This window comes from Streptomyces sp. NPDC033165, from assembly GCF_055577965.1.
On sequence record NZ_JBVIPK010000018.1, the window covers coordinates 1 to 45,167 of the forward strand.

The window sequence follows — 45,167 nt, forward strand, 5'->3', positions numbered from 1 at the left end:
TTTCCCTTTCCGGCGAGTCCGACTCTATCAGATCCTTTCGGGCCTGATTCCCAGTCAGCGGGGTTTGTCTTCCCGGCTGTTGGGCCGTTCCGACGCTCAAACTCTAGCGGATTCTCCCGGCGGCTCATAATCGGGCCTTCGCAATGAATTCCGGCATGCCGAAATCATCCCGAGTGGGAGGTCGTGCTGAGTTTGGTTGCCGCTTTCGCGGCGGGATCGGCTGCCGCGGAACCGTTCCGGCTCCGTGACAACTCGGAGAACTTTACGGATCCACCAGGGGGGTGTCAACCCACCGCCGGTGGTCATCCGTCGTGGCCCGCAGGGGTCCTCAGTCCAGGTCGGTGAGGCGGCCGCCGGCGTCCGGCTGGGCGTGCTCCACACGGCGCAGGAGGCGGACCAGGAGCTCGCCGAGGACTCCGCGCTCGGCGTCGGACAGGTCTTGGAGGAGGTCCTCCTCGAAGTCGCTCGACATGCGCATCGCCTCAAGCCACTTCGTACGGCCCTCGTCGGTCAGTTCGACGATGACGCGGACCCGGTTGTTCTCGTCGCGGTCCCGGGTGACCAGGCCCTCGCCTGCCATCCGGTCGATGCGGTGGGTCATGGCGGCCGGGGTGAGACCGAGCCGCTTCGCCAGTTCGCCGGGGCCGAGGCGGTAGGGGGCGCCCGACAGGACAAGGGTCTTGAGGACCTCCCACTCGGCGTTGCTGATGCCGAGGGTGGCGACCTGCCTCCCGTACGCGACGTTCATACGGCGGTTCAGGCGGCCCAGCGCGGAGACGACCTGTTCGACCTGGGGGTCGAGGTCGCGGAACTCGCGCTGATAGGCGGCGATCTGTTCGTCGAGGCTCGGCTCGTCGGGGCCGGGCTCCTCGGTGCTCTCAGACATGGCGGGCAGTATGGCACGCCCTCGCCAGCTTTGAAGTCCTTCGAGGTGAAGTTTTCACCTTCTAACTTTAGTGCTAAAGTCTTCGAGTCTGATTCCTTCGAGATCTTGAGGTAGGTGAGTGTGACCAGGGAGATGGGCGCAGCGCTGCGGCGGATCCAGCTGGGCAGCGCGCTGAGCGCGTTCGGACTCGGGTTCACCGTTCCGTATCTGTACGTCTACGTGGCGCAGGTACGGAATCTGGGCGCCGGTACGGCTGGAGTCGTGCTGGCGGTCTTCGCGATGGCAGCGCTGGCCGTTCTGCCGTTCACCGGGCGGGCCATCGACCGGCGGGGCCCGCTGCCCGTGCTGGTGGTGGCCTCCGGTCTGGCCGCTGTCGGCGCCGCCGCCCTGGGGTACGCGAGCAGCGTCCCGGCCGCCGTGCTGGCCGCCGCGGTCCTGGGTGCGGGCACCGCCGTCATGCAGCCCGCCCTGGCCACGATGCTCGTATGGTGCTCCAGCCCCGCGACCCGTACGCGGGCCTTCGCCATGCAGTTCTTCCTGCAGAACCTGGGGCTCGGCCTCGGCGGGCTCGTCGGCGGGCAGCTCGTGGACGTGAGCCGTCCGGCGAGCTTCACCATGCTCTTCCTGATCGAGGCCGGGATGTTCGTGGTGCTCGGCGTCGTCGTCGCCAGCGTGCGGATGCCCCGTACGGTCTCCCTCGGCGGCGCTCGGCCGACGGACGGCTCCGCCACGAAGGACGGCGGTCTGCGGGCCCTGCTCTCGCACCGGGCCATGATCCAGCTGTGTGTGCTGGGGTTCGTGCTGTTCTTCGCCTGCTACGGGCAGTTCGAGTCCGGCCTTGCCGCGTACGGCACCGAGGCCGCCGGGATCGAGCCCTCGACGCTCGGCTTCGCCCTGGCCGCCAACACCGCTGTCATCGTCATCGCCCAGTTCGTCGTCCTGCGGCTCGTGGAGCGGCGGCGGCGCAGCCGGGTCATCGCGGCGGTCGGCCTCATCTGGGCCTTCGCCTGGATCGTGGCGGGGTACGCGGGACTCGGGCACGGCAGCCAGGCCATGGCGACGGCCGCGTTCATCTCGACGTACGCGCTCTTCGGGCTGGGTGAGGCGATGCTGTCGCCGACCGTGGCGCCGCTGGTCGCCGATCTGGCGCCGGAGTCGATGGTCGGGCAGTACAACTCGGCCTTCGCCCTGTGCAAGCAGCTCGCGCTCGCGGTCGGTCCTGCTGTCGGCGGGCCGATGGGGGCGTCGCTGCACGGCCCGTACATCGTGACGTTCGTGCTGTTCTCGCTGGGCATCACGGTGCTCGCGCTGCGGCTGGGGCGCCGGCTCACCCCCGTACAGGACCAGCCGTCGCTGGCCGATGTCCCCTCGCGGGTGGTGGCCGTGTCGCGGCCCGAGGGTGCTGCTCCGGCCGCCACGCCCGCGCCGGCCGCTGCGGGTCGCTGAGCCCGGAAGCGGCGCAGCACCTCAGCGGGGCAGGGCGAACTCGCACCAGACCGCTTTGCCGCCGCCCGGTGTGCGCCGACTGCCCCACGACGCGGCGATCGACGCGATGATCTCGATGCCGCGTCCCGCCTCGTCCGCCGGTTCGGCCTGGCGGCGGCGCGGCAGGTGGTCGTCGCCGTCGGTCACCTCGATGATCAGCCGCCGGTCCGTGCGGCGCAGGCCCAGACGCATCGGCGGGGTGCCGTGCTGGAGGGAGTTCGCGACCAGTTCGCTGGCGGCGAGGACGCCGAGGTCGCGGAGCTCGACCGGGAAGCGCCAGGAGGTCAGGACCCCGGTGGCGAAGGCGCGGGCGCGCGGGGTCGCCTCGATGCCGCCGAGGAGGTCGAGCGCGGCATTGTGGAACAGCTCCGCGTCCGTCCCCGTACGGGCGGGGTGCTGGACCACCAGGACCGCCACGTCGTCGTCGTGCTCGGCGGTCACTCCGAGGGAGCGGATCAGCCGGTCGCAGACCACCTGCGGTGATCCCTTGGCGCCGGAGAGGGCGCGGGCGAGGGAGGCCACCCCCTCGTCGATGTCCTCGCTGCGGCGTTCGACCAGGCCGTCCGTATAGAGGACAGCGGTGGAGCCGGGCGGCAGCGCGATGGTGCCCGAGGTGTGGACCCAGCCGCCGGTGCCGAGCGGGGGGCCGGTGGGTTCGGCGGCGCGCTGGACCGTGCCGTCCTCGTCGCGGACGAGGATCGGGAGGTGGCCCGCGGACGCGTAGACGAGCTGTCCCTCGTTCGGGTCATGGACGGCGTAGACACAGGTGGCGATCTGGGTGGCGTCGATCTCGGCGGCGAGGCCGTCCAGCAGCTGGATCACCTCGTGCGGCGGGAGGTCGAGCCGGGCGTAGGCGCGGACCGCTGTGCGGAGCTGGCCCATCACGGCTGCGGCCCGGACGCCCCGGCCCATCACGTCACCGATCACCAGGGCGGTGCGGCCCGCGCCGAGGGTGATGACGTCGTACCAGTCGCCGCCCACGGCCGCGTCCGTGCCGCCGGGCTGGTAGGTGGCGGCGATGCGCAGGTCGTCGGGCTGCTCCAGCTCCTGCGGGAGCAGGGAGCGCTGGAGGGTGACGGCCGTTTCGCGGTGGCGGCGCTCGCTGGTGCGCAGGCGTTCGGCGGCCTCGGCGTGGTCGGTGACGTCGGCCGCGTGGACGAGGACGCCTCCCTCGCCCCAGCCCTGGGTGTCCTCCGAGCTGTCCCAGGCGGCCACCGGGGTGCAGGTCACCGTGTACGAGCCGCCCTCGGCGGTCCTGCGGGACTTGACGGTGCGGGGGGTGCCGCTGCGCAGGACCTGGTCGAGCAGGGGAAGCACGCTGAGCTCGGCGAGCTCGGGCATGGCCTCGGCCGCGGGGACGCCGGACGGGCGGGTGCCGAACGCGGTCTCGTACGCCCCGTTGACGTAGGCGACGCGGTGGTCCGGGCCGTGCAGCAGGGCGACCGGGGCGGGGAGCCGGCCGAGGATCTCGCGGGCCGAGAGGTCGTCCAGGGCGGGGCCGGGGAGGGCCGGCGGCCCGTCCGTACCGGGCGGTTCGGGCGTGGCGCCGTCCGGCGGGCGGGGCACGCCTTCCTGCCGGGCGTATTCGGCCCGGGCCGCCGGTACGGAATTACGGTCGTCCCGCGCGGCAGCTCGGCGCTGCGTTCCGGGAAGGCGGGCGCTCCAACGCGTGAAGTTCACGGAATTTCTGGCCTCGTGTGTCGGTCTGGTCCGCTCGGGCGGGCTGCTTCTTCTGCCGGGTTCGGGGGCACCGGGGGCCGGACCCCCGGGAAGGCGCAGCCGGGCCTCGTCGTGCTGTTGGTGCGTCGCTGCTGGTCACTGTTGGTCACTGCCGGCCGGGTCACTCTGTGCAGGTGTGGGCCCACCTATGGTCACACGTCCAGTGTGACCGACCGTACTGACAGTTGCCGCCCAACGGCCTGCCCGACCGTCGTTCGCATCTCGAATTCATGCCCGATTCATCCCTCGGTCCGGCTCTCCGTCAGCCCTTCGGGCGGTCGGGGCCGGTGCGTGGTGGCGTGCCGGGGTCGGTTCCGCCGCCCGCCGCGAGTTCGAACTCGGCGCGCGGGTGTTCCAGCGAGCCGAGGGAGACGATCTCGCGTTTGAAGAGTCCGGCCAAGGTCCATTCGGCCAGGACGCGTGCCTTCCGGTTGAACGTCGGCACCCGGCTGAGGTGGTACGTACGGTGCATCAGCCAGGCGGGGTAGCCCTTGAGCTTGCGACCGTAGACGTGGGCGACGCCTTTGTGCAGGCCCAGGGAGGCGACCGATCCCGCGTACGCGTGGCGGTATTCCTTCAGCGGGCGTCCCTCGACTGTCGCGAGGACGTTGTCGGCGAGGACCTTCGCCTGGCGCACCGCGTGCTGGGCGTTGGGGGCGGTCTCCCGGCCCGGTTCGGCGGCGGTCAGGTCGGGTACGGCGGCGGCGTCACCGGCGGCCCAGGCGTGCGGCATGCCCTCGACGCCGAGGGTGGCGGTGCAGCGCAGGCGTCCGCGTTCGGTCAGGGGCAGGCCGGTGGCGGCGAGGAGCGGGGCCGGTTTGACGCCCGCGGTCCACACGAGGGTACGGGTGGGGAAGCGGGAACCGTCGCTGAGGACGGCGACGCGGCCCTCGCAGGTGTCGAGCCGGGTGTCGAGGCGTACGTCGATGTTGCGCCCGCGCAGCTCGCCGATGGCGTACGCGCCCATGGCTTCGCCGACTTCGGGGAGGATGCGCCCGGAGGCCTCGACCAGGACCCATTTCAGGTCCGCGGGCTTGATGTTGTGGTAGTAGCGCGCGGTGTAGCGGGCCATGTCCTCCAGTTCGGCCAGCGCTTCCACGCCCGCGTAGCCGCCGCCGACGAAGACGAAGGTGAGCGCCGCGTCTCGGATCGCGGGATCGCGGGTGGCGGAGGCGATGTCCATCTGTTCGATGACGTGGTTGCGCAGCCCGATGGCCTCTTCGACGGTCTTGAAACCGATGCCGAAGTCGGCGAGGCCGGGGACGGGCAGGGTGCGCGAAACGGACCCGGGGGCGATGACGATCTCGTCGTAGGAGATCTCCAGGGCTCCGGTGCCGTCCTCCTGCGTGGCGAGGGTGGTGACGGTCGCGGTCCGCTTGGCGTGGTCGATACTCCGGGCCTCACCGATGACGATCGTGCAGTGGTCCAGGACGCGGCGCAGCGGCACGACCACATGGCGCGGCGAGATCGAACCGGCGGCCGCTTCGGGGAGGAACGGCTGGTACGTCATGTACGGCTCGGGGGTGACGACCACGATCTCGGCGTCGCCGCTCTTCAGTCTCTGCTTCAACTTCCGTTGGAGACGCAGCGCTGTGTACATCCCGACGTAGCCGCCGCCGACGACGAGAATGCGCACACCTGGCCGGGTGCCGGGGGTCGTCCCCCGGGAATCTGGAGCCATCACCACCCCATGACGCAACGGAGTCAGTGGTTTGTCCACAGCCCCGACAGATTGTGTGACCGGAGGACACTGAGCGGCCGGCACGGCCCGTGCGGCGTGCGATCCGACAGCCGCGCAGGTCAGATGCTACGCACAAGGCCGTTGGACGGAGGGTGACCGGGGCAGGACGGGCACTTGCTCCGATCGGGCGGCACCTCATGCGGAACTACCCCCTTCTGAATTGACCCGGGCTCAACTATGTTCGTAACCCGTCGGGGTGTCGGGTGCGGATTTCGTTGTGCTCCGCTCCCCGGCTGATACGACGGGGAAGTCTCCGGGGGGAGACGTCATAACCGGGGGAAGTTATGCATATTCAGGATTCGCATGGCCAGGCTGCGCTCTCGCACGCGTCCGAGAACCACGGGCGTCTGGGTTCCGTGGGAGCGCTCGGCGTCATGAGCTCGGCGGACACGGTCCGCTCCGCCGCCGCGGTGAGCGCGGCGGCGATGGAATCGGCCGCTGCGGGACCGGGAGTTGCGGGACCGGCGGCCGGCCTGACGGCGAACGGGCCGACGGCCTCGGGCACCGCGAGCGCGCCGCGTTCGGCCCCGCTGCGCGTGGACGCGCAGCGCAATCTGGAGCACGTGCTGCGCGCGGCGCGTGAGGTGTTCGGGGAGCTGGGTTACGGCGCCCCGATGGAGGACGTGGCCCGTCGCGCCCGCGTCGGCGTGGGCACCGTCTACCGGCGGTTCCCGAGCAAGGACGTGCTGGTGCGGCGGATAGCCGAGGAGGAGACCTCCCGGCTGACCGAGCAGGCACGTACGGCCCTGGGGCAGGAGGAGGAGCCCTGGTCGGCGCTCTCCCGCTTCCTGCGGACCTCCGTGGCTTCGGGGGCGGGCAGGCTGCTGCCGCCGCAGGTGCTGCGGGTCGGGGTCGACGTGGACGAGCCGGGCATACCGGCGGCCGCTGGGCCAGTGCCGGGCGAGACGGACGAGACCCGGGTTCCGCAGCAGCGGCAGGGCGTGGGCCAGAGCGACCAGCGTGTGGTCGGCCGACGCAGCGCCGGCGTCGACGGGCTCGACGGACTCGACGGCCTCGGTGAGGAGACGGGCTCGGTCGAGCTGCTGGAGGTCGTGGGCCGACTGGTCGACCGGGCCCGGGAGTCGGGTGAGCTGCGCCGGGATGTGACGGTGGCCGATGTGCTGCTGGTCATCGCCACGGCCGCCCCCTCCCTGCCGGACGCCGCCCAGCAGGCCGCGGCTTCGGCCCGGCTGCTGGACATCCTGCTGGAGGGGCTGCGGTCGCGGCCGGCGTGACGGCCGGAGCTTGACCGTCCGCTGCTCCCTTACGTGCTCGCCTGCGCCAATACGTGCTCGCCTGCGCCAACGTGCTCGTCCGCGTCGGTCCGCCTTGTCGGCAGTGTCGGCCGGGCGGGCCGGGCGGGCTCTCACCGAGAGGTACTTCGGCAGGCGAGAGGCACATCAGCAGGCAAGCATTCCCCGAAAGGGGGGACATCAGCACTCGCGTTCGAGAGAGCGCCCCGGATGAGTGGTTGGCGGGACAGATAGGGCCAGCGCGATTGAGCCATGTGGCAGTCTTGGCCGGTATTCGGGTCCGAGGGTGTATACGGGGGCTTCCGCGATGAGCGGTAACGAGCAGCAGGAAGAGCCGCTCGACGAGATCGCTTCGGTCGGCGGGGGCACGAAGGCCGACGGGCTGTCCGCCGGGCAGGTGCCGGCCCAGGCTGGACGTGGTCCGTCGGACGGTTCGGACGGTGAGGCCGACGGCGGCACCGTTCTGCCCGGGCCCTGGCCCGCCGTCGCCGAGGACGACACCTCCGGCGCAGTCGGCGCGGGAGCCGGTCCTGGAGTCGGCGCGCACGCGGTTCCGCAGCAGCGTGAGGGCCGCAGCGGGTCGGCCGGTCTCGGGCTGTCCGACGCCCAGTTGATCGAGGGCATGCGCAGCGGCGACGACCAGGCCTACGAGGAGCTGTTCCGGCGGCATTCGGCCGCCGTGCTCCGCTACGCCCGCAGCTGTTGCCGGGACGCCCACACCGCCGACGACCTGACGGCCGAGGTGTTCGCCCGCACCCTCCAGGCCGTACGGGGCGGAAAGGGGCCGCAGGAAGCGGTCCGGGCCTACCTGATGACCGCCGTGCGCCATGTCGCGGCCGCCTGGACGAAGAGCGCCAGGCGGGAGCAGCTGGTCGACGACTTCGCGGTGTTCGCCACGCAGGCCGCCCGCTCCTTCGAGCTCTCGGACGACGACACCCTCGACCTGGGCGCCGATGTGCTGGCGATGCACGAGGCCGAGCAGTCGATGGCCATGCAGGCGTTCCGGAGCCTGCCGGAGCGCTGGCAGGCGGTCCTGTGGCACACCACGGTCGAGGAGGAGTCGCCGAGCGAGATCGCCCCGCTGTTCGGCCTCACAGCCAACGCCACCGCCGTCCTGGCCAGCCGGGCCCGCGAAGGACTCAAGCAGGCGTATCTCCAGGCCCATGTCAGCCAGGCGCTCACCACCGGCGGGGACTGCGCGCAGCACGCCGACCGGCTCGGTGCCTACGCCCGGGGCGGGCTGAGGATGCGCGCCGAGCGCGGTCTGCGCAAGCATCTGGACGAGTGCGCCAAGTGCCGGGTGGCCGCGGGCGAGCTGGAGCATGTGAACGCCGGAATCCCGGCGCTGCTGCCCATCGCGGTCATCGGTTGGTTCGCCGCCGGGTATTCGCTCAAGGCCGCGGGCATCGTGGCGGGCGGCACCGCCGGGGCCGCCGGAGCGGGGGCCGCAGCGGCGGCGACCGGCTCCGGCTCCTCCGGCGGTGCCGTCGGCGGGGCCGCGGTCTCCGAGGGGCTCGGCGCGCCCGCCAAGGCCGGCATCGCCGCCGCGGTGGCCGTTGCCGCGGCGGCCGGTCTGGTGTGGGCGCTCATCGGCGACGACCAGCCGAAGCCGGAGCCCAAGCCGGTGGCGAAGCCCCCGGCCGTGGCGCCCGCGGTGCCCTCCCCGGAGCCCCCGCCACCGTCCCCGAAGCCCGCTCCTGAGCCGCCCCCCGCCCCCGTGCCGCCCGCGCCCGCACCCCCCGAGCCGACACCGTCCGCGGCGGCTCCGACGCCCCGCCCCACGCCGTCGAAACCCGCGCCGCCCGCGCCGAGCCCGCCGCCCTCCCCGAAGCCCACCCCGGCCCCGAAGCCGCCGCCGCCCCCGCCTGCCCCGGAGGTGTACCAGGTCAGCGAGCTGGCGTACTCGCTGTTCGGCGCCCACGCCGAGCCGGAAGTGGAGATGGGCCGGAGCAGTTGGGTCTGGCAGCGGACGAACGTGGCGATCGCCTCCACGCGGTACGCCCACGGGGTGACCGTGCACGCCCAGTCATCGGTGACCATCCGGCTGAACCGCCCGTGCACGCGCTACGACGCCATGGTCGGGGTCGACGACCTGACGATGGGGCTCGGCGCGGTCCGCTTCTCCGTGTTCGACGGGGACGGGGCGCGGCTGTGGCGCTCCCCCGTGATGCGGGGTGGCGAGCCCGCCGTCCCGGTGAGCGTCTCCCTCGCCGGGCAGTCCTCGTTCCGGCTCGTCGTGGAGCCGGACTCACCGTTCGGCGGAGTGGCGTTGGCCGACTGGGCGGAGTCCCGGATCAGCTGCGCCTGAGGCTCCCCGTCCGGATCTCCCCAGCGGGGTGTTCCGGTCAGGGCTGGAGCGTACGCCTGGCCGGGATCACTCCGCCCGCCACCGCGCGCTGGCGCGGGGCCGCCGTGCCCGTCCAGCAGGTGCCCCGGCGGGTCACCAGTCGGCGCAGCCACAACTCCGTGGAGGCCAGGTCCGCCAGGCCGTCCAGCGGCAGCGGCTCCCCCTCGGACGCGGCGCGCAGGGCCTTGCGGACCACGCGCGCCTCGACCAGGCCCGCGTCCGCGAGCAGCGGGGCGTCGAACAGGGCCATCAGCTCGGGCAGCGCGGTGCGCAGGCCGGTGCGGGTGACCGCGGTGGAGGTGGCCTGGGAGGGCGTGCCCCAGCCGGGCGGCAGGTCCTGGATGCCCGCCCCGCCGAGCACCCGGCGCAGGATCGCGGCCCGTGCGCCGGGCTGGACGCGGAGGGACTCGGGCAGGGCGCGGGCCGCCCGGACGACCTGGTTGTCGAGGAACGGGGCGTGCAGGCGCTGGCTGCGGATCTCCGCGGCCTGCTCCAGGATGCGGTGGTCGGCCGCTCCCCGGGCCAGGGCCGCGCGGGCCCGGGCCTCACCGGGGCGCTGCACGGAGGTGGGCCGGATCGCCGCCTCCTGGAGGCGAACCGATACTTCGGCCAGCGCCTCCCCCGTCAGCCAGCGCGCCGCGGGCCCCGGGCGCGACCAGGCGAGGGCGGCGAGGGAGGCGTCGGCGGGGGTGGCGAGGTCGGGGGCGTAGCGGTTGGCGTCGGGCAGAAGTCCGGCGGCGTACTCCAGGCCGGTGCGGTAGGACGTACGGGCCAGGCGGCGGGCGGCGCGGTAGACCGTCAGCGGGACGAACAGGGAGTGCGCCGTGGGGCCTTCGGCCTTGGTGAGGGCGGCGACGGGGCGCAGGAGGTGGCGGCGGCGCCGGTCCAGCAGGAGGTCGGCGAGGCGGGCCGGGTGCGCGTCCAGGACCTGCCGGGCCCCGTGCCCGACGAGGTGGTCGGCGCTGCCCGCGGAGAGGCGGCGGCGGTGGCGCTCTGCGAGGACGAGGCAGGGGGCCGGTTCGTCGGTGAGCGGGCCGGTCCCCAACGAGGCGTACGGCAGGGCCTCTTCGCCCGCCGCGACGACCACGTGGTGCAGGCGCGGGTTGGCGGCGATGGCGCGGGCCCGCTCCATCTCGTCCTCGTTGCCACGGGTGGTGAGGTCGTTGAAGGTGACGGCGAGCAGCCGCTCCCCAGCGCCGGTGCCGTGGCCGAGGAGGGTGCCGGGCAGTCCGGGCAGCCCGGCGGCGAGCAGGGCCAGGGTGGCGGAGGCGCTGCCTCCGGAGAGGTCGGCGCCGATCCCCGCCACCGGGGCTCCGCGGGCCGCGCGGCGGTCGGCGGGGCCCATGCCCGGGACCGGCCCCGGGTCCGGCGGCAGGGTTCCCGGTGCGTGGCGCGGGGCCGTGAGCCGGGCGCGTACCGCTTCGACGAGCGCGTCCCGTACGCCCTCCACCGCGTGCACCGGGTCGGCCTGGGGTGCGGCGACGGCGAGCGAGGCGACGGCTTCGTAACCGGTGATCTCCCGCGAGCCCTCCCGCAGGATGAGCGCGTGACCGGGCGGGACCCTCTTCACGCCGGCGTAGGGCGTGCCGTCGCCGAGGGCCTCGGGGGTTTCCGGGCAGGCGAGCAGGGCGGCGAGGTGCCCGATGTCGAGCTGGGCCTCGATGAGGTCGGCGAGCGGCAGGGCGGCGGTGGCGTAGGCGGTGCCGCCCGCCCAGGGGGTGTGGAAGACGGGCCGGGCTCCGGCCAGGTCGCCCGCGACGGTGATGCGGCGGCCGATCTGCACGACGGCGGTGTAACTGCCGGGCCAGGCGGTGAGATGGCGCATCGCACCGCCGCGCGCGGCGAGGAGGCCGACGCGCAGCTGCTCGTCGGTGGCCCCGCAGCAGCCGAGGACGGCGAGACGGGCGGTGGGCGCGCCCTCGGGGGTCGCGACGCCGATGACGCGGATCTCGTCGGGGCGCCAGTCGCCGACCGCCCACAGCGGATCCGGGTCTCCCCAGAGGAGTTGGGAGCCCACGGGGTGAACCGTGCGCCCCTCACCGCTGTTTCCGACCGCGCCGACGGTGCCGAAGCTCGCGGCGATACTGCTCCATCCCACCAACCAACGCATCGCCGCCTCCACAGGCTGTGGACAAACGGCGCACCTGCATGAACGAAACGCCGCTGCGGACATGCTGCCACGACAACGCCGCACGAGAGGGGGTACGGGCAGCGCACGCCGGAAGAGCATGCGCCCCTGGCAAAGGCCCGGCGCGGCCCGCGTCACGACTTCGCCCCGCCTCACCGCGACTTCACTGCGACCTTCACGGCGAGCACAGCAACGGAACTGTATGTTCCGGGAGTTGCGACCTGTCGGACCCGACGGGCGAGGCGGCACCCCGGCGCCGCCCAAGGCGCGCTCCCGAGGGAAGGGAACGGGCCGACGCCGCCCGGAAACAGCGTCGATATCCGGCCATAGTCTGATCGTTGGCCAAGCCCTCACCGGACCGTCGCTATTCGGCCATTCTCCTGAGACGCCACCACGCGCGCATAACCGTGCCGCGCCCCCTCGGCGCCCCCTCTCACGCACAGTCCGGGAGGTGGGCCTCACCTCCCGGACCGGTCCGCCGCCCGCGGGGAATGGAGCGGCGGTATCCCCCAGCCCACTGAGTCCAGTGCAGCGGGCCGACCCACGCAGGCCCCAGCCAAGCGCTCCGCTGCGGGCCGGGCCAGAGCGCACGGCCGGGCGCACGGCCACACACCAGGAGCACGCCGCGCCCCGGTCCGCGCACCACCACCACGACCGCCCGCACCGCCCGCACGGACAACAATCCCGCCATCCGGACGTCTGCCCCTTAACGGTAGGGATAGGGAGAACTACGCTGTGTTGACTGGTGTTCTCGACAGGGGGCATATTCCTCGGGGCTCGGCCACATGCGTGTGCAGGCGGAGTACGAGGGTTCGAACCTGGGGAGGCATCGGTACGAATGCCGCGCGCCGTCCTCGGTGACGCGGCGGCTGTCTGTGTGTCGAGGGGTGGCGCATGTCCAGGGAGCAACGCGGGCCGAACGAGAAACTCGGCACAGTTCTCGCCCTCGCGGGAATCAGTAACGCCGGGCTCGCCCGGCGGGTCAACGACCTCGGAGCACAGCGCGGTCTGACACTTCGCTACGACAAGACCTCGGTGGCCCGGTGGGTCGCCAAGGGGATGGTGCCGCAGGGCGCGGCGCCGCATCTCATCGCGGCGGCGATCGGGGCCAAACTCGGCCGGCCGGTCCCGCTGCACGAGATCGGTCTCGCCGACGCGGACCCCGCCCCGGAGGTCGGCCTCGCCTTCCCCCGGGACGTGGGCGAGGCGGTCAGATCGGCGACCGAGCTGTACCGACTGGATCTGGCCGGGCGCCGGGGCGGCGGCGGGATCTGGCAGTCGCTGGCCGGTTCGTTCGCGGTGAGCGCGTACGCGACCCCCGCCTCCCGCTGGCTGATAACCCCCGCCGATCCGTCGGTGGCCCGGGACCCGACGGCGGCACAGGCAACGGCTCCCGGCGCACGCGGCGGCGCCGCCGACGCCCCGCACGGACCGGGCTCCCGCGCACCGGGGGCCGCTCCGGACGGCCGGGGCGCACACATCCTCCACACCGGGAGCGCCCCGGCCGCGCCCGGCTCCGTTCCCGTACAGGCGGGAGTTCCCCTGCAACCGGGAGTCCCGGTCCAGCCGGGCCTCCCCGTACCGGCGGGAGTCCCCGTACAGCCCGGGGGCCCTGTACTGCCCGGGGGCCCTGTGCAGCCCGGAGTCCCCGTACAGCCCGGCCCGGAGTCCGCGGACGCCTCGCCGCTGCGGGTCGGCCACAGCGATGTGACGAAGCTGCGCGAGGCGGCCCAGGACGCCCGGCGCTGGGACTCCAAGTACGGCGGCGGCGACTGGCGTTCCTCCATGGTCCCGGAGTGCTTACGCGTCGACGCGGCGCCGCTGCTCCTCGGCTCGTACACCGACGAGGTCGGCCGGGCCCTGTTCGGCGCGGCCGCCGAGCTGACGCGCCTCGCCGGGTGGATGGCCTTCGACACCGGCCAGCAGGAGGCCGCCCAGCGCTACTACATCCAGGCCCTGCGCCTGGCCCGCGCCGCCGCCGACGTCCCGCTCGGCGGCTATGTCCTCGCCTCGATGTCCCTCCAGGCGACCTACCGCGGCTTCGCCGACGAAGGGGTCGACCTCGCGCAGGCCGCCGTGGAGCGCAACCGGGGACTCGCCACCGCCCGCACGATGAGCTTCTTCCGGCTGGTGGAGGCCCGCGCCCATGCGAAGGCCGGCGACGCACCGGCCGCGGGGGCCGCGCTCAAGGGCGCCGAGAGCTGGCTGGAGCGGTCCAGGGCGGGCGACTCCGACCCCTCCTGGCTCGGCTTCTACGGCTACGACCGGTTCGCCGCGGACGCCGCCGAGTGCTACCGGGACCTGAAGGCCCCCCGCCAGGTCCGCCGCTTCACCGAACAGGCCCTGTCCCGGCCGACCGAGGAGTTCGTCCGCAGCCACGGACTGCGGCTCGTCGTCTCCGCCGTCGCCGAGCTGGAGTCGGGCAACCTGGACGCGGCCTGCGCGGCGGGCACCCGCGCGGTGGAGGTGGCCGGACGGATCTCCTCGGCCCGCACCACGGAGTACGTCCGCGACCTGCTGCACCGCCTGGAACCGTACGGGGACGAGCCCCGCGTGGCCGAGCTGCGGGAGCGGGCCCGGCCGCTGCTGGTGGCCCAGGGCTGAGCGGCCCGGGACCGAGCGGTCGGCCCGGGGCCGGTCCCAGGTCGGCCCGGGGCCCGGCGGGGACGCCGAGCGGGGAGCGGCCCGGGCGAAGTGTGCGCCACGCCCTGCCCACGACGGGTTTGAGCCCGTTGTCAGTGGGTCAGTGCACTATCGGGGTGGGAGGTGGCGTGATGATGACGCACGCGGCGTACGACTGCGATGTGCTGGTGATCGGCGGCGGGATCGTCGGTCTGTCGACCGCGTATGCGATCACGCGGTCCGCTCCGGGCACCCGGGTGACGGTCCTGGAGAAGGAGAGCGGCCCCGCCCGCCACCAGACCGGCCGCAACAGCGGCGTGATCCACAGCGGCATCTATTACCGCCCCGGTTCGCTCAAGGCGCGGTACGCGCTCCGCGGCTCCGCCGAGCTGGCGGACTTCTGCGCGGAGCACGGCATCGCGCACGCGGTGACCGGCAAGCTGATCGTGGCCACCGAGCGCTCCGAGCTGCCCCGGCTGCACGGCCTGGTCCAGCGCGGCCGCGAACACGGACTGCCCGTGCGGGAGCTGGGTCCGGCGCAGATCGCGGAGTACGAACCCGAGGTGCGGGGCCTCGCGGCGATCCGGGTCGGCACGACGGGCGTCTGCGACTTCACCGCCGTCGCCACGCGCTTCGCGACCGAGGTCGCCGCCGCCGGCGGCCTCGTGCGGTACGGCGCGGAGGTCGCCGCCATAGACCGCCGCCCCTGGGGCGTCGCGGTGCGCACCACCGAGAGCCTGGTCGTCCGGGCCCGGGTCCTGGTCAACTGCGCGGGACTCCACTGCGACCGGGTGGCCCGGCTCGCGGGCGACGACCCAGGGGTGCGGATCGTGCCGTTCCGGGGCGAGTACTACGCGCTGGCCCGCCCCGAGCTGGTGCGCGGCCTGGTCTACCCGGTGCCCGACCCGGCCTTCCCCTTCCTCGGCGTCCACCTCACCCGCGGCTTCGACGGCTCCGTCCACGTCGGCCCGAACGCCGTCCCCGCCCTCGCCCGCGAGGGGTATGCCTGGCCCGTGGTGCGCCCCGGCGAACTGCTGTCCACGCTGAGCTGGCCCGGTACCTGGCAGATCGCCCGCAGGCACTGGCGTTACGGGGCGGGCGAGGTCCACCGCTCACTGTCCCGGTCCGCCTTCACCCGGGCCGTCCAGCGGCTGCTGCCCGCGGTGACCGAGGAGGACCTGCGCCCGTCACCCGCCGGGGTCCGGGCCCAGGCGGTGCTCAAGGACGGCACGCTGGTCGACGACTTCCTGATCCGGGAGGCCCCGCACACCGTCCATGTGCTCAACGCCCCGTCACCAGCGGCGACGGCGTCCCTGCCCATCGGACGGGAGGTCGCGCGGCGGGCGCTGCGCCGGGCACGGGAAACGGGGTGGAAGCCGCCCGCCGTAGAATCGGGGCATTGTGTCTGAGCAGCCCCTGAACCCCGCCCCCGGTGCGCCCGCCGAAGCCACGGCCGCGACGCCCGAGCACGCGCCCGCCGTCACCGCGCCCGCGACCGGCTCCACGGCAGCCGACGTGGCAGCCGCCGAGGCCGAAGCTGCGGCCGAAGCTGCGGCCGACGAGGTGATCGCCGACGACGAGACCGCCGACGAAGCGGCCGCGCTGCGGGAGGCCTCCTTCGAGCGGCAGCGCAGGCTCCGCCAGGAGCCCCGCTTCCCCGGCGGCCCCGCGGCCGACCCCGCCGGCTCGCACCACGAGCGCCGGATCCGCAGCTTCCAGCCGCGCCGCAGCCGGGTCACGACCGGCCAGCAGGACGCCCTGGAGCGACTGTGGCCCAAGTGGGGTCTCGACATCGACGGCAAGCGCGTCCTCGACCTGGACGAGCTGTTCGACGGGCTGCCCGTCGTCCTGGAGATCGGCTTCGGCATGGGCGAGGCCACCGCGCAGATGGCGGCCGACGACCCGGGCACCGGCATCCTCGCCGTCGACGTCCACACCCCGGGCCAGGGCAACCTGCTGGGCCTCGCGGACAAGGCGGGCTCGACCAACGTACGAGTGGCCAACGGTGACGCGGTCATCCTGCTGCGCGAGATGCTGGCCCCCGAGTGCCTCGACGGCCTGCGGGTCTACTTCCCCGACCCGTGGCCCAAGGCCCGGCACCACAAGCGGCGGCTGATCCAGCCCGCGTTCCTGGATCTGGTCGCCCCCCGGCTGAAGCCCGGCGCGATCGTCCACTGCGCGACGGACTGGGAGCCGTACGCCGAGCAGATGCTGGAGGTGCTCACCGCGCACCCCCGCTTCGAGAACACCGCGGCGGACGGCGGATACTCCCCGCGTCCGGCGTTCCGGCCGCTCACCCGCTTCGAGGGGCAGGGCCTGGACAAGGGACACGTCGTCCACGACCTGCTGTTCGCCCGCATCTGACGCACACCGCCCGCGATGGCCATATGGCCACGTCCTGGCCGGATGCGCCATCGCCGGGTGTCAGTGCCCCTCGTTAGGGTCGAATGGTGTCCGACCCTTCCGTGCAGCATCAGCAGGCGCGGCCGGCCGTTCCGGCCCTCCACGAGCAGCGGCTCGACGAGGTGCTGGGCGCCGTGCCGGAGCGTGGCCGTGGGCGATACCGGCCGCGCCGCGTCGGCATGGTGTGGCGCAGCAAGGCGTTCCGCGCCGGGGCCGTGATCCTGGCGCTCGTGCTGTGCGGGCTGGTGATCCTGGCCCTGGTCCGGGAGCAGACCGGCCCGGAAGGCTTCCTCGTCGGCCTCGGCCTGGCGGTGCTCCCGGTCCCCCTCCTGATGGCGGCGTTCCGCTGGCTGGACCGGGTCGAGCCCGGCCCCTGGCGGAATCTGCTGTTCTCCTTCGCCTGGGGCGCGTGCGCCGCCGCGCTTGTCGCGATCATCGCCAACTCGTTCGCGACGCGCTGGATAGCCACCGCGACGGCCGACCCGGCGAGCGCCGACACCCTGGGGGCGACGGTGATCGCCCCCATCGTCGAGGAGAGCGCGAAGGCGGCGGCCGTGCTGCTCATCTTCGTGTTCCGCAGACGGGAGTTCAGCGGGGTGGTGGACGGGATCGTGGTCGCCGGGTTCACCGCGACGGGCTTCGCGTTCACCGAGAACATCCTCTATCTGGGCAACGCCTTCGGCGAGGACCAGCTCCAGGGCAGTTCGGGGTTCGCCTCGGTGACGGTGGGGACGTTCTTCGTACGGATCGTGATGTCGCCGTTCGCGCACCCCCTGTTCACCGTCCTCACCGGCCTCGGCTTCGGCTTCGCGGCCGTCAGCGCCCGCCGCCACCGGGTCCGCCGGATCGCCCTGCCGCTGCTCGGCCTGCTTCTGGCGATGGGCCTGCACGCCCTGTGGAACGGCTCGGCGTCCTTCGGCCCGTACGGCTTCTACGCGGTGTACGGCATCGTCATGGTCCCGGCGTTCGGCCTGGTGACCTGGCTGGCGATCCATTCGCGCCGGCGGGAGCTGCGTACGCTCGCGGCCGAACTGCCCGCATACGCGGCGGCGGGCTGGCTCACCCCCGCCGAACCGCAGGCGCTCTCCTCGATGCGGGCCCGCGGCATCGCCCGCGACCTGGCCCGCCACTGGCAGCGGGACCGGCTCCGCGGCCGGGCGGCGGCCCGCGCGGTCGCGGAGTACGAGTCGTTCGCGACGTCCCTGGCGGGCCTGCGCCGCCGGGCCCGGCACGGCGCGGCGGGCGCCGACTTCGCCGCACGGGAACGGGAGCTGCTGCACCACCTCTGGCAGCGCCGTGACATCGCGGCCCCGGCCCTCGCCGAGGCCGCCCGCCTGACGACCCGCCCGCAGTACGCGTACAGACACGCGCCCGGCTACGGGCACGGATACGCATACGGGCCCGGGCAGGGGCACGGCTACGCGTACGCACACGCCTACGCAGACGGGCCCGGGTACGGAAACGAGTACCGGCAGCCCTGACGTCGGGGGGTGTGCGTCAGGGCTGCCGGGGTTCCGGGGTGAGGAGGAGGCTCAGACGGAGAGGCCCTTGCTGTTCAGCCAGGCCATCGGGTCCATCGCCGAGCCGCCCGCCGTACGGACCTCCAGGTGGAGGTGGACACCGGTCACGTTGCCGGTCGCGCCCATGCGGCCGATGGTGTCGCCGGTAGTGACCTTCTGGCCGGCCGAGACGTCGATCGAGGACTGGTGGGCGTACCAGATCTCGGTGCCGTCCTCCAGTTCGAGCACCGTGCGGTAGCCGTACGAACCGGCCCAGCCGGCCGACTTGATCGTGCCGCTGTGCACGGCCTTGAGCGGCGTGCCGGTCGCCCCGGCGAGGTCGAGGCCGGTGTGCTGACCGGAGGACCAGAGCGCGCCGGACTGGCCGTAGGTCGAGGTGACCGTGTACGAGGAGGTGGGCAGGGAGTAGCTGGCGGCGAGCTTGGCGAGGCGCTCGGCCTCCGCCTTCTTCTTCGCCGCTTCCTCCGCCGCCTTCTTCTCGGCGGCGGCCTTGGCCTCGGCCTCGTCCTGCTGCTTCTTCGCCTCGACGGCCGCCTTCTCTGCCGCGGCCTTCTCGGCGGCGGCCTTGGCCTCGGCGTCCGCGCTGGCCTGCTGCTGCTCGGCCTGCTGGAGGATCCGGGCGCGCAGGGCCTCGCCCGCGTCGGTGGCGCCCTGCTCTGCCTCGGCGCTGGTGAGCCCCGCGGAGGTGAGCGGCGCGGCCGCGGCGACCGGGGCGGCCTCCACGTCGTCCGACATGAAGGACCCGACGCCGGGAAGGGACTTGGCGTCGGGAAGGTTGTCCGCGATGGAATCGGGAAGAGAGATGGAGACGGGTGCCTTGTCCTGAGCGGTGGCCATGCCCCCCGCTCCGACGGCCGCTATGACGCCGACCCCGAGGACGGTGGAGCTACGGGCCAGACCACGCTGCTTGGCTACGCGGTGCCTGCCGCGCACGGGACGGATGGACTCCTCGGTGGGATTCCACTCCCCCACGGACCGCTCCGCGCCACCGAAGGTGTCGGCACTGAAGGGTGACGGGGCCTCAGGGGCAGGCTTGTTGGACGCCACGTGGGCGCACTCCTTTCCTTCCTTCTCGCCTACCGGGTTAGCTGACGGGTTCGGAGCAGGAAGGTCTCCTACGGGCCCCTCCGTCTCTCACGAGACGCAGGCGTCCGATTCACCCCATGTAGGTGGTTCCCCGGTTCCCTTGCGGAATTCGGCGCTCGCGCGCGGCGCCGTCCTGACGACGGCTGGGACGACCGCGCTGCGTTATCGAACGTTAATAGACACACGGGCCCGAATCCAAGCTGTTCCTGCTGATCATTAACGACTTCGATGGGGACTTACAGGGAAGAAACGGGCTAAATCAGGCGACTTGACCGCACCTCAGCGACACCCCACTTTCTGACGTTGCGTCAATTGTTATGCGGAGCGACGCGCTTCAGTTACGTACCGTGCCATCGCCCCGCCCCACGATCTTCACCGTCGTCCGCCGCTCCGGCTGCCCCTCCGCCGGCCGGCCCACCGCGAGCAGCGCCATGTCATCTGTGGACCGCCCCCCGGTGTGCAGCCGTACGTCATCGGTCAGCGCCGACAGCAGCTCCTCGGGGCCGGGGAAGATCCGGCCGCGCAGCCGGGCCGCGGGATCGTAGAAGACCCCGTTCGCGTCCCGGGCCTCGGACAGGCCGTCGGTGAAGGCCAGGAGAGTGGCGCCGGCGGGCATCGCCCACTCGTCGGACCGGTCCGGCCACACCCCCAGGTCCATCCCCAGCGGCAGCGCGGGCACGGAGGGCGCGAGCACCTCCAGGGCGCCGTCCACGTGCAGCAGGATCGGCTCGGGATGCCCCCGGTTGACCAGCCGCACGGTGGCCGAACCGGGCGGGATCTCTGCCAGTACGGCGGTGATGAACCCCTCCATGGCGTCCAGCCCGTACCGACGCGTCCCCTCCCGCGCCAGCGCCCGCTCCAGTCGCTGGGCGACGCCCTCCAGGGACCGCTCCTGCTCGGCGGCCTCCCGGAACGCCCCGATGATCACCGCCACCGTCTCGACGGCACCCAGTCCCTTGCCGCGCACGTCGCCGACGACCAGACGGACGCCGTACGGGGTGTCCGCGACGGCGAACAGGTCACCGCCCACGAACTCGTCCGCCTGGGCCGCCTCGTACCGCGCGGCCACGTGGAGCCCGCCGATCCGCTCGGCCGGTGTCGGCAGGACGGCGCGCATGGCGGTCTCCGCGATGACCCGCGCCGAGGCCAGCTGCTCGTTGCTGCGCCGCACGACCCCGTTGATGACGAGGGCCAGCACCGCGGCGGTCAGCACGGTGATGGTCTCGATGACCGGGACCACCTGGGTGGACGTCCCGTCGGAGAGCCGCATCGCGATGACGGACAGGAACGAGGCGATGCCGGTACGGACGGTCCGGGACCGGGAGAAGAACGGCGCGGCGATCAGCGGCGCCGCCACGAACAGGGGAACGGCGGTGAAGTTGGGCGGAGCCAACGAGTCGAACAGCAGCCCGCCGACGATCAGGAGCGCGGGCAGCAGCCGGACGAACCGCCGGGTGCCCCTGCCGCCGGGCGTCACCGCCCCGTCCGGGGACCCGAGCACGGCGCGGCTCAGACCACCGGCGCTCCCGGCCACGCGCCCATGCCGCTTCTCGGCCAACCCCACCTGTGCACTCCTGCCCGGTCCACCCACGGCTGCGGACGGTACCGCGCCCCGTCCAGGCTTCCCGGAGCCGCGCCGGGCGGCGACTCCTCATCGGCCAAATAGGGGGAAGCCGGACGAGGACCCGGCCATCGGTGACCGATACGGCCGACGGCCGGCCAGGCAGTCCAAGCCCGCTCAGCCGGCCCAGGCCGCCCCGGCCCGCTCAGCCGGCCCAGGCCCGCCCGGTCGGCTCGGCCAACCCGGCCCGGCCATCCCGCCCATCCAGCCCATCCAGCCCAGTCGACTCAGTCGGAGAGCGAGCGCTCCGCGTAGACGGTCAGCGCGTCCCGTACGAGGGTGACGGTGTCATCCGCGTGGCGGTCGTAGTTCCGCGCGAAACGCGGATCGGCGACGTACATCTCGGCGAGCCCGATCACGTACGAACGGCTCGGCTCCCTCGTCGTCGCCAGCCAGGCGCAGTGCCGCCGCGCGATGTCCTGCGCCTCCTCGCTGTCCGGCGCGAGCCCGGCCTCCTTGGCCCGGCCCCAGTCGCGCGCGATGGCCTCCTGCTCGTCCTGGAACGCCTTCTTCTCCGCCGCCCCGAGCGAACGCCACCACCGGTCGCCCTCCTCGTACGCCTTCCGGCCCCAGCGCTCGGTCACCTCCTGCTCGTGGACGGTGTGGTCGAACCCGTCGAACACTTCTTCAGCCATGAGTTCCATCCCCTCCTGGGTCTTGTGGAGAGTGGTCCGCACCGAGGCGATCTGCCGCCCGATGCGCGCCTGCTCCTGTTCGAGCAGCCGCAGGTGCGCCCGCAGCGCCACCGCCGTGTCCCGCTGCCCCTCCAGTACGTCCTTGATGGCGGGCAACGACAGCCCGAGCTCCCGCAGCAGCAGAATGCGCTGCAACCGGACGAGGGCGTCCTGGTCGTAGTAGCGGTAGCCGTTGCTCCCGATCCGGCTCGGCGTGAGGAGACCGAGGTCTCCGTAGTGCCGGAGCGTGCGACTCGTGGTGCCGGCTTTTCTGGCGATTTCCTGGATGGACCACTCCATGCCGGAAACGCTAGATCTTTACGCTGCGTCAAGGTCAAGCGTCCCGGGCCGGTCGGGTCGGTGCTGTTCCCCGGAAACGACTCAGGCCCGGCACGCTGTGCGCGTGCCGGGCCTGCATCTTCAGTAGCGGGGACAGGATTTGAACCTGCGACCTCTGGGTTATGAGCCCAGCGAGCTACCGAGCTGCTCCACCCCGCGTCGGTAAACACCACTCTACGGCATACGGGGAGCGCACTCGACCAGCTGCCGCTGCTGCCTGCCTCCGCCGGCCGGCTCCGCTCCTCGGCACACAGCAGAAGGATCGCAGCGAAGGGCGCGTCCGGGGCTTTCCGGGCAGCGTGGGCCGCCTCTTCCAACTGCGAGCCGTGCGGGGGCGATACGAAGCATCGTCCGCCTACAGCAGACCCCGCCCGGAGGCACTCCAGGGCGGGGTCCGAAAGGTAGGCCGTGTGGGACTCGAACCCACAACCAACGGATTAAAAGTCCTGGTCGCAGCAGCCTAGCTGGTACCGAACGGTGCCACCGGGTCCGACATCACCTGGTCAGAGCGGACGGCTGGTGGCACACAGTCCGATTCGAACTGGCTCGTATCGGGACGTCCGCTCACGCATCGCTCACGCAAGAGGAATGCCAGCCTGCGCTCCTCGGACGTCGAGGATTACGATGCCAAATCCCAAGTCCGTCACTGGAGTCAGCTCCTCAGTACGCAAGTGACTTCTATGAGCCCCAAGTGCCACCCTGGGCTGTAGCATCGATCAATCCATGGTTTGGGGGGCCACATGTCTTCGCAGGTTGTCACGTACGCACTGGACGAGCAGACCACCGTGGGTTTCGAGATCGAGACCGACGACAACTTCCATCCGGTTGGCGCTGAGACTGCCATTGCTCGAGTCCGCGAGGCCGTCCAGCCGGCAGTGCAGGCGGCACGCACCGTACTCGACCAGGTCGCAGCCATGAAGCCGGATGAGGTTCAGCTCAAGTTCGGCATCAAGGTCAATGGCACTGCAAACTGGCTGATCGCCAAAGCTGCGACCGAAGCCAACTTTGAGGTCACCCTCACTTGGCGAGACGCCGCAACACCAGCTGGCGAGCCCACTCAGCAGTAGCAGGCGTAGCTAGCGGACCAGACGGCGACAGGGAAGACCGGTCATGGACAATCTGCCCACCAGGCCCGCCAACGACTCCTGGGTTGCTGCCGTCCATCGCACGGAGGCCGACGACTTCTCTCTTGGATCAGCCTTCGTTCTGGACTCCCATCGGGTGATCACCTGTGCTCATGTCGTGCGCAGCGCTGCGGATGCCGGGGACCCCCTGTGGGTGGCCTTCCCCAAAGCGGAGGAGAGTGCCCCTGCACGCATCCTCGTGCAAGAGATCCTGCTGCCACCTCCTGATCTTCAGCGCATCCAAGATGCTGCCGTCCTCCTTCTCTCCGAGCCTGTCCCAACAGCCCTCGCCCCTCGACTCCGCTGTCCTGTTCCTACCGACATGGTGAATCGCGATTGGTGGGCATTCGGCTTTCCTGGTGGTGAAGTACTAGGCAACTCCGCCGCTGGCCTAGTTGGTGAAGCCCTCGGTTACGGCTGGGTCCGGCTCGACACTCACTCCAGGTACCCCGTCAAATCAGGCTTCAGCGGTTCAGCGCTGTGGTCCCCTGAATATGATGCAGTCATTGGAATGGTCGGCCAGGCGAGTGGCGAAGGCGATGCTCGGGCCTTGTCGCTCTGGCAAATCGATCGCATATTTCCGGCGGAGAGGATCGGAGACCTCACCGCATGGAAAGTCGAAGCAGCTGGTGAGTCCGCACTTGCTTCCTGGGGCTGGTCACTACGGGACGATCCAGAGGCAGGACGGCATTGGCGACCACGCGCTCGCGGAGTTAGCATCGAGACAGAAAAAGGCTTCCGATTCCGCGGGCGAACCGCCGCGCTCAACACCATCAACAATTGGATCAGCAGCCCGCCGACGAGGAAGGCTCTCGTTATCACCGGGTCACCCGGCGTGGGGAAGTCGGCAGTCCTGGGGAGAATCGTCACCACGGCAGACCAGGAAATATCGGACCAGCTGCCAGTTAACGACGGCGCAGCGAGAGCACCAATTGGCTCTATTTCTTGCGCGGTACACGCTAAAGGTAAAACAGCCCTAGATGTTGCCACCGAGATCGCCGCAGCAGCCTCGGCAGCAATCCCAGAAGACATCGAATATCTTCCAGAGCGCCTACGAGAGGCACTCGAAGGCCGATTCGCGAGCCAGAATAGCGCCTCACAGAATGCCTTTACCGTCATTATCGACGCACTAGATGAGGCTTCTACCGCCCAACAGGCGCGACTGATAATCCGGCGAATAATCACACCCCTCGTTGAAACCTGCACGGACCTCAACATTCGGGTGATTGTAGGCAGCCGGCGCCGAGACGACTCTGGTGATTTGCTCGCATCATTTGGACGGGCACTAACGCTGATCGATCTTGACCACTCCGAATTTTTTGAGCAAGAAGACCTAAGATCGTATACGGTCGCAACCCTTCAGATGCACGGCGACGAACGCCACGATAACCCATACCTTGCCGATGAAATAGCAGAGCCTGTCGCCCAACGCATTGCGGATATGGCTGCGCGAAATTTCCTGGTAGCTGGATTGGTCGCTCGCACCCACGGGCTGCACGACCAAGAGCCAGTCCACCCTGATGAAATCGCATTCATTCCAACCGTAGACGGCGCACTATACGACTACCTCGACCGCATCCAACCGCTTTATGGCCATGCAGCCGAATCTGTCCTCACCGCTCTCGCTTACGCGGAAGCCCCTGGATTCTCACTTACTCTATGGTGTACAGCGATCAGTGCACTGGGCGGCCCCGCTATTCCAGAGACCGCTTTAGCCTCATTCGCTCGCTCTTCAGCCGCCAATTTTCTCGTCGAATCGAGTGGTGAGCACGGGCAGGAGTTGGCATATCGACTCTTCCATCAGGCCCTCAACGATACGCTAATAAGCGCTCGGGTCGAACTGCATTCACGTATCGAGGACGAAATGTCACTCGCTCACGCCATGATTGCAGAAGGTGAGCGAACCAGTTGGATGGGAGCGGACCCGTACCTGAAGCGCTCCCTCCCTGGGCACGCCGAGAATGGCAAAGTCCTGGATGACCTGCTTACCCAAGCAGGTTACCTACTTCATGCCGATCTGCGTCGACTGCTGCCGATTACCGACCGCACCTCCTCAACCCTTTCCCGAAATACGACTAAACTTCTCCGGCGCACGCCCGAGGCATTTAACGCAGACCCTTCACGACGACTTGCTCTATTCAGCGTGTCAGAGGCCCAACAGCGCCTCGGTCACACATATCGCGATTTCCCTTTTCCTGCCCCTTATCGTGCACTATGGTCCAATGTGATCCCGGGCCATGAGGAAGCTGTTCTGGACGGTCATACACGCTGGTCTTACGTGCTCCGCGCGTTCTCCGTAGAGGGCCAGGAGTTGTTGGCCAGCGCGGGTGGAGACCGGACTGTCCGGATTTGGGATCCAGTACTCGGAGAAGTCCTGCATGTAATGGAGGGTCACACAGACGAGGTCCGATCCATTGTCCCTGTACGCCTCGGAGCTCTTGACGCACTTGCCTCTGTCGGCCGGGACGGAGCGATCCGCTTCTGGGACCCTCTATCCGGTGATGCCATTCATCAAATCAACGGAGACCCGGCCGGATACTCAGCGCTATGTTCCTTCACGCGTGATGGTAGAACCCTGCTTGCAGCAGCCATGGCGGCGGATTCCACGATCCAATTGTTCGACCCTCTCACAGGCGAACAGGTTTCAAAGCTTAACGGTCATGATGAATGGATCAGTGACCTCTGCGAGGTCACTTTCGAGGGAACCACCCTTCTCGCTTCCTGCAGCGAGGACGGGACCGTGATCTTGCAGGACCCCATCATTGGGGTAGCCCGCTGGTCCGTGACACACGGCAACACGTGGGACGGGGAGTGGATCCGGACCATGTGCACAGTCGTAGAAGGCGGGCGCACTCTGCTGATCGGCGGAGGATACGACTCTGTCATCCGCATATGGGATCCGCGCGATGGTACAGAGGTGATGCGAATCAAAGGCCATGAGGCGCCAGTCTTGACGATTTGTTCAACGACCATCAAGGGAGAGCCCGTAATCGCCAGCGGAAGCGAGGACGGAACGCTCCGGCTTTGGTCTCCACACACGGGCAATGAACTTACCGCTTGGTCTGGCCACGCAGGTGCGATCTATTCCGTCTCCGCCATTCACGCTAACGGGCAGACTAGACTGGCTAGCACTGGCGACGACCGCTCCATTCGCATCTGGGACCCAAATATTCGCAGCCAGAATTCCCTGACAGAGCGCGGAGACACTCAGTCATTTGACGTCGCCTGCACAGTCCGAACAAAGACTGGACTACTAATGGCGACTTCTCGGGTCGGAACAAACAGAATAGAGATCCGAGACCCAACATCTTGGGAGACGATACGACAGATTCGTACGGAAAATACCTACGCCCTTTGTGTAGCACCCTGGGGCGGGGAAAGCTTCCTAGCCTCAGCCAAAGTAGGTATTGATATTTGGGATCCGCGCACCGGAAATCACGTGCAATCCCTCAGCCATCCCCGAGCTCGCTACGCACAAATCGAGTCGATATTCTCTTTTAAATTTCACTCGATGCCGATGATTGTGGCATCGCTTGGAACATCACTGCATTTTTGGGATGTATCTAGAGTGCAGGCTGTCCACGCCTTTGACGTTCCTGCAGGAGCCAGGCAGATCTGCGCCGTACCGGTGCGCGATCGGCTTGCCATTTCCGGTATAAACTTCAACGGCAGACGCATTGAGGTCTGGGATCCAGGTTCAGGTAAACGACTATCGCGGCTGGAATCCGGCAGAGCCGCACTCGTCTCTCAGTGCGCTGTCAAGGTTGGGAACCGCGTCCTACTTGCTACAGGAAATGAGTTTGGCCTCATCCAGTTCTGGGATGTCACGACCCAAGCACTGGTGGCGTCCTTGGAGGGACACTCTGCTCGTGTGGGGCAACTGTGGGTCTCTGTGATAGATGGCCACACGGTACTCGTGAGCGCTGGTGACGATCGAATGCTACGGATCTGGGACCCAACAACGCTTCAGCCTTTGGTAGATATTCCCGTACACTACATGATCGAATGGGCAGCGCAGGCCGGCAATAGCGTCACCTTGAGCTTGGATTCCGGAATGCTCAGCATCGAGCTCGATCTATGTGCTCAAGAGCTCGCTCCCGATACCCTTTCAAGGCAGCGTGCTTTCTCCCATGCGAAGTAAAGGTAAGGAAACTTTGCCTGATTGGGAGCAAGAGCCGACAATCGCAGCCTGGCCATAAACACCAGCCCTTGTAGGCGACATAGGTCAGGACTCAAATTCTGTTTCAGGTGCGACGGTGGAAGATCCCGCCGAAGTTGATGCGAGCGCCGATCGGGTCGATGTAGTGAATAACGCAGGAGGGCTGCGATGGCGGCGCCGACAAGGTCTTTAGATCTCGGAAGACGTGGTCGTCGCCGCACGTGCTGGACCTCGTCGGCCTCCTCAAGACCTTGCCGCCCTCCTCGACGAACGCCTCGCCAGCTTCGAACCAGCCGCCGAGCGTGGCCGCATCGCCTCCGCCTCGGCGCCACGGTCTCGCCCGCACCCTGGAGACGTCACACGACGCCGCCCCCTTGGCCGCACTCCGACACACCCGCTTAGCCACCTCACCACCCGCGACCTCTCCACCGCCCCAAGCCCCCTGGATACCCTTTACCGGCCCTACCAGCTCGTTGTGGCACGGCCGAGACAGCGAGGGGGAGGGAGGTCAGCCTGCGATGCGGGCAACCTGTTCGCGTAGCTCTTGAGCCTCTGGGACTCCGCTGTACCGCCGCAGGCGCACGCGCATGTCCTGGAGAGCGGCTTGGACCTTCACCGAGCGGATGCCGTCGGCGCAGTCCAGGAAGTCGCTCCAGGTGGCCATGGCGCCGTCGACGTCGCCTTGGCGCAGGCGTACGCCGCCGAGGTCGGCAAGGACGATGGCTCGGGTGCGGCGGCGGTCGAGGCCGTGGATGTCGAGAGCGAGGTGAAGGTGTTCCTCGGCGGCGTCGAGGTCGCCGAGGCGGGAGAGGATCATGCCGGATTCATGGGCCCAGCGGCCAGGGGAGTAGTGGGCGGCCCAGGAATCGCCAGCTGCGGCGGTCGGCCTGCCAATGGCGGCCTCTGACAAGGCCAGGTGCTTGGTTGCCATGCGGCGATCGTCATCCTGGGCGGCGGCGTTGGCGAGAGTGGCCTCGTAGTAAGCGACGGCGCGCGGATTGTCGAGGTGGCGGCCGTACTCCACGCAGGCTTCGCCGAGCTGAACGGCTTCGGCCCGGTAGCCGAGATCGACGCACTGAACAGCAAGACCCCGGAGAGCCGTTGCCGACAGTTCCGGATCGCCAGCCTCGGCGGCCAGGCGGAAGGAGTGGGCGTAGTAGCGCTGGGCGAGTCCCCGCAGTTCGGGGGTGTCGCCCTCGTCCTGAGCCATCCAGCCGGCGAGATGAACGAGCTGGGAGGTCGCGGCGAAAAGGTCGCGGCCGGTGGCTTCGCTGAAGTGACCCTCCAGCCAGGGAGCGACGTCCTGGGTGAGGTAGCGGACGGCCAGGTGGCGGGCGTGCCCGCCACCTAGTTCGGAGGCGGAGTCGCCGAGGGCCTTGACCATGTGCCGTACGGCGGCCACCTCGCCCTGACCGACTCGGACAGCACCGGGAAGGGCGGTCTTGGTCCGGCGAGTGATGCTGTCCATGTCAGGCAGTCCGAGTGCGGACAGCGCGTATCCGCTGGAGGCGAGGATGAACTCCCGGCGTTCCACGTCGCTCCTTCCCAGGTGCAGGACTGATGCAACGGTATCTGTGTGGGGTGCCGCAGGCGGGGGCTCCGGGAGGTTGATCGCCTCGGGATCCAGCGCCAGCACCTGCGCGATGTAGGGCCACCAGTGGCCTGGGGTTCGTTCGCCTTCTATCCATCGCCGGGCGTGCTGTCGCTGCAGGCGGCGCGGGTCACCGCATTCGGCTAGACCGAGAGCACGCGCCAACTCCGAGGGTCCCCAGCCTCGTTCCTGGCAGGCCCGCTTGATCAGTTCCGCGATGGCCGGGTTCCTCGGCACCCCGTCACCCTCCCCACCTGGATTACGCGGGATTACGCAGGACTACATCCTGGGCCCTGTCCCGGGAGCGCGGCCCGTCGTTCACTGAACATCACCCCGCAAATCTCCGAATGGCTCGAATAGGTCCTGTTCAGGGCCTATTGGTGCCTGCCCGAACACGTGAGAGGACCCGATGGTGGAGATGCCGACGGACCCGCACGATCCCTTCCACGCGACGGCCCAGTGCCGCTCGGGACCCTCTCGTACGCGAGGCGACGCGGTGAGCCGTTCCCCCTTATCCGACCCGCTGGAGACAGTCCTGAGCTGGATCTGGGCCCTCGGCACGGCCTCCGGACTCGTCGCGGTCGGCCTTCTGGCCCACGTCAAGCACTCCTCCGCGCCAGCCCCGTCGGCGCGGCCGACGCTCAGCGTTGAGGACGTTCCGCCGGCCGACGGAACCGTATAGCCCCGCCTTCGGCCTTGGTCTGTCCTCCCCGGCCGGGGCCGGAGCCCACCTCGTTTGCCGCAGGCGATCCACGATGCCTCACCGACGTACCCCCCTTTCCGCATCACCCGTGAAGGGAAGCCGATGTCCAGTCCGTACAACAGCGACACGTATCCCCTCCCCGTGTCGGTCGCGTTCAGCGGCCCCGACAACACCGGGAAGACGAAGCAGATCGGAATCCTCGCCCGGCGCATGGGCCCGGCCGCGACCTCAGCAGGCCCACTCGACCGCTACGACCCCCGTTGGAACGTCATCAAGGCCGACGGCATGGCTCGCTGGTGGTTCGAGACCGGCCCGGTGGAGGAGGTCGCCGACGTCCTCGCCACCTCCTACCTTGAACGCTCCCGCCTCCCCTTCACCGCACCCGTGCGTCTGCTGGACCGGGGCATCCCGATGCTGGAGGCGTCCGTCGCCGCGACGGTCGCCGTACGGGAGGATCTGGACGCCGCGCAGGCCACGGACCGGGCCCGGATCCTGCTGGCCCCGTACGAGACCGACCTGCGGGCCGCCGAGGAGGACGAGCACGCCCTCGTCCTCCTGCACTGCGAGGATCCGGAGGAAGGTGCCCGCCGGAGCCTGGCCCACGAGGTGTCCGTCACCGACATCTACACGGCCTACCAACGCCACCTCCATGAGCACATCAACCGCCTCGTCGACGAGGGGCGCTTCCCGATGGCCATCCGCATCGGGGATCGGCCGACCGTCGCCGTCCAGGACGAGGTGCGCCAGCTTCTGGCACCGCTGCATCCGGAGGTGCCCGGCCGTGCCCTGGCCGGAGTGCACGTCACCGCATTGGGCGGGATGTCGGAGAGCGGCAAGAGCACGGCTGGCGAGTATCTGCGCACCCAGCACGGCCACGCCCGCCTCAAGATCGGGTATCTCATCGAGAACTCCGCCAGCCGCGCCGGAATCGGCGACCCGTACCGACTGGGTCCAGTCGTGCAGGCCGAGTTGATCGTGGACTCGCTGGACCGCTTCTACCAGGCCCACCACTTCCTCGACTCCGTCAGCATCGAGTCGCTGCACGACTTCGACTCGACCGCCGAACTCGCCCGGATGCTCGGGCCCCAGCTCACCATCGTGTACCTGGACGCCTCCGAGGCCACACGCATCCGGCGAGGCACTGCTGGCTCCCAGGACGTCGTCGACCGCGACCTCACCAAATGCGCACGAGGCGCGGACAAGATCGTCTCGATCGCCCATGAGGTCATTAGCAACGACGGACCGCGCCTGGAGCTGGAGCGGCGGTTGGACCGCATCGCGCTCGATCGACGCTGGCCGGAACACGAGCCCTCGACCATGCCGGTCAACGCGCTCGGACTCCCCGTGAACCTAGAGTCCTATCTGGCCGAATTCATCGACCGCACCACCGGCCTCCGCCCGTTGATCGATCTGCTGGCCGTCACCGGCAGCGGCGCCCGGGGCAAGTACCAGCACGGCTGGAGCGACCTCGACGTCCTCGTCGTGGCCGACACCTCCTCCCTCGACGAGATGCGCCAGATCCTCGCGGATCTGGCGACCGAACTCGGCGGGGTCAAGCTGGGCATCACCGTACTGACCCGTGCCGAGTGTCGGGCCGGCGCCATCACCTCTCGACTCCTTCACGTCCTCGCTCTCATCGGTAGCGGGTCGCTGGTCCCCTTGTGGTCCACCCCCGGTCTGTCTCTGCCCGCTCCGGACGCGGCAACCGACATCGCAGCAAGCCTGCGCGACGGTATCCAGGCCGCCATCGAGATCCGCCGCCAGTTCCTCAAAGGCAGCCCTGACCTCCGCGCCCTCTACAAGGTCACGGCGTTGCTCGCGAAGATCCAGCTCCGCTTCAAGGGAATCGAGTGCCCCTCTGACAGCGACGCCCTCACCGTCCTCCTCGACGCCACACGGCAGGACACGAGCTTGGTTACCACCGCTCGCACCGAGCCGCTCGCTGCCGAAGCGCTTGCGCTCCTCGTTCTCCAGGGATGGCTGGACACTCTTCCTGGAGAGACGCGGTGAACGCGATGGGCAGGTGGGCCACGGCAGCAACGGGTACCTTCCACAAGTCGGTGGCTACCCGCGAGCAGGCCGCAAACGAGGCGAAGGGGCGTGCGCGGCTCGCCTCTCGGGTCGCGGTTCCGGCCCTCCGCGGGCAGATCGCGTTACCGGACAGGCAGATCGTCGTCTACGAGGATGTCTTCGCTACCGGCCGGTGCGAGCTGCTGATGGGCGACGTGATTGCCCTCGCCGACCGCGATCAGGCCGTCCAGCCCCGCTTGGCCCGCCTCGTGGACGGCGTCTGCGCCGACCTGCGGGCGGCGGCCGAGGAGACCGGGACGCACATGCCACTGGCCGAGTGCGTACCGGACCTCTACCTCGACCGCATCCGCCCCGGGGGACGGCTGGACCGCTGGTACCTGCGCCGCGACCTGCCCATAGCTCTGCCCCACACCGAAACCACCCTCACCGTCCGGGAACTGGCCGACTTCACCCTCACCGCCAACGGCAGACCGCTGACGTTGGATGTCGCCGACACCATCGAGCGCCTCCGTGACGCGCTGGCCCCTGACCGCCGCCTGCGCTCCGGCCTGACGCAGGGCGACCCCACCGAACCCAACATCGCCGACCCGCTGTGCTGGCTCGACTTCGAGTACGCCGGGCGCAACACCGTCGCGGGCGAGGCCGCCAACCTGCTCTGGTACCTGGTGGCCCTGGGCGGCTGGCTCGTCCCCCGCTACCAGCCCGACGTGTACGCCCGCACCCTCCGCCTCGCCCTGCCGCCTCTGGCCCGCCCTCGCATCGAGCACCTGGAACTGCACAGGAGCAGTCGCCACATCGATGTCCGATACTCCTGGAACACCAGCCCCGGCCGCGCTGCGGCCATCACTCGTGCCCTGGACGGCCTCCGCATCGAGAGCAGCGGCGGCATGGAGGAAATCCATGCCTTTCTCGCCCTGCGCGTCCTCGGCATCATCCCGCCCTCCCGGCTCACCGGACACGACCTTCTGCTCGTTCTGATCAAACTCGCCGAGAGCCAGGACCCGCACATGACCCTCGACACCTTCTTCACCACTACACCGGCATCTCACCCCCACCCCGGCGAACGGAGCGGCAATGTCCCTGCCACTGCTTGAGAGTCCTCTCCAGAGTCGGCCACTCCAGGGGCGCACCGCCCTCGTCACAGGCGGGGCCACCGGCATCGGCGCCGAGATCGGACGGACGCTCGCGGCCGCCGGAGCAACCGTGGCGGTCAACCACCTCGGCCAAGACCCCGACACCCACGCCCTCCTCGCCGCCTTCGAACGCGCGGGCAGTCCTGGGATCGCGGTGAACGCCGACCTGACCGATCCGGGCTCCGTTCGGACCATGGCCGACCTCGTCCGCGCCAAGATCGGACCCGTCGACATCCTGGTGAACAATGCCGGTTCCTACCCCCGCGTCGCCTGGCAGGACACCGACGAGACCGCCTGGAACTACTCCCTCGACGTGAACCTCACCGCCCACTACCGCACCTGCCACGCATTCACCCCCGGCATGATCGAACGCCGCTGGGGCCGGATCGTGAACATCGGCAGCGTCAACGCCCGCGCCGGCCGAACGAACCTCGTCGCATACAGCACCGCGAAGGCCGGGCTGCTGGGACTGACCCGCTCCCTCGCCCGCGAACTGGGTCCGTTCGGGATCTGCGTCAACACCGTCCTGCCCGGCGCCATCCAGGTAGAGGCCGAGAACGCCCTCCCCGCCCGGCACCGTGCGCGGCCGGAGGACCAGATCAAGCGCCAGTGCGTCCCGCGCCGTGGCCGCCCCGAGGACGTCGCCGCCCTGGTGGCGTTTCTCGTAGGCCCCTCCGCCTCGTTCATTACGGGGCAGTCCGTCCACGTCGATGGTGGCTGGCTGCTCCACTGAGAACGTCAACAAGCAAGGAGACCCAACGAAATGATCGAACGAGTCCGTGCCGTCCTCGTGACCCGCGACCACACGATGCTGGTCATCCGCCGCACCAGGCCCGGCATCCCCGAGTACTGGGTCCTGCCCGGCGGCGGCGTCGAGCCCACCGATGAGTCACGCGAGGCCGCCCTCCACCGCGAGATCCACGAGGAGATCGCGGGAAAGGCCGACATCATCCGTCTGCTCCACACGATGGAGTCCGACGACGAGCGTCAGCTCTTCTACCTCGCCCGCATCGCGACCTGGTCCTTCGACGACCGCACCGGTCCCGAGTTCAGCACCGAAGGCCGCGGGGAGTACGCGCTGGAGGAGATCCCGCTGACCCTGGCGGGTATCGACGGTATCGACCTCAAGCCCGAGGACATCGTCCACGTCCTACGAGGAGCCATCAGGGCCGGAAGCCTCGGAGTCGAGGCATCGCTCTGAACCTCCGAGTGCGTCAGCAGGTCATCAGGGCCGACTCCGAGGTGAGCCGGCCCTGATGACCTCGCTACGCGTGTTGGCTTGGCGCTGGAGACTCTTGACAGCAGCATCGGGAAACGACCGTGCCCCACGGCTACTCAGGTCGAACGGCGCTGCTACTGGACCAGCCGGAGCACCGGCCTCTGTTCCTGAACGCCCAGCAGGTCCTGCACTCTCCCGCTTGTCCATGCCAGCTCATGAGCCAGTTGGGAAACCGATAGGCCCGCCTCCTTGGCAGCCAGCTCGAAGGCTTGCCGAAGCAGCGAAGGCCGTTCACCGGGGAAGTTCGAGACGGATTCGGCGGTGAAGCCCGGCTGGCCGTCGAGAGCGCGTAGACGCTGATACGTCCGGCTGGCAGTCGCGTCGGAGATCAGCCCCAGCTCGCGGCATCGGTAGACAAGCGAGTGGAGCGAGACTCCCCAGACGCCCCTTAGCTCGGCCAGACGTGCAAGATCCATTCGCCCCGGCAGGAACGGCAGGATGCTGTCCTGGGGGGTCAGGAACTCGGCGGCGAAGGCATCCGCCTCCTTCTCCTGACGGCTGTCACCGGTGGCATCGGCGTGAAGCACAAGATGGCCCAACTCATGGGCAGCCGTGAACCGGTGCCGGTAGATGTCGTCGGCCCGGGCGGCTGTCAAAACCACGAGCGGCCGGGCTGCTCGGGTGGAGAAGGCGTCCACGCTCGCGGCAGAGGGATCGCTGGCAGGCGGCATGACCACCACGATCCCGTGGGACTCCATCCGCCTCACCAGATGCGTGACAGGGCCGTCGCCGAGGCCCCAACGACGGCGAAGCTCGCGGGCTGCGGATACAGGGTCGGTAGACAGCTCTTCGCCGGGGTGAACCTCCCCACCGGCGAAACCGGGGAGGTCGACATGGGGCAGCTGGACTCGCTGTTCCAGCGCGTACGTGAGCTCCCAGACCTGCTCGGCGAACGCGAGCGCACGTTCCCGCTGGGACTTCGGTGTGCTGCGCAGACTTCGGAAATGCGCCATGGAGGCGTCAAGTCGATTAGCTGGCCTGCCCAGCAGGAAGAACGTCACCGGAACCCCGAGGACCTCCGCGAGCCGGGGGATCAAATCGGGTCGTGGCTTGGACACCCCGGTCTCGTACTGCCCCACGGCGGCAGGTGTCACCCCGAGCCCGGCCGCCACGTCCTTCTTCGTCATCTCCGCCAGACGACGAGCTTGCGTGACACGGGTGGGATCGAAGGCGTCGTAGACGGCTCGGGGCGTGGCGCCACGTTCTTCTGTACCGGGAATGAGGTCTTGCTTAGTGGGTCGCATCGTCTTCGCTGCTCTGGTCCTCAACGGGTTCTGCCTCGGTCTGCACGGGTACGTGCAGGGCCTGGTCCGAGGCGGTACGAGAGGACAGGGTAAGCGTGGGTTCGAGTCCGTCGGCGAAGCCGGTGTGTGCCGTGACCTGGCCCGGACTACTGATCGGCCGCAGAGTGTACGAGGTGACCTCCTGAGGCAGGTGGAGCGGCTCCGGGTCGGTTGCCCACTCCAGCTGTCGGTTCATCCCGAGCGCCGCGATACCCCAGTACGCCTCAAGGAGTTCGGAGGCGTTGCAGGCAAAGGGAACCAGGACCAACTGCGTGCCCTCCGGGACGGTCGCCAGAGCGCCGCGCGGTTCGGCGATCGGAACGGCCGATCCGAAGTCGAGGTCGAACGGGTCCTGCGTGTGCTTCGGCGCCGGTGCGAAGGTGAAGAGTTCCCGCACCAGCCGGGACTGGCTGGGAATGCGTGCGCTACGTACGTCCGACTTGGTGTTGGAGTACCGGAACGGGTAGATCAGCCCCTTGCCGATGAGCATCAGCTCGTACGAGAAGCCGAACGGTTTGACCGCCCGGGCGCCGGGGACCTGCTTGAGTTCGTCCTGGAGCCGCTCGTACTGGTTCTCGTACCGACTGGTTCCGTAAACGCGGGTGGTGCGGGAGGCGGCTTGTTCCTGCGCGGCCTGTGCGTTGGCCTGCATGTTGCGAAGGCCCTGCCCGACGCGGCGGCGCGCGTCTGCTGCTTGCTCGCCGAACACGTCGGTCGTCCACGACGACGAAGGCACACTCATGCGGACGACTCCTCAGGTCGGACTACGCATCGAAGCACTCCAGTGCACCGCTGACTTTAGTTGATGTCTTGGATTTTTCACAACTGCTTTGGCGTTCGGCGCGTCTGTTGCCTTTCCCCCCTGGAGGTCGTCCAGGCGACAGCGCGGCTGAGCCGGTCAACGACGCCGTACGTGTGGTCGCTGAAGGGCAGCGACTGGTGTGACCGTCGGCGGTTCGATCGCGGCGTCGGGGTGGCGTGCGGTGCTGCGGGCCATGGCCGCCTGGGCGCGAGGGCCGGGGGTGTGGCGTTGGCCGAGGCGGTGGATGCGCCAGGTCAGGGTGCGGGCGGGGTTGCGGGCGTCGTCGAGGGTGCGTTGGCCGAGGGCCTGGTCGAGAAGGGTGGCGGGGTTGTGGCCAGCGGTTTCGGCGTCGGCGAGGACGGTGGCGAGGGCGTCCCAGGCGGGGTCTTCCAGGATGCGGTCGGCGTGCTCGGGGGCGGTTTGCTGAAGGTGGCGGGCGTAGCGGTGTGTGGTCTGGGGGCCGGGGGTGCGGCGGGCGAGGCCGTCCAGGACCGGGACGGCGACGTGGGCGTAGGCGGTCTGGAGGTGGGTGAGGGTCTGTTCGGCGGCGGCTTCCTGCTGGGCGTGCTGGTGGGTTTGGTGCCAGTGCCGGGCGAAGGCCACGGCGATGAGGACGGCGTCCAGCAGCATCGCCAGTCCGGTCCCGTCACGTGTTGTGCCGGGGGTGAGCAGGATGGTCTGGATGCTGCGGCGCAGGACGCGGGTGCTGTCGAGGTCGGCGGTGATGCGGGAGCGGGTGGCGCGCTCGAAGGCGGTGGCGGCTCGTTCAAGTTCCCGTTTCGCCTCGGCCGGTGCGGTGAGCGGCAGCAGATCGAGGGCTTCTCCGAGGGCGACGAGCTGGCCCTGGGCGGTGTGGTCGCTGCTGTGGGTGAGGTGGTCGGGGATGCGTTCGGTGGCGGCCGTGGCCTGGTGCCAGGGGTCGGCCGACCGCGCGGTGACCGGTTCAGGAGCGGTGGTGGTGAGGCGGTGGCGGATTTTGGGCAGAGAGAGGTCTCCGGCGAGGGTGGAGCCGGAGAACCAGACCGGTTCGCCGTGTTTGTTGAGGTCGCCGGGCAGGGCGACGCTGTAGCCGAGGGTGTCGCCGGACGGTCCGGTCTTGGGCCGCACGTTCACGCCGGTCGCTTCCAGCAGGGCGAAGAACTCCGTCTCGGTGGAGGCTGCGGCCACCGCGCGGCGGACGCGTCGGCGCAGGATCTCGCGGGTCGTGGTGTCCTGGCCCTGGCGTTTGGCCTTGAAGTGCTCCTTGCTGGTGGGGCGTTTGGCGGCGGTGCCGTCGCCGGGCTTGAGTCGGCGCAGGCCGAAGTCGATCTCGATCTTGCGGGCTTCTCGCTGGACGGCGCGGATGTCGTGGTCGCGGCGGGGGCGGCGGCCGTCCTGGCGGACGAGGGTGGCGGCGATGTGGATGTGGTCGTCGGCGTGCCGGACGGCGACCCAGCGGCAGGCTTCCTCGTCGCCTTCGGGGGCGATGCCGGCGGCAGCCAGGATCCGGCGGGCGATGTCCGCCCACTGGGCGTCGGTCAGGATCGGGTCCTCGGGCGCGGCGCGGACCGGGCAGTGCCACACCGTCGTGGCCGGGGCCTTGTCGCCGAGCATGTTCACGGGCTGGTCGAGCTGCGCGGCGAGCTGGTCCTCGACGTTCCTGGGGTTGCGGTGGGGGCTGCGGCCGGGGTCGGGGGCGAAGCCGTTCCAGGACGCCACCAGGTGGGGGTCGGTGTGCTCGTTGGCGGAACCGGGCCCGTACAGGTAGCCGACCAGACGGCGGGTGGCGCGGGCCCCCTTGCTGAGGATGATCTTCGGTATCACGCGGTCACCGTCCCGAGGTCACTTGGGCGATGGCCACGTCCACGTCGGCGACCGACGCCTCGATGTGGCTCAGCAGCCGCCGCACGAAGTCCGCTTCGGGCCAGGGGCCGTCCTGGTTGAGGTGGCGGGTGAGCTGGTTGAGGTTGTTGCCGACCTGGGCGAGCCGCCCGTTGGCGGCCATCAGCACCTTGACCGTGGCGCGGTAGTCAGCGACCGCGGCAGCGGGGTCGTCGGAGCGGGCGGCGGCGAGCGAGGTCTCGGCGACGTAGCCGCCGACCGGCATGCGGCTCAGGCGGGCAGCAGTCGCGAGGAGGGCGAACTCGTTCTCACTGAAGCGCGGGTGGACACGCTTCTCACGCAGCGTCGGTTCACGCAGACGACGACGCGGCACGGACGACTGCGAGGTCTCTTCCCGAGTCGGCTCCCCCGGGCCGGCCGACACCGGCGCCCCCTCGGCGCCGGATGCCTCCGCGCCCCTGGGGGCGGAGGCTGGGTAAGGACTCCTTACCCGACAACTTGCTGCGCCCGATGCTGGCGTCGAGACCGGGTGCCGGACGGCCTGAGGGGGATCGGGGAAGGGCTGTTCGTGCATGTGCGGGCTCTCTGATCGGGCGACTGCGGCGAGGGAAGGGCTGCTCGCCCCAGGGTTTTCCTGTGGCGAGCAGCCGAGGTTCGGAGGGGCGAGCTACGTCGAAGTGGCGTCGCGGCTCTGGTCGAGTTCCTCCTGGAGGAAGCTCTTGACTTGGTCGAGGCGCTCGCGGCCGACACGGAATCCCTTGTCGCGGACGGCCCCCTCGACCTTGCGGCGGGATACCCGCCCGCCACGTCCCAGGGAGGCGGTGCGTCCGATCTCGACTGCCTGCTCGAAGGTGACGATCGCCTTCTGGGCATGTCCGGTGGCGGTCGGCTTCCTGGACTGAGCCACTTGCCCGACGGGGGCCTGAGCGACGTCCCTCTTGTCGGCCGTCGGCTCGTTCATGGCTGTCGCGCCACGTTCCGGATCGGTGTCTACGGTGATGTGGTGGAGGTCTTCTCGTGGCTCCGTTTCCGTGGGTCGGCGTTGGACGATCAGGTAGAAGTGGACGGCTCCGGCCAGGGCGAGTGGGGCGATGGCGGAGATGACGCCGACGGTGATGTTGTCGAGCGTGAGTCCGTCCCGGTGGGTCTGCTGATTGAGGCGGACGGCGTGCAGGACGTTGGCCCAGATGCTCGTGATGGTGGCGACCCCGACCAGCGCCCCCACATAGCGGCGGGACCTCACGGGCGCGGTGCGCAAGACCAGGAGGGCGCCGACGCCGATGGCGATGAAGCCGTCGATCACGAGAGGGAAGGCGTAGGTGAGCACCCGGTGGATGTGGCTGGCGGCGGCCATCTGGCGCAACGCGTCGTAGGAGAGCGCGAAGGCGGCCACGGCCATCAGGGCGACGCCCGTGCGGATCAGGGCGGGAAGGGCTGTCGGTGCGGTGTCGGGCGGTGCGGTGGTGCTGGGCGCGGGCAAGGGGTGGGCACTCCAAGGGGTCAGGGAAGGTGGGCTCGGCTGTGTCGGGCAGAGACCTGTCGCAACCCGTCGCGTGCCTGGTCGGAGCAGGTACGGGTTGAGGTTGCGACATCGGGACGACCCGTCACGGGCGGGTGACCCGTCCCGGCCCTGACCTGCGAAGGGGCGGGTGGGGACGGGTCGTGCCGGGTCAGGCGCAGGTCATAGGGTCTGCGGGAGCAGTGGCTCGGCAGCCGGTGGAGGCTCAGGGCAGTAGCGGGCCCAGGCGTCGGCGAACTGCTCGCGGGTGAAGCCCCTGGCCTGGGAGTCACCGGGGAAGCGGTGGCTGGAGGCGCTGATGCCGTAGTCCTTCAGCAGGAGCTGCAGGCCGCGTGCGGTCAGGCCCTTGTCCTTGTACTCCGGCCAGGGCGACTCGGTGTCGTCGTTGAGGATGCTGAGGAGACGGCCGGTACGGAGCAGGGCCGGGTTGCCTTCGGCGGCGAAGGCGCGGCGGATGTCGGCGAGAAGCCGGAGGTTCAGGGCGCTGTTGTCCTGTTCCTGCTCGGCCTCGTGCCGCGTCATGGCCAGGCAGGCGGCCCGGGCAGCAGCAGGCCAGGTGCCGCCCGCGAGGTCGGCGACAGCGACCAGCGGCTCCCAGGTGTCGGCGGCCCGGTCTTCGACCGGCATGGGCGGGGTGAGGCCCATGGCGGTGTCGTAGAGCGGCCCGAGCCAGGCCACGAGCCGGTCCCGCACGGCGTGCAGGGCGGGGGTGTCCCGTACGGTGCGGAACTCGGCGACCTTCTCCCCCGGCCCCCGGCGGCGCATCCGAATCACGACCGACCTGTCCATGATCGTGTCCGGTAGGTCCCCGATCCCGGCGAGGGCGGCCATGGCGAAGGTGGGGAACTTCGCCACCTCGTGGTTCGGGCCGGAGACCCGCAGGGTCGGGCGGTTGCGCTGGTGACCGGCGTTGAGCAGGCCACGCATCTCCTCGTTCTTCTCCGCCACCTTCGCCGACCCGAAGAGCGTGTCGGCCTCGTCGACCAGAAGGGTCGGAGGGGCGTCGGTGATCGACCGGAACACCGCGGCAGCAGACGCGTTGACCGTGATCAACGGGTCGTGCACGGTCTCGGTCACCACGTCCAGGAGCCGCGACTTACCGCACCGCTTCGCCGGGCCGACGACCGCGAGGCGCGGCGCGTGCTGCCACGCCGTCTGCAGGTGCGTGGCCGCCACCCACAGCGTGACGGCGTCCAGCGCCTCCGGCGAGGGCAGGATCACGAACTTCGCCAGCTGACCACGCAGTTCGTCCAGCACCTTCGACCCGGCGGTCGGCTCGGGGATCGGTGCCGCCTCCTCTGCAGGCATGTCCGCCGAGGCCCTCCCGGTCCCGTCGGCTTCATCGGCGACGGACCCTTCGCCCGTGTACCGCCCGGGCATGCCGGGGATCGCGGTGGGCGGCCAATCCCGCGCGTCGAGATCGGAATGGGCCGGGGGTTCGGGGTGTTGCACAGGGCAGCTCCTCGTCTGGCGGCGGGCTCGCACGCCCTTGTCGCCGGATTGGTTCTTCCAGGGCCGTTCGGGGTTGCTCGGGCCTCCGGCGTTGCACCGCCGGGGGCTCACCCCTATCTCGCGGACTCCAGGCCACAGCGAGGGAACACGGACCGTACGTCCAAGCCCGGCAACAGTCCAGCCTTTCTGTGTCAGCTCAGCGCAGAACGGTTCGCTACGCTTCCGCCCCGTCACGCCGCCAGCCCGAGCAGCGCCAGCAGATCTGCGGTCACCACTCGGTAGGCGCTGCCCAGCCGCAGCACCTTGCACGGGTACTGGCCGCGCTTCGCCAGCTCGTACCCCTTGCTCCTCCCCAGCCCCAACGCTCGATTGCCCGTATCCAGGTCAACGGCAGCTGGCAGCTCCAGCAACTCCTCGCGGCTCATGCCCTTGGCACTGCTCGCGGGTCGACTCTCGCGCATGCACGCTCCATCCATGACTGAGCCCTCGGCGAACACGACGATCACGCTCGTCTCCAGGCCATGGAATCAACGGTAGGCAAGCTAATGTGTCTTCATGACACAGCGTCGTTCCGACCATGGATACGAAGAAGACACCGAGGCCGACGACCTCGAATGGGAGGACCACGTCATGGCCACCGTGGCCGGCGAGGTCCGCAGACGACGGAAGGAACTGCGGTGGAGCGCACAGGACCTGGCCGACAGATGCGAGGCGATCGGCTACCCGATCCCCCGCAACGTGATCGCCAACATGGAGTCCGGCCGCCGCGCCGTCCTCCCCCTGGTCGAGGTCATGGTCCTCGCCAAGGCCCTGCGCATGTCCCCGATCAGCCTGATCTACCCCGTCGGCTACGTCGACGAAGTCCGCCAACTCCCCTACGAAGAACCGCAACCGGCCTGGGACGCGCTCCAGTGGTTCACCGGCAACGAATCTGCCGAAGACGCCACCGACCACATGCTGGACCACTTCCTCGCCCACGACCTCGAACTCCGCTCGGCCCTGGCCGCCGTGGAAAGCGAGGACTACGAACGCTGGAAGGTCAGGACCGCCCCCAACCGCGTCCAGCGGGAGGCAGCCGAGCGCGCACTGGCCCGGTACGCCGACCAAGCCGCCAATGCCAAGTACGAACTGGGCCGCCACCGCGACGCCATCCGTGAGGCCGGCGGCACCCCGCCCCACCTGCCCTCTCCGCTCGCCGACATCGACTCGCCCGACACCGACCCCACCGAGGAGAACGATCTTTGAAGGGTTCCACCCACCGCCGCTGCTACTGCCGAGACCCCCACACCGGCAAACCGCTCGGCAAGAAGTGCCCCAAGCTCACCAGCCGCAAGCACGGCTCATACTCCATACGCCAGGAACTCCCACCCCGCGAAGACGGCACCCGCCGCTCCTTCAGCCGCGCCGGCTACGACTCCCTCAAGGCCGCCCAGGCCGACCTCGACCACGTCCGTGCGCTCCTCGCCCTGGCCGACACGGACGATCCCGACAGCCTCCAGCGCCTCGTCACGCTCTTGGAGGAGGTCGGGGACGAGAAGGCGCCACTGCCCGACGTCGAGGAGACAAGGCGGCGTCTCAGGGCCGGGCTCGGGCTACGGGGCAGCCTCACGGTCGGCGAGTGGCTGGACGCCTGGTTCGCGTCGAAGAAGCGCCGCAGGACCACCCTCAACGGGTACGCGTCGCACATCCGCGTCCACCTGAAGCCCCGTATCGGGCACATTCGCCTGGACCGGCTCAACGTCGGTCACCTCGTGGAGATGTTCGACGGGATAGCCGACGACAACGAGGTGATCGCCGCCGAGAACCAGGCCCGCCACGAGCAGATCGCCCGGTGCAAGCCGAGCCGTCCGGGCCGCCCGGTAGCCGCCGAACGGGCCCTGCTCGCCGACGAACGGGCCAAGCTGGCGGAGATGAAGCCGTTCCGGAAGATCACCGGCCCGGCGACCAGGCAGGCCGTACGCCGCACCCTCCGCGCGGCCCTGAACTCCGCCATCGCCCAGCAGCTCATCACGTTCAACCCGGCCGCCCACGTCGAGCTGGAGTCCGGCAAGCGCCCCAAGCCGCTGCTCTGGACCGACGAACGCGTCCGCCGCTGGCGGGAGACCGGCGAGGCCCCCGGTCCGGTGATGGTGTGGACCCCGCAGCAGTTCGGCGTCTTCTTGGACGCAGCCGAGGAGGACCGGCTCTACGCCGCCTTCCACCTCATGGGCACACGCGGCCTACGGCGAGGTGAGGCCGTCGGCCAGGACTGGCACGAGACCGACCTCAACGTCGGCCTCATCACCCCCGCCAAGGAGATCGTCGTCGACGGCTGGGACCCGTACGAGTCCGAGCCGAAGACCGACGGCAGCGCTGGCACGATCGCTCTCGACAGCGTGAACGTGGCTGTCCTGCGCGCGCACAGGAAGCGCCAGACACGAGAGCGGAAGAAGGCGGGCGCCGCCTGGCAGGAGACCGGAAAGATCTTCACCAAGGAGGACGGCTCCTGGCTCCACCCGGAAACAGTCTCGGAAACCTTCCGCCGCCTCCTCGCCACCACCGACCTCCCGCCCATCACCCTGCGGGACCTCCGCCACGTGGCGGCGACGCTCACCCACGGGGCCGGCGGCGACATTCACACGATCAAAGAGACCCTCCGCCACTCCACGATCACGCTGACCTCGGACACGTACACGAGCCTCCTTCCGGAGGTCGACCGCGCCGTGGCAGAAGCAGCAGCAAAGCTCGTGCCGCGTTCCCCTAGCCCGCAGCCGAAACGGGCACGGTGAAGAGCTACGGCAAGCCTCCGGGCCAGGCTCAGGACGGCACGAGTCCTTCTAGGAACGGGGTTACCTCGTCGCTGTACATCTCAACCCACTCCGAGGGGTCGGCAAGTGGGTGCCCGACCACCGGAATACGCCGACAGAGGTTGCGGAGGTCCACAGAAGTGACGTCCGCGCTATACCGGAGCCATTCGTCGGCGACCGGCCACCCTTGTCGATCGAGGATCGATTCGACACCACTGACTGGCCCATCCAGCCTTCGGGACGTGAGAACCCAGGCAAGCGGGGAAAAGTAGACCTCGGCAAACGTGTTGTAGTGCTCCCGTCTCCCAAGGACTCGCTGGGAGTACACCGGGCCGGTCAGCCGTGCGGTGCTGTGGGGATAGAGCGCCAGGCGCAGCTCAAGTCCCTCTGGCATGGAGATGCTCGCCTTGCACTCATGCAGGTCGGCCGCGAGCTGAGGGAACAGTTCCCGTAGATGCGGACTGATGGCGAACATCCCAATCATGACCGACCGCGCCACCAGACCTGGCGCAACGGAGACAGCCGGCGCTGCCTGCGGGTCAACTAGCCGGAGACGTTGGGCGGCCCATCCATAGGCCCGCAGCCTTCTCGCGAAGTCTCCGTAAGCAGCGTCATATCGGGCACCGGCGAAGTTGTTGCACTGCTCACACAGGCCCCGCAGCCAAAGTCCCCCTGCCGCGAAGCGGCCGTTCCTACGGACTCCATCAGAAATGCGCACCACCGCGCTCGTCACCTTGGCACTGTTGCCAGCGGCCTGGGGCGGCACGTGCGCGCGAGACATTCGCCGTATGTCGCCGCACAGCCCACATGGCCGCAGACTGCGGCTTCGCAGGTCCAACCCCAAAGTTCCTGGCGGGCGCTTATCAGCCATCGCTTGAGTGTAGAAGCCGACTGAGAGCGACCTGGGCGATTTTCTCGAACCGGCAGGTGTCCCCCAAGATCGACGCGTCCCGCTCACGCATCGCTCACGCACGCGCCCTCGAACGACAAAGCGCCCCGCCCGGTCGAAACCGGTCGGGGCGCTCCACCGCAGGTCAGAGGGGGTTCCCCCTCCCTGCTGTCAGTAGGCCGTGTGGGACTCGAACCCACAACCAACGGATTAAAAGTCCGCTGCTCTGACCAATTGAGCTAACGGCCCCGGTCACATCACACACGAGCATAGCCCGCCCGGTCCCGGCAGCCGATCCGGTATCGGTGTCGGGCCCTGTCACGCCCCGCGCCGTGTCCGTTTCGCTCCGGGTTGTGCGCTCCGGAGGAACAGTGGGGAACTAGCGGGGAACAGGGGGGACAGCAACAGGGCCCGTACGTCACCGAGTCGGTTCGGTGGCGTACGGGCCCTGCCGGTCTGTCAGGCGGACCTGCTCGGCCGGGAGTCGGCCGGGCGGAGGTCAGCCGTTGCGCTTCCAGCGCGGCTTGTCGTCGCGGCGGCCGAAGGAACCGGTGTTGGTGCCGGTGTTGGCGCCGCGGTGGTCGTCACGACGGCCGGTCGGGCGGTCGCTGCCGCCGGAGCGGAAGCCACCCGAGGGACGGTCGTCACGACGGTCACGGTTGAACGGGCGGTCGCTGCCGCCGGAGCGGAAGCCGCCCGAGGGACGGTCGTCACGACGGTCACGGTTGAAGGAGGGACGGTCGTTGTCGCGGCGCTCGAAGGAACGGCCAC

At 69.7% G+C, this 45,167-nt stretch carries 32 protein-coding genes, 2 tRNA genes, 1 pseudogene and 1 riboswitch; of the genes and pseudogenes, 15 read left to right on the forward strand and 20 right to left on the reverse strand.

Features of this window, described 5'->3' with window-relative positions; genetic code table 11:
- Positions 1-328 precede the first annotated feature (328 nt).
- Positions 329-886, reverse strand: coding sequence for a MarR family winged helix-turn-helix transcriptional regulator (locus tag ACZ5WC_RS29710; RefSeq protein WP_468543714.1), 558 nt, complete (start codon positions 884-886; stop codon positions 329-331).
- Between the two features lie 132 nt (positions 887-1,018).
- Here ACZ5WC_RS29710 and ACZ5WC_RS29715 point away from each other — a divergent pair, with 132 nt between their 5' ends.
- Entirely contained in the window at positions 1,019-2,332 is a 1,314-nt protein-coding gene (locus tag ACZ5WC_RS29715) for an MFS transporter (protein WP_468543796.1), read from the forward strand.
- 21 nt (positions 2,333-2,353) lie between these two features.
- Here ACZ5WC_RS29715 and ACZ5WC_RS29720 read toward each other — a convergent pair whose 3' ends face one another.
- Positions 2,354-4,051, reverse strand: a complete 1,698-nt coding sequence (locus ACZ5WC_RS29720) for an ATP-binding SpoIIE family protein phosphatase (protein WP_468543715.1) — start codon at positions 4,049-4,051, stop codon at positions 2,354-2,356.
- Between the two features lie 301 nt (positions 4,052-4,352).
- A complete protein-coding gene (locus ACZ5WC_RS29725; protein ID WP_468543797.1) occupies positions 4,353-5,690 on the reverse strand; it encodes an NAD(P)/FAD-dependent oxidoreductase in 1,338 nt (445 codons plus the stop codon).
- Positions 5,691-6,115: 425 nt separating this feature from the next.
- On the opposite strand from ACZ5WC_RS29725, the gene ACZ5WC_RS29730 reads away from it, so the two are divergent.
- Together ACZ5WC_RS29730 and ACZ5WC_RS29735 are read left to right on the forward strand one after the other, a co-directional pair.
- Entirely contained in the window at positions 6,116-7,066 is a 951-nt protein-coding gene (locus ACZ5WC_RS29730) for a TetR/AcrR family transcriptional regulator (RefSeq protein WP_468543716.1), read from the forward strand.
- A 325-nt stretch (positions 7,067-7,391) separates the two neighbouring features.
- On the forward strand, positions 7,392-9,392 hold the full coding sequence (locus ACZ5WC_RS29735; protein ID WP_468543717.1) for a sigma-70 family RNA polymerase sigma factor: 2,001 nt from the start codon (positions 7,392-7,394) through the stop codon (positions 9,390-9,392).
- Positions 9,393-9,429: 37 nt separating this feature from the next.
- Here ACZ5WC_RS29735 and ACZ5WC_RS29740 read toward each other — a convergent pair whose 3' ends face one another.
- Complete coding sequence (locus ACZ5WC_RS29740; protein ID WP_468543718.1) at positions 9,430-11,541, reverse strand: asparagine synthase-related protein; 2,112 nt, start codon at positions 11,539-11,541, stop codon at positions 9,430-9,432.
- 912 nt (positions 11,542-12,453) lie between these two features.
- Between ACZ5WC_RS29740 and ACZ5WC_RS29745 the strand changes: the two genes are divergently transcribed.
- The 4 genes from ACZ5WC_RS29745 (at position 12,454) to ACZ5WC_RS29760 (ending at position 18,065) form a co-directional block, all read left to right on the forward strand.
- Entirely contained in the window at positions 12,454-14,163 is a 1,710-nt protein-coding gene (locus ACZ5WC_RS29745; RefSeq protein WP_468543719.1) for a sporulation protein, read from the forward strand.
- Positions 14,164-14,333: 170 nt separating this feature from the next.
- Positions 14,334-15,590 carry an L-2-hydroxyglutarate oxidase gene (gene lhgO / locus ACZ5WC_RS29750; protein WP_468543720.1) on the forward strand — a complete coding sequence of 419 codons (1,257 nt, stop codon included), beginning with the start codon at positions 14,334-14,336 and terminating at the stop codon, positions 15,588-15,590.
- Complete coding sequence (trmB, locus tag ACZ5WC_RS29755; RefSeq protein ID WP_468543721.1) at positions 15,583-16,545, forward strand: tRNA (guanosine(46)-N7)-methyltransferase TrmB; 963 nt, start codon at positions 15,583-15,585, stop codon at positions 16,543-16,545. Before lhgO ends, trmB begins: the two co-directional genes overlap by 8 nt.
- Positions 16,546-16,631: 86 nt before the next feature.
- On the forward strand, positions 16,632-18,065 hold the full coding sequence (locus ACZ5WC_RS29760) for a PrsW family intramembrane metalloprotease (protein ID WP_468543722.1): 1,434 nt from the start codon (positions 16,632-16,634) through the stop codon (positions 18,063-18,065).
- Positions 18,066-18,116: 51 nt separating this feature from the next.
- Here the strand turns inward: ACZ5WC_RS29760 and ACZ5WC_RS29765 are convergent, their stop codons facing one another.
- The 4 genes from ACZ5WC_RS29765 to ACZ5WC_RS29780 all read right to left on the reverse strand — a co-directional run bounded on the left by ACZ5WC_RS29765 (position 18,117) and on the right by ACZ5WC_RS29780 (position 21,983).
- Complete coding sequence (locus tag ACZ5WC_RS29765; protein ID WP_468543723.1) at positions 18,117-19,151, reverse strand: M23 family metallopeptidase; 1,035 nt, start codon at positions 19,149-19,151, stop codon at positions 18,117-18,119.
- Between the two features lie 11 nt (positions 19,152-19,162).
- A riboswitch (cyclic di-AMP (ydaO/yuaA leader) is annotated at positions 19,163-19,315 on the reverse strand.
- 209 nt (positions 19,316-19,524) lie between these two features.
- Positions 19,525-20,748 (reverse strand): PP2C family protein-serine/threonine phosphatase, encoded by a 1,224-nt coding sequence (locus ACZ5WC_RS29770; protein WP_468543798.1) that lies wholly within the window; start codon positions 20,746-20,748, stop codon positions 19,525-19,527.
- Positions 20,749-21,038: 290 nt separating this feature from the next.
- Positions 21,039-21,785, reverse strand: a complete 747-nt coding sequence (locus ACZ5WC_RS29775) for a MerR family transcriptional regulator (protein ID WP_468543724.1) — start codon at positions 21,783-21,785, stop codon at positions 21,039-21,041.
- Positions 21,786-21,909: 124 nt separating this feature from the next.
- A tRNA-Met gene (locus tag ACZ5WC_RS29780) sits at positions 21,910-21,983 on the reverse strand.
- Between the two features lie 581 nt (positions 21,984-22,564).
- On the opposite strand from ACZ5WC_RS29780, the gene ACZ5WC_RS29785 reads away from it, so the two are divergent.
- Both ACZ5WC_RS29785 and ACZ5WC_RS29790 read left to right on the forward strand, forming a co-directional pair.
- Positions 22,565-22,891 carry a CU044_2847 family protein gene (locus ACZ5WC_RS29785; protein WP_319152579.1) on the forward strand — a complete coding sequence of 109 codons (327 nt, stop codon included), beginning with the start codon at positions 22,565-22,567 and terminating at the stop codon, positions 22,889-22,891.
- 43 nt (positions 22,892-22,934) lie between these two features.
- Entirely contained in the window at positions 22,935-27,089 is a 4,155-nt protein-coding gene (locus ACZ5WC_RS29790; RefSeq protein ID WP_468543725.1) for an AAA family ATPase, read from the forward strand.
- 103 nt (positions 27,090-27,192) lie between these two features.
- Here the strand turns inward: ACZ5WC_RS29790 and ACZ5WC_RS29795 are convergent, their stop codons facing one another.
- Entirely contained in the window at positions 27,193-27,513 is a 321-nt protein-coding gene (locus ACZ5WC_RS29795; RefSeq protein ID WP_360614542.1) for a hypothetical protein, read from the reverse strand.
- A 102-nt stretch (positions 27,514-27,615) separates the two neighbouring features.
- On the reverse strand, positions 27,616-28,641 hold the full coding sequence (locus ACZ5WC_RS29800; RefSeq protein WP_360614544.1) for a tetratricopeptide repeat protein: 1,026 nt from the start codon (positions 28,639-28,641) through the stop codon (positions 27,616-27,618).
- Positions 28,642-29,503: 862 nt separating this feature from the next.
- On the opposite strand from ACZ5WC_RS29800, the gene ACZ5WC_RS29805 reads away from it, so the two are divergent.
- Genes ACZ5WC_RS29805 through ACZ5WC_RS29820 form a run of 4 tightly spaced genes read left to right on the forward strand, consistent with a single transcriptional unit; the run spans position 29,504 to position 33,766 of the window.
- The gene (locus tag ACZ5WC_RS29805) at positions 29,504-31,411 is read left to right on the forward strand and encodes a nucleotidyltransferase domain-containing protein (protein ID WP_468543726.1); all 1,908 of its coding nucleotides are present in this window, start codon (positions 29,504-29,506) and stop codon (positions 31,409-31,411) included.
- A gap of 50 nt (positions 31,412-31,461) precedes the next feature.
- Entirely contained in the window at positions 31,462-32,526 is a 1,065-nt protein-coding gene (locus ACZ5WC_RS29810; protein WP_468543727.1) for a hypothetical protein, read from the forward strand.
- Positions 32,507-33,298, forward strand: coding sequence for an SDR family NAD(P)-dependent oxidoreductase (locus tag ACZ5WC_RS29815; RefSeq protein WP_360614549.1), 792 nt, complete (start codon positions 32,507-32,509; stop codon positions 33,296-33,298). Before ACZ5WC_RS29810 ends, ACZ5WC_RS29815 begins: the two co-directional genes overlap by 20 nt.
- A 30-nt stretch (positions 33,299-33,328) precedes the next feature.
- On the forward strand, positions 33,329-33,766 hold the full coding sequence (locus tag ACZ5WC_RS29820) for an NUDIX hydrolase (protein ID WP_355603175.1): 438 nt from the start codon (positions 33,329-33,331) through the stop codon (positions 33,764-33,766).
- Positions 33,767-33,918: 152 nt separating this feature from the next.
- On the opposite strand, the gene ACZ5WC_RS29825 is transcribed toward ACZ5WC_RS29820, so the two are convergent.
- The 7 genes from ACZ5WC_RS29825 to ACZ5WC_RS29855 form a co-directional block, all read right to left on the reverse strand.
- Complete coding sequence (locus tag ACZ5WC_RS29825; protein ID WP_360614552.1) at positions 33,919-35,088, reverse strand: helix-turn-helix domain-containing protein; 1,170 nt, start codon at positions 35,086-35,088, stop codon at positions 33,919-33,921.
- Positions 35,075-35,869: a hypothetical protein gene (locus tag ACZ5WC_RS29830; protein WP_360614554.1), complete on the reverse strand. Its 795-nt coding sequence runs from the start codon at positions 35,867-35,869 to the stop codon at positions 35,075-35,077. The genes ACZ5WC_RS29825 and ACZ5WC_RS29830 overlap by 14 nt, the downstream gene beginning before the upstream one ends.
- Before the next feature lie 156 nt (positions 35,870-36,025).
- On the reverse strand, positions 36,026-37,732 hold the full coding sequence (locus tag ACZ5WC_RS29835; RefSeq protein WP_468543728.1) for a relaxase/mobilization nuclease domain-containing protein: 1,707 nt from the start codon (positions 37,730-37,732) through the stop codon (positions 36,026-36,028).
- A 4-nt stretch (positions 37,733-37,736) separates the two neighbouring features.
- Positions 37,737-38,123, reverse strand: coding sequence for a plasmid mobilization protein (locus tag ACZ5WC_RS29840; RefSeq protein ID WP_360614558.1), 387 nt, complete (start codon positions 38,121-38,123; stop codon positions 37,737-37,739).
- Between the two features lie 294 nt (positions 38,124-38,417).
- Positions 38,418-39,230 carry a DUF2637 domain-containing protein gene (locus ACZ5WC_RS29845; protein WP_468543729.1) on the reverse strand — a complete coding sequence of 271 codons (813 nt, stop codon included), beginning with the start codon at positions 39,228-39,230 and terminating at the stop codon, positions 38,418-38,420.
- A 201-nt stretch (positions 39,231-39,431) separates the two neighbouring features.
- Positions 39,432-40,577 (reverse strand): DUF3631 domain-containing protein, encoded by a 1,146-nt coding sequence (locus ACZ5WC_RS29850; RefSeq protein ID WP_468543730.1) that lies wholly within the window; start codon positions 40,575-40,577, stop codon positions 39,432-39,434.
- A gap of 374 nt (positions 40,578-40,951) precedes the next feature.
- Entirely contained in the window at positions 40,952-41,182 is a 231-nt protein-coding gene (locus ACZ5WC_RS29855; RefSeq protein ID WP_029394830.1) for a hypothetical protein, read from the reverse strand.
- A 94-nt stretch (positions 41,183-41,276) separates the two neighbouring features.
- Between ACZ5WC_RS29855 and ACZ5WC_RS29860 the strand changes: the two genes are divergently transcribed.
- Entirely contained in the window at positions 41,277-41,966 is a 690-nt protein-coding gene (locus tag ACZ5WC_RS29860) for a helix-turn-helix domain-containing protein (RefSeq protein ID WP_145498482.1), read from the forward strand.
- Entirely contained in the window at positions 41,963-43,489 is a 1,527-nt protein-coding gene (locus ACZ5WC_RS29865; protein WP_468543731.1) for a site-specific integrase, read from the forward strand. The genes ACZ5WC_RS29860 and ACZ5WC_RS29865 overlap by 4 nt, the downstream gene beginning before the upstream one ends.
- Before the next feature lie 28 nt (positions 43,490-43,517).
- On the opposite strand, the gene ACZ5WC_RS29870 is transcribed toward ACZ5WC_RS29865, so the two are convergent.
- From ACZ5WC_RS29870 to ACZ5WC_RS29880, 3 genes and pseudogenes are all read right to left on the reverse strand, one after another.
- Positions 43,518-43,982: a hypothetical protein gene (locus ACZ5WC_RS29870; protein ID WP_145498485.1), complete on the reverse strand. Its 465-nt coding sequence runs from the start codon at positions 43,980-43,982 to the stop codon at positions 43,518-43,520.
- A gap of 589 nt (positions 43,983-44,571) precedes the next feature.
- Positions 44,572-44,645, reverse strand: a tRNA-Lys gene (locus ACZ5WC_RS29875).
- Positions 44,646-44,895: 250 nt separating this feature from the next.
- Positions 44,896-45,167: pseudogene (locus tag ACZ5WC_RS29880) on the reverse strand (DEAD/DEAH box helicase); the annotation flags it as partial.

What these genes read in the sequence shown, in the direction of transcription:
- ACZ5WC_RS29815 (WP_360614549.1), top strand. Translation starts at nt 32,507, where the DNA reads ATGTCCCTGCCACTGCTTGAGAGTCCTCTCCAGAGTCGGCCACTCCAG.
- ACZ5WC_RS29850 (WP_468543730.1), bottom strand. Translation starts at nt 40,577, where the DNA reads ATGCCTGCAGAGGAGGCGGCACCGATCCCCGAGCCGACCGCCGGGTCG.
- ACZ5WC_RS29735 (WP_468543717.1), top strand. Translation starts at nt 7,392, where the DNA reads ATGAGCGGTAACGAGCAGCAGGAAGAGCCGCTCGACGAGATCGCTTCG.
- ACZ5WC_RS29830 (WP_360614554.1), bottom strand. Translation starts at nt 35,869, where the DNA reads ATGAGTGTGCCTTCGTCGTCGTGGACGACCGACGTGTTCGGCGAGCAA.
- ACZ5WC_RS29785 (WP_319152579.1), top strand. Translation starts at nt 22,565, where the DNA reads ATGTCTTCGCAGGTTGTCACGTACGCACTGGACGAGCAGACCACCGTG.
- ACZ5WC_RS29710 (WP_468543714.1), bottom strand. Translation starts at nt 886, where the DNA reads ATGTCTGAGAGCACCGAGGAGCCCGGCCCCGACGAGCCGAGCCTCGAC.
- ACZ5WC_RS29855 (WP_029394830.1), bottom strand. Translation starts at nt 41,182, where the DNA reads ATGCGCGAGAGTCGACCCGCGAGCAGTGCCAAGGGCATGAGCCGCGAG.
- ACZ5WC_RS29730 (WP_468543716.1), top strand. Translation starts at nt 6,116, where the DNA reads ATGCATATTCAGGATTCGCATGGCCAGGCTGCGCTCTCGCACGCGTCC.
- ACZ5WC_RS29775 (WP_468543724.1), bottom strand. Translation starts at nt 21,785, where the DNA reads ATGGAGTGGTCCATCCAGGAAATCGCCAGAAAAGCCGGCACCACGAGT.
- ACZ5WC_RS29805 (WP_468543726.1), top strand. Translation starts at nt 29,504, where the DNA reads ATGTCCAGTCCGTACAACAGCGACACGTATCCCCTCCCCGTGTCGGTC.
- ACZ5WC_RS29715 (WP_468543796.1), top strand. Translation starts at nt 1,019, where the DNA reads ATGGGCGCAGCGCTGCGGCGGATCCAGCTGGGCAGCGCGCTGAGCGCG.
- ACZ5WC_RS29725 (WP_468543797.1), bottom strand. Translation starts at nt 5,690, where the DNA reads ATGTACACAGCGCTGCGTCTCCAACGGAAGTTGAAGCAGAGACTGAAG.
- ACZ5WC_RS29740 (WP_468543718.1), bottom strand. Translation starts at nt 11,541, where the DNA reads ATGCGTTGGTTGGTGGGATGGAGCAGTATCGCCGCGAGCTTCGGCACC.
- ACZ5WC_RS29860 (WP_145498482.1), top strand. Translation starts at nt 41,277, where the DNA reads ATGACACAGCGTCGTTCCGACCATGGATACGAAGAAGACACCGAGGCC.
- ACZ5WC_RS29870 (WP_145498485.1), bottom strand. Translation starts at nt 43,982, where the DNA reads ATGTTCGCCATCAGTCCGCATCTACGGGAACTGTTCCCTCAGCTCGCG.
- ACZ5WC_RS29820 (WP_355603175.1), top strand. Translation starts at nt 33,329, where the DNA reads ATGATCGAACGAGTCCGTGCCGTCCTCGTGACCCGCGACCACACGATG.
- ACZ5WC_RS29745 (WP_468543719.1), top strand. Translation starts at nt 12,454, where the DNA reads ATGTCCAGGGAGCAACGCGGGCCGAACGAGAAACTCGGCACAGTTCTC.
- lhgO (WP_468543720.1), top strand. Translation starts at nt 14,334, where the DNA reads ATGATGACGCACGCGGCGTACGACTGCGATGTGCTGGTGATCGGCGGC.
- ACZ5WC_RS29825 (WP_360614552.1), bottom strand. Translation starts at nt 35,088, where the DNA reads ATGCGACCCACTAAGCAAGACCTCATTCCCGGTACAGAAGAACGTGGC.
- ACZ5WC_RS29790 (WP_468543725.1), top strand. Translation starts at nt 22,935, where the DNA reads ATGGACAATCTGCCCACCAGGCCCGCCAACGACTCCTGGGTTGCTGCC.